The following is a 56,686-nucleotide window of genomic DNA, read 5'->3' as shown; positions in this document are numbered from 1 at the left end:
ACCGAATGATTTCGCCCTGAGCAACCTCAGCCGCCGTGGTTTCCTAAAAGGTGTGGGCGCTGCCGGTGCGCTGGTGGTCGCTGCGAGTTGGGGCTGGCAGGACGTGTTTGCCGAAGAAGTGAAGAAATTCGGCGCCGATGGCATGCCCAATGGTTGGGTGGATGATCCCAAGGTTTACGTCAGCATCGCCGCCGATGGCACGGTGACGGTGGTGTGCAACCGTTCAGAAATGGGCCAAGGCGTGCGCACCAGTCTGACCATGGTGGTTGCCGATGAACTAGAAGCTGATTGGGCTCGGGTCAAAGTGCAGCAGGCGCCGGGTGACGAAGTGCGCTTCGGCAACCAGGACACCGACGGTTCGCGCAGCATGCGCCACTGGTACGAGCCGATGCGCCGCTGTGGCGCCGCCGCGCGGACCATGCTCGAACAGGCCGCCGCCGACCAGTGGAAAGTGCCGGTCAACGAATGCCATGCGCAGCTGCATAAAGTCATCCACAAACCCTCCGGCCGCGAACTGGGTTATGGCGCCCTGGCCGCTGCTGCCGGTGCGTTGGCCGTGCCGGCGCGTGACAGCCTGAAGCTCAAACAACCTTCGGAATTCCGCTACATCGGCAAGGAGGGCACCAAGGCCATCGACGGTGAGGACATCGTCAACGGTCGCGCGGTCTATGGCGCCGACGTGCATTTCGACGGCATGTTGTTCGCCACCATTGCCCGGCCTGCGGTGTACGGCGGCAAGGTCAAGAGCTTCGATGGCAGCGCCGCGATGAAAGTCCCGGGCGTGGTCAAAGTGATTCAGATCGAAAGCCGTCCGCTGCCTTCGGAGTTTCAGCCGCTGGGTGGTATCGCCGTGGTGGCCAACAACACCTGGGCGGCAATCAAGGGCCGTGAAGCGCTGAAGATCGAGTGGGATGATGGCGCCAACGCGAGTTATGACTCGATTGCCTACCGCAAGGAACTGGAAGCCGCCTCGCTCAAGCCCGGCAAAGTAGTGCGCAATACCGGCAACATCGAGGAGGCCATGAGTAGCGCCGACAGCACCCTTGAAGCCTCCTACTACCTGCCGCATCTGTCGCAATCGCCGATGGAACCGATGGTCGCCATCGCCCGCTATAAGGATGGCGTGTGCGAAGCCTGGGGGCCGAGCCAGGCGCCACAAGTTACCCGTGAACGCATCGGCGAACGCCTGGGCCTGCCGTTCGACAACGTCACGTTCAATGTCACGTTGCTAGGTGGCGGTTTCGGTCGCAAGTCCAAGCCCGATTTCATCATTGAAGCAGCCATCCTGGCCAAGGAATTCCCCGGTAAAGCCGTGCGGGTGCAATGGACCCGTGAAGACGACATTCATTGTTCCTACTTCCACACCGTATCGGCGGAGTACCTCAAGGCCAGTCTGAACAAGGACGGTCTGCCGTCCGGCTGGTTACACCGCACGGTGGCGCCGAGTATCACCGCGCTATTCGCCCCGGGCATGAACCATGAGGCTGCGTTCGAGTTGGGCATGGGCTTCACCAACATGGCCTATGCGATCCCCAACATCCGTCTGGAAAACCCCGAGGCCACCGTCCACACCCGGGTCGGCTGGTATCGCTCGGTGTCGAACATTCCCCACGGTTTCGCGATCCAGAGTTTCATCGATGAACTGGCGCACAAGGCCGGGGAAGATCCGCTCAAGTATCAGATCAAATTGCTCGGCCCGGACCGTCAGATCGATCCGCGTACCTTGAGTGAAGAGTGGAACTACGGCGAATCGCCCGAGCGTTATCCGATCGACACCGGGCGCCTGCGCACGGTACTGGAAACCGCCGCCAAAGCCGCCGGTTGGGGGCGCGAGTTGCCGAAGGGCCGAGGGTTGGGCCTGGCGGTGCATTACAGCTTCGTGACCTACGTGGCTGCGGTGATTGAGGTCGAAGTCAAAGACGATGGCACCTTGATCGTGCACAAGGCCGACATCGCCGTGGATTGCGGGCCGCAGATCAATCCCGAGCGCATCCGCGCGCAATTCGAAGGCGCTTGCGTCATGGGCTTGGGCAACGCGGTACTCGGCGAGATCAGCTTCAAGGACGGCAAGGTGCAGCAGGACAACTTCCACATGTACGAAGTGGCGCGCATGTCCCTGGCGCCGAAGGAAGTCGCTGTGCATCTCGTCACGCCACCGGGCACCGTGCCCTTGGGCGGTGTCGGCGAGCCCGGCGTTCCGCCGATTGCGCCGGCGCTGTGCAACGCGATCTTCGCCGCCACCGGTAAACGCATCCGCGATCTGCCGGTTCGTTATCAGTTGCAGGGCTGGCAGAAGGCCAACGCCTGATGGACAGCGTCGATCTGAACGTCTTGCGCACCGTGCTGGAGTGGCGCCGCGCCGGTCAGCGGGTGGTGTTGTACAGCGTGGTCCAGACCTGGGGCACTGCGCCCCGGGCGCCTGGTGCCATGCTGGCCTTGCGTGAGGACGGTGTGGTGATTGGTTCGGTGTCCGGCGGTTGTGTCGAGGACGACCTGATTGCCCGGCTGCACGATGGTCGTATCCCGACCGACGGGCCGCCGGTGCAACTGATTACCTACGGCGTGACCCGCGAAGAGGCGGCGCGCTTCGGTCTGCCCTGCGGCGGCACCTTGCGTTTGACCGAAGAGCGCGTGGGCGACCCGGCCTGGGTCGCCGAACTGCTGGCGCGCTGCGAAGCCCATGAAATCGTCGCTCGCTCGCTGGATATCGCGAGCGGTGAAGTGCTGTTGCAGCCAGCTGACAAAACCGATGTGCTGGCTTTTGATGGCCAGACGTTGCGGGCCATTTATGGCCCGCGTTGGCGCTTGTTGCTGATTGGTGCGGGGCAGTTATCGCGGTATGTGGCCGAGATGGCGCGGTTGCTGGATTTCGAAGTGCTGATCTGCGATCCGCGCAGCGAGTTTGTCTACGGCTGGGAAGAGCAGCACGGGCGATTCGTCTCGGGCATGCCCGACGAGGCCGTGCTGAACATCCAGACCGACGAACGCACGGCGATTGTCGCCCTTACTCATGACCCGCGACTGGATGACATGGCTTTGCTGACAGCTCTTGATTCCCCGGCGTTCTATGTCGGGGCGCTGGGTTCACGGGTCAACAGTCAGAAACGTCGGGACAACCTGGCTCAACTAGGCTTGTCGCAGCAGGCCATCGATCGATTGCACGGGCCAATCGGCTTGCATATTGGCAGTCACAGCCCGGCGGAAATTGCCTTGTCGCTGATGGCCGAGATTGTGGCGATCAAGAACGGCGTCGAGTTGAAGCAAAAGAAGCCGGTACGGGAGGGCGCATGAGTGAAGCCATTGGTGTGATTGTTCTTGCCGCGGGGCAGGGCAGTCGGTTTCGACAGGTCGCGGGCGATGAAAAGGACAAGTTGCTGGCGGACTGCGCGGGGCGTGATGGCGCAGTCCGATCCGTCATTGAGCAGGTTCTGGTCAATCTGCCGGTCACGTTGGAAAAGCGGGTTCTGGTGACAACGGCTGATCGTCCACAGGTGATCCGCATGGCCAAGGCCTATGGCTGCGAAATCGTGCTGATCGAGTCGACTGGAATGGGAGACAGCATTGCGGCTGGAGTGGCGGCGTGTGCGCAGCTTGATGGTTGGTTGATGGTGTTGGGGGATATGCCGTTTATCCTGCCTTCAAGCATCGAGCAAGTTGTGGATGAAGTGGCCGATGACTGCATCAGTGTGCCGGTTCAGGACGGCGAATACGGGCATCCGGTGGGATTTGGCCGCAGCTTTGGATCGGGGTTGATGGCGTTATCGGGTGATCGCGGGGCCAAGCCGTTGTTTGCGCAGGGGCGGGTGGTTGAAGTGACGGTGGATGATCCGGGTGTGTTGTGGGATGTGGATGTGCCTGAGAAATTGATGTTTGGAGATAGCTGAAAGATCAAAAGATCGCAGCCTTCGGCAGCTCCTACAGGGTTGCGCATTCCATTGTAGGAGCTGCCGAAGGCTGCGATCTTTTGATCTGTTGGGACATAAAAAAGCCCCGCCTGGGATTACCAGGCGGGGCTTTTTAGTGGCCGTTGGAATCAGACGAGAGGTTTAGGCTCGTGCTCTTTTTCCAGGGCTTGCTCGTGTTGCTCTACCGCTTCCTGAACGGAGCGAGGTGCTTCGTGGATCACCGATTCAACTGGCTCGGCAGCGACTTCGGCAGCCGGGGCAGGCGCTGCTTCGACCACGTCAGCAACAACCGGCGCAGACTCAGCGGCAACCACTTCAGCCGGAGCAGCAGCGGCGGCCAGTTCGGCCTCCTTCTGCAGGCGCTCTTCTTCACGCTTGCGACGACGCACTTCACGCGGGTCGTTTGGCGCGCGGCCGCTTGGTGTCAGGGCGCTGACTGGAGCGGCTTCGACCACGGGGGCAGGCGCTTCGGCGACAACCGGTGCTTCAACCACTGGGGCTGGCTCGGCAGCAACAACCGGCTCGGAAACCACCGCTTCAGCCACTTCGACTTCAGCGACTGGCGCTGGAGCAGGCGTTTCAGCAACGGCTGGCTCGGCAACCCAGTTGAACGCGGTTTGCTCTTCGCGAACTTCACGAACGGTTTCGGTCACGTTTTCCGCAACGGTTTCAGCAACCGGCTCTGCAACCACGGCAGGCGCTTCAACGACAACAGCAGGCTCGGCAGCAGCTTCAACTTCAGGCTGTGCTTCACGAACCGGAGCTACTTCGATTTCCGGCGATGCAGTGGCTTCGACCGGAGTGATCGCTTCAACGACTGGCGCTTCGACTGGAGCGGATTCCAGGGTGGCGGCAGTGGCGCGTTCGGCTTGCTCGTTGGCTTGGGCTTCGGCCGGAGCGCTGATCACGGTGCTGGCAACGGCTGCGGTAACAGCCAGGCCGGCGGCCAGATCGGCAGTGCTTGGGGCTTCATTGCCTTCGCCGGCTTCGGATTCTTCCGAACCTTCGATCACATTGCCGTTGGCATCGCGTTGACGCTCGCGGCGGTTGCTGCGACGACGCTGGCCACGGGAACGGCGGCGTGGGCGATCGCCTTCGGCGCCGTCCTGACCATCTTCCTGCAGTTGCTCTTCGTTGGTGGTCAGCTCTTCTTCGGCAACGGCAGCAGCGGCTTGCTCGGCACGTGGTTGACGTTCCTCACGCGGTGGGCGTGGAGCGCGTTCTTCGCGTGGCTGACGGGCTGGACGCTCTTCAGCGGTGGCAGCAGCGGCGGCTGGGGCAGCGTCCAGAGGTTCACGCAGTTCACGAACACGCTCTTCACGCTCGCCACGTGGCTTGCGATCTTCACGCGGAGCGCGCGGTGCACGTTCTTCACGTGGCGCGCGTGGTGCGCGTTCCTCACGAGCTACGACCGGAGTCTCTTCGCGGGCTTCGCGTGGTGCGCGCTCTTCGCGTGGTTCACGTGGTGCGCGTTCTTCACGCGGTGCACGCTCTTCACGAGGCTTACGCTCTTCATCGCGGCGACCGTTACGGTTGCGGCTTTGCTGGCGACCGTTGCGACGCTCTTCGTTGCGGGCCGGACGCTCGGTGGTCGCTGGTTTTTCAACCACAACCGGAGCGGCAGGCTCTTCTTTAATAGCGAACAGGCTGACCAGCGACTTCACCAGGCCTTTGAACAGGCTTGGCTCTGGCACGGCGGCCGGTGCGGCAACCGGAGCAGCAACGACTTCGGTCGGAACCGGAGCATTGGCGCGGGCTGGAGCAGTCTTGACCGCGGCTTCCTGGCGAACCAGGGTGCGGGTCGCAGCGGCTGGCTGGACTTCTTCGACTTCGGCAGCGGCAGCAGCGATTTCGTAGCTGGACTGGTTGATCGCGGCTTCCGGGCTGTCGTCACGCAGACGCTGCACTTCGAAGTGCGGCGTTTCGAGGTGATCGTTCGGCAGAATGACGATGCGGGCACGGGTGCGCAGTTCGATCTTGGTGATCGAGTTGCGTTTTTCGTTGAGCAGGAACGCAGCCACCGGGATCGGCACTTGGGCGCGAACTTCAGCGGTGCGGTCTTTCAGGGCTTCTTCTTCGATCAGGCGCAGGATCGCCAGCGACAGCGATTCAACATCACGAATGATGCCGGTGCCGTTGCAACGCGGGCAAACGATGCCGCTGCTTTCGCCCAGGGATGGACGCAGGCGCTGACGGGACATTTCCAGCAGGCCGAAGCGCGAAATGCGACCGACTTGCACGCGAGCGCGGTCGGCTTCCAGGCATTCGCGGACTTTCTCTTCCACAGCGCGCTGGTTCTTGGCAGGAGTCATGTCGATGAAATCGATGACGATCAGGCCGCCGATGTCGCGCAGGCGCAACTGACGGGCGATTTCTTCGGCGGCTTCAAGGTTGGTCTGCAGGGCGGTCTCTTCGATGTCGCTGCCTTTGGTGGCGCGCGCCGAGTTGATGTCGATGGACACCAGGGCTTCGGTCGGATCGATAACGATGGAACCACCGGAAGGCAGTTCGACGACGCGCTGGAAGGCGGTTTCGATCTGGCTTTCGATCTGGAAGCGGTTGAACAGCGGAACGCTGTCTTCGTACAGCTTGATCTTGCTGGCGTACTGCGGCATCACCTGGCGAATGAAGGTCAGGGCTTCGTCCTGGGCTTCAACGCTGTCGATCAGCACTTCGCCGATGTCCTGGCGCAGGTAATCGCGGATGGCGCGGATGATCACGTTGCTTTCCTGGTAGATCAGGAAAGGCGCGGAACGATCCAGCGACGCTTCTTTGATGGCGGTCCAGAGTTGCAGCAGGTAGTCGAGGTCCCACTGCATTTCTTCGCTGCTGCGGCCCAGGCCGGCAGTGCGCACGATCAGACCCATGTCAGCCGGGGCAACCAGGCCGTTCAGGGCTTCACGCAGTTCGTTGCGCTCTTCACCTTCGATGCGACGGGAGATACCGCCGGCACGCGGGTTGTTCGGCATCAGAACGAGGTAACGACCGGCCAGGCTGATGAAGGTGGTCAGGGCTGCGCCCTTGTTGCCACGTTCTTCTTTTTCAACCTGAACGATAACTTCCTGGCCTTCGCTCAGGACGTCCTTGATGTTGACGCGGCCTTCAGGGGCTTTCTTGAAGTATTCGCGGGAGATTTCTTTGAGGGGCAGGAAGCCGTGGCGCTCAGAGCCGAAATCGACAAAGGCAGCCTCGAGGCTTGGTTCGATGCGAGTAATCCGGCCTTTATAGATGTTGGCCTTCTTTTGCTCGCGTGCACCGGATTCGATGTCCAGGTCGTAGAGGCGTTGGCCATCTACCAGTGCAACACGCAACTCTTCGGGTTGAGTTGCGTTAATCAGCATTCTTTTCATGTAGTACCGTCGGTTTCCGGGCTGCCGGAAACGGCGTTCGGCACACACGACTTCTCATGGTCGGTGTCAGGTGCGTCGGGAGTGGTTGGCCATTCCCGTGTCCAGCGAAGTCCGGCCAATGTGGGCCTTCATCGCGACGTACGCGTCCTGCTTGCTGTGGCTACTTAAGCACTCAGTCAGGAGGAGGAATCAACCGGCGGCTGTGGACGAGATGAAGCGTCTTGATAAAGCCTATTGCTACACAGTCCAGCGGTTGTGCATCTCCACCCTACACGTATCCCTGATAATTCGGGTGCTGCCGCGCGCAGAATCCGCAGCGGGTTGGCATTTACCGTGAGCTCCGAAAGGGGAGGGTCACGCATCATGGCTAATTTAGGCGATGTTTCCGAAGCGCTCGCTCGGGGTCATTCGCAGCTGACTGCACTTTGTGAACTGGCCGTGAATATGGCTCGCAAAACGAGTGAAAACTCTGCTTTACGGCGTGATTCAGGCCTCATGTCACCTGCGCTCGTTACACCTGCAAACTCCACCGTTACGTAGCGAAAGCCCCGTAGGACGGCCTCGCGTCCTGGTGAATTGCGTTGGTCAGGGTCGGTTTTTGACCGTTGGTCCGCTGTCCAGGCCGCTTTTGGCGGCGTTCGCGACTATAGCAGCAATGATTAAGTGCTTCAATTCCATAAAAAATTGTTATCATCCGCGCCATGACGACTACTGCCCCTTCGACCCCAGGCGTACAACTGCTTGAGGTCTCGCCGGAATATGCCGGCCAACGTATTGATAACTTCCTTCTCGCTCGGCTCAAAGGCGTGCCCAAGACCTTGATTTATCGCATTTTGCGCAAAGGCGAAGTGCGGGTGAACAAAGGTCGGATCAAGCCCGAATACAAGCTGCAGGCGGGCGATATCGTGCGCGTGCCGCCGGTTCGCGTGCCTGAGCGCGACGAGCCGGTGCCGCTGGCTCAAGGCCTGCTGCAGCGACTCGAAGCCTCGATTGTCTACGAAGACAAAGCGCTGCTCGTGATCAACAAGCCGTGCGGCATCGCCGTTCACGGCGGCAGCGGCTTGAATTACGGTGTCATCGAAGCCTTTCGTCAGTTGCGTCCCGATTGCAAGGAGCTCGAGCTGGTTCACCGTCTCGACCGTGACACTTCCGGCCTGCTGATGATCGCCAAGAAACGCAGCATGCTGCGTCACTTGCACACGGCCTTGCGCGGCGATGGCGTCGATAAGCGTTACATGGCGCTGGTTCGCGGTAACTGGGCGTCCTCGATCAAGCAAGTCCGGGCGGCGCTCGGCAAGAGCAATCTGCGCTCCGGCGAGCGTATGGTCGAAGTAGACGAGGAGGAGGGCAAGGAATCTGTGACCGTGTTCAAGGTCCTGCGTCGTTTCGGCGACTTTGCCACCCTGATCGAAGCCAAGCCGATCACCGGTCGCACTCACCAGATCCGCGTCCACACCTTGCACGCCGGGCACTGCATTGCCGGCGACACCAAGTATGGCGACGAAGGTTTCAGCAAGGAAATCCGGGACCTGGGCGGAAAACGCCTGTTCCTGCACGCCTACATGCTGACCGTGCCACTCCCTGACGGCGGTGAACTCAAGTTGCAGGCGCCGGTCGACGAGATGTGGGCCAAAACCGTGGAGCGATTGAGTGCGCCCATCTGATTACAAGCTGCTGATTTTCGATTGGGATGGCACGCTCGCCGATTCCATTGGTCGGATTGTCGAGGCGATGCACGTGGCATCCGAGCGATCCGGGTTTCAGTTGCGCGATGATTTTGCCGTCAAAGGCATCATCGGCCTGGGTCTGCCGGAAGCCATCCGCACCCTGTATCCGGAAATCGGCGATGCCGAACTGGTAGCGTTTCGTCAGCACTATGCGGATCACTACATCGCCTCCGAGGCGGTGCCTTCGCCGTTGTTCGAAGGTGTGGTCGAGTCGATGGAGGCGTTTCGTGCCGAGGGCTATCATTTGGCCGTGGCCACCGGCAAGGCGCGTCGCGGTCTGGATAGAGTGCTCAAGTCCCACGGCTGGGAAGATTATTTCGATATCACCCGTGCTGCCGACGAGACTGCGAGTAAGCCACACCCCCTGATGCTTGAGCAGATTCTTGCCCATTGCGAGGTCCGCCCGGAGCAGGCGTTGATGGTGGGCGATTCGTCCTTCGACTTGCAGATGGCGCGCAACGCCGGCATGGACTCGGTTGCGGTCAGCTATGGTGCTCAATCCATCGAAGCGTTGAAGCTTTATGAGCCGCGGCTGTCGATCGATCGATTTTCTGAATTGCATGCCTGGCTGAGTCAGCAGGCTTAATACGTTTTTTGCTGGGGTAGATGGCATGGCTGACGAATGGAAAGCGCCCGCCAAGGCGAGCGCAGAGAACGGCGACGAAAAGAGCTGGAAGCTGTTGGAAAAGACTTTGCTGGCCGGTGTGCAGGAACAGCGTCGGTCGCGTCGCTGGGGGATTTTCTTCAAGCTGCTGACTTTTGTGTACTTGTTCGTTGCACTGGCATTGTTCTCGCCATTGATGGACATGGAAAAAGCCGCCACTCGCAGTGGTAACTACACCGCACTGATCGACGTGACCGGCATGATCGCCGACAAGGAGCCGGCCAGCGCCGACAATATCGTAGGCAGCCTGCGTGCGGCCTTCGAGGACGACAAGGTCAAGGGTGTCATCCTGCGTATCAATAGTCCGGGCGGCAGTCCGGTGCAGTCAGGCTACGTCTATGACGAGATTCGCCGTCTGCGAGCTCTGCACCCCGATACCAAGCTGTACGCGGTGATTTCCGATCTCGGTGCCTCCGGTGCCTACTACATCGCCAGCGCTGCCGATCAGATCTACGCCGACAAGGCGAGCCTGGTGGGCTCTATCGGTGTAACGGCGGCCGGTTACGGCTTCGTCGGTACCATGGAAAAGCTGGGTGTAGAGCGACGCACCTACACGTCTGGCGAGCACAAATCGTTCCTCGATCCGTTTCAACCACAAAAACCCGAAGAGACTGCGTTCTGGCAGGGTGTGCTCGATACTACGCACAAGCAGTTCATCAACAGCGTCAAGCAGGGCCGTGGCGATCGCCTGAAGGACAAGGAGCATCCGGAGCTGTTCTCCGGGCTGGTCTGGTCTGGCGAGCAGGCACTGCCGTTGGGCTTGATTGATGGCCTGGGTAATGCGAGTTCGGTTGCGCGTGATGTAATCGGCGAAAAAGAGTTGGTGGACTTCACCGTTCAGGAGTCGCCTTTCGATCGCTTCTCGAAAAAGCTTGGTGCCAGCGTGGCTGAGCATTTGGCGATGTGGATGGGGTTTAACGGCCCGTCGCTGCGCTAAGCTGTTTCAAGATCAAAAGATCGCAGCCTGCGGCAGCTCCTACAGATTCGATGTCCGGTCGCATTATTCGCGGTGACTCGAATCCCTGTAGGAGCTGCCGAAGGCTGCGATCTTTTGCTTTTCAGGGGATTTGCACGCCCTCGGCCAGCAGCATGTCCACAAGGCGAATCAGCGGCAGGCCGACAAGGCTGGTGGCATCAGGGCCTTCGGTGCTTTGAAACAGGCTCACGCCCAAACCTTCGGCCTTGAAGCTGCCAGCGCAGTCGTAGGGTTGTTCTGCGTGCAGGTAGCGTTCGATGCGTTCAGTGTCGAGTGTGCGCATGTGTACGGTGAAAGGTACGCAGTCGACCTGGCAATGGCCGGTGTGGCTATTGAGCAGCGCCAGGCCCGTCAGGAAGGTCACGCTGGTGCCGCTTGAGGCTAGCAGTTGTTCGCGGGCCTTTTCGAAAGTGTGGGGTTTGCCGATAATCCTGTCGCCGAGCACGGCGACCTGGTCGGAACCGATGATCAAGTGAGCGCCATGGCTGCCGGCCAGCGCCCGGGCTTTTTCCTCGGCGAGGCGCTTAACCAGATCAATGGCGGATTCGCCAAGGCGATGGCTTTCGTCGATGTCAGGCGAGCTGCAGATGAACGGTAGCTGCAAGCGGGCCAGCAATTCCCGGCGATAAACCGAGCTGGAAGCGAGTAATAAAGGCAGCATACGTGTCTCCAAATGGCAGGTGAGAATTCTAGCGGGGCTTCCAAGTGACGGACAGGGCTGAATTTCCTTTGACATGGGCGGGTGCATCCCTATAATGCTGCGCCTATGTTGAATGACCCGATTCCACCTCACGTTGACCCGCGCAAATTGGCTGATCGTGGCACCACCCTTCAAGGTGAAATGCTGCTGGCCGATTTGGAGAGACTCTGCGACCCGCTTTCCGACAATGTCGGTACGGTGCAGGCTAAATTCGTTTTTGGACGAGATGAACGTAAATCTGTGGTCATCCACAGCTTTATCGACACTGAAGTCAAAATGGTTTGCCAGCGTTGTCTTGAGCTGGTCACCCTGCCGATCCATAGCGAATGCAGTTACGCTGTGGTGAAGGAGGGTGCGAATACCCAGTCGTTGCCGAAAGGTTATGACGTGCTGGAACTGGGCGAAGATCCATTGGATCTGCAGTCACTGATCGAGGAGGAGCTTCTGCTCGCCTTGCCCATTGTGCCTGCTCATCATCCGGAAGAATGCCAGCAGCCGGCGGGAGCAGATGAGCCCGAACCGAGCGAGGACGAGGTAACGCGGTCCAACCCGTTCAGTGTATTGGCGCAGTTAAAGCGTGACCCAAACGTTTAGGAGTTAATCAATTATGGCTGTTCAGCAGAACAAAAAATCCCGCTCTGCCCGTGACATGCGCCGTTCGCACGACGCTCTCGAGGCTAGCACCCTGTCTGTAGAAAAAACCACTGGTGAAGTTCACCTGCGTCACCACGTATCGCCAGAAGGCGTATACCGTGGCCGTAAAGTGATCGACAAGGGCGCTGACGAGTAATCACTTGTCTGCTCAAGTCATCGCGATTGACGCAATGGGCGGGGACTTCGGTCCCCGCAGCATTGTCCAGGCCAGCCTTGCTTGCCTGTCTGCTACTCCTTCGCTGCACCTGACCCTTGTCGGTCAACCCTCCCTCCTTGAAGAATTGATCGCTGGCCAATCGGCTGTGGATCGCGCGCGCCTGTCGATTGCTCCGGCGTCCGAAGTCATCACCATGGACGAAAAACCTGCCCAGGCCTTGCGTGGCAAACCCGATTCGTCGATGCGCGTAGCGCTTGAGTTGTTGCGTGATGGCAAGGTTCAGGCCTGTGTCAGTGCCGGAAACACCGGTGCGCTGATGGCATTGTCGCGGTTTGTGCTCAAGACCTTGCCGGGCATTGACAGGCCGGCCATGGTGGCGGCGATTCCGACACAAAAGGGTTACTGCCAACTGCTCGACTTGGGTGCCAATGTCGATTGCAGTGCCGAGCATCTGTTGCAGTTCGCAGTGATGGGTTCGGTTGCCGCGGAAACCCTGGGTATCGTGCGTCCGCGTGTGGCGTTACTGAATATCGGCACCGAAGACATCAAGGGTAATCAGCAGGTCAAGCTGGCCGCGACTTTGTTGCAGGCTGCCCGTGGCATTAATTACATCGGCTTTGTCGAAGGCGACGGTTTGTATCGCGGCGAAGCGGATGTGGTGGTGTGCGACGGTTTTGTCGGCAATATCCTGCTCAAATCCAGCGAAGGCCTGGCGACCATGATTGCCGGGCGCATCGAGGCATTGTTCAAGAAAAGCCTGCCGTCGCGTCTGGTGGGTGCTTTGGCGTTGCCGCTGATGAAGCGTCTTCAAGCTGATCTGGCACCCGCAAGGCATAACGGAGCAAGCTTCCTTGGTTTGCAGGGGATTGTGGTGAAGAGCCACGGTTCTGCGGGGGTTCAGGGTTTTCAAAGTGCCATTTCCCGTGCCCTGATCGAGATTCAGGAAAACCTGCCGGAGCGGATTCACGGCCGTCTGGAGGATTTGTTGCTTTAGGCGTTTTCGTCGGACAATGCTTAAATGTGACTGCTCAGTTCATTTGGCCATCCAACTGTCAGTTTCTTGCGTCCCCGAAGCGGGACGTCAATTCTCCGACGACAAGATCATTAGGGGCTTGTTACATGTCTGCTTCCCTCGCATTCGTCTTTCCGGGACAGGGTTCGCAGTCCCTCGGCATGCTGGCCGAGTTGGGCGCGCAACATCCGGTTGTCCTCGAAACATTCAAAGAAGCTTCCGATGCTCTGGGTTATGACCTGTGGGCACTGACCCAGCAAGGGCCGGAAGAACAGCTCAATCAAACCGATAAAACCCAACCGGCCATTCTGACTGCCTCGATCGCCCTATGGCGCTTGTGGCTGGCTGAAGGCGGCGCGCGTCCGGCTTATGTTGCCGGTCACAGCCTGGGTGAATACAGCGCACTGGTCGCGGCGGGCAGTCTGAGCCTGGGCGATGCGGTGAAGCTGGTCGAGCGTCGCGGCCAACTGATGCAGGAAGCCGTTCCGGCCGGGCAGGGCGGTATGGCTGCCATCCTTGGCTTGGAAGACGCTGACGTTCTGGCAGCCTGTGCCGAAGCGGCGCAGGGCGAAGTGGTCAGCGCCGTGAACTTCAACTCCCCGGGCCAAGTGGTTATCGCCGGTGCCAAGGCTGCGGTCGAGCGCGCCATCGAGGGTTGCAAGGCCCGTGGTGCCAAACGCGCCATGCCACTGCCGGTCAGCGTTCCGTCCCATTGTGAGCTGATGCGTCCGGCTGCCGAGCGTTTCGCTGAATCCATCGCCGCAATCGACTGGCAAACACCGCAGATTCCTGTGGTGCAAAACGTCAGCGCCGATGTGCCGGCCGATCTGGAAACCCTCAAGCGCGATCTGCTTGAGCAGCTCTACAAGCCTGTACGCTGGGTTGAATCGGTCCAGGCGCTGGCCGCCAAGGGCGCGACCAATCTGGTCGAATGCGGCCCAGGCAAAGTGCTGGCCGGTCTGAACAAACGTTGCGCCGAAGGCGTATCGACATCCAACCTCAATACCCCAGACGCTTTCGCTGCCGCCCGTGCAGCGTTGGCCTGAATCAGGAGAAGCTTGCATGAGTCTGCAAGGTAAAGTTGCACTGGTCACCGGTGCGAGCCGCGGTATCGGCCAGGCTATCGCCCTGGAGCTGGGTCGTCAGGGTGCCATCGTTGTGGGTACCGCGACCTCCGCCTCGGGTGCCGAACGCATTGCCGCCACCCTGAAGGAAAACGGTATTCAAGGCACAGGCCTGGAACTCAACGTCACCAGCGACGAGTCCGTGGCAGCTGTCCTGGCGGCCATTCAGGAGCAGTTCGGTGCGCCGGCGATTCTGGTCAACAATGCCGGCATCACCCGCGATAACCTGATGATGCGCATGAAAGACGACGAATGGCATGACGTTGTTGATACCAACCTGAACAGTCTGTTCCGCCTGTCCAAGGGCGTTTTGCGCGGCATGACCAAGGCCCGTTGGGGACGAATTATCAGTATTGGCTCTGTTGTGGGTGCCATGGGCAACGCAGGCCAAGTAAACTACGCAGCCGCCAAGGCCGGTCTGGAAGGTTTCAGCCGTGCACTGGCGCGTGAAGTCGGTTCGCGTTCGATTACGGTAAACTCGGTGACCCCAGGGTTCATCGACACCGATATGACCCGCGAACTGCCCGAGGCACAGCGTGAAGCCTTGCAGATGCAGATTCCGCTGGGTCGTCTGGGGCAAGCTCAAGAGATCGCGTCTGTGGTCGCTTTTCTTGCATCCGACGGTGCGGCTTACGTTACTGGGGCTACAATCCCGGTGAACGGCGGGATGTACATGTAATTCAAATGTGACGGATTGCTTCAAAAAAATGTCATACGAGCTGTCTAAAATCCGTTATAAAGCTGCAATCTATTTATAGGCAGCGGGTCGCAGGGTTTGAGGAGTGAAGCTTTCAGTTGAAAAGCTGAAAAGTCTTTCTATACACTTACCCACTGGCCAGCTGCCTGAATTTGTCCATTAGGAGTGAAAACAAGGTATGAGCACCATCGAAGAGCGCGTCAAGAAAATCGTTGCCGAGCAACTGGGCGTTAAAGAAGAAGAAGTGGTCAACACTGCTTCCTTCGTTGAAGACCTGGGTGCTGACTCCCTTGACACCGTTGAGCTGGTGATGGCTCTGGAAGAGGAATTCGAGACCGAAATCCCTGACGAAGAAGCTGAGAAGATCACTACTGTACAAGCTGCAATCGACTACGTTACTAGCCACCAGGCGTAATAGTTTGTAATCGTTGCTTGCTGTCATGGAAAAACCGCACTGCCATCATGGCGTGCGGTTTTTTCTTTAGGCCTGATGCAAAGTCGTCATTTGAAAAAAGGAGAGTGCTGTGTCGCGTAGACGCGTCGTAGTCACCGGTATGGGTATGTTGTCGCCACTGGGCACGGATGTGCCGAGCAGTTGGCAGGGCATTCTGGCTGGCCGCAGTGGCATTGGTCTGATCGAACACACCGACCTTTCTGCCTATTCCACCCGTTTTGGCGGCTCGGTAAAGGGCTTCAATGTCGAGGAATACCTTTCGGTCAAGGAAGCTCGCAAACTCGACCTGTTCATTCAATACGGCCTGGCCGCTGGTTTTCAGGCAGTACGCAATGCTGGCCTCGAAGTCACCGACGCCAACCGTGAGCGCATCGGCGTGGCCATGGGTTCGGGTATTGGCGGTCTGACCAATATCGAAGAAACCAGCCGCACGTTGCACGAGACCGGCCCACGACGGATTTCTCCTTTCTTCGTGCCTGGCTCGATCATCAATATGATTTCCGGTTTCCTGTCCATCCACTTGGGCGCACAGGGACCTAACTACGCCATCGCCACTGCTTGCACCACCGGTACGCACTGTATCGGCATGGCGGCTCGCAACATCATGTACGACGAAGCCGATGTGATGATCGCCGGCGGCGCCGAGATGGCGGCCTGTGGTCTGGGCATGGGCGGCTTCGGTGCCTCTCGCGCGCTATCGACCCGCAACGACGAGCCGACCCGTGCCAGCCGTCCATGGGACAAGGGCCGTGATGGCTTCGTTCTGTCCGACGGTGCCGGTGCGTTGGTCCTCGAAGAGCTCGAGCACGCCAAGGCGCGCGGCGCGACGATTTATGCCGAGCTGATCGGCTTTGGTACCAGCGGCGATGCCTACCACATGACTTCGCCGCCAGCCGATGGCGCGGGTGCTGCGCGTTGCATCACCAATGCCCTGCGCGACGCGAAGATCAATGGCGATCAGGTGCAGTACGTCAACGCCCACGGCACCTCGACTCCTGCAGGCGACCTCGCGGAAGCCAATGCGATCAAGTCGGTGTTCGGCGATCACGCCTACAAATTGGCCGTCAGTTCGACCAAGTCCATGACCGGTCACCTGCTGGGTGCGGCGGGCGCGGTCGAGGCGATTTTCAGCGTGCTGGCGATCAACAGTCAGGTGGCGCCTCCGACCATCAACCTCGATGAGCCGGACGAAGGCTGCGATCTTGATTTCGTGCCGCACACTGCGCGCAACATGGATATCGATGTGGTCCTGTCCAACTCCTTCGGGTTTGGCGGCACCAACGGCTCGCTGGTGTTCCGCCGGTTCGCAGGCTGATGGAGAGCTGGGTCGACGGTCAGCCGGCTGACGCTCTGTCGCTGAAGGATCGCGGCCTGGCTTACGGCGATGGTCTGTTTGAGACCATCGCCGTGCGTGATGGGCGGCCTCTGTTGCTGGAGCGGCACTTGTCGCGCCTCGCCGATGGCTGCAAGCGCCTGGCGATTGCAGTCGATCACGAGCTGATCCGCAACGAACTGCTGGCCTATGCCACCGCGCTGGGTGACGGGGTGCTCAAGCTCATCCTTACCCGCGGCGACAGCTTGCGGGGTTACGCTCCTGATCCAACGGCCCAGGCCCGACGTATCCTGCAAGGTAATCCGCCTGCGGCGTATCCTGCGGTTCATGGCGAGCAGGGTGTTCGTCTGTTCCCCTGTACGACACGACTTTCCATTCAGCCTCTGCTGGCCGGTCTCAAGCACTTGAACCGACTTGAGCAAGTGATCGCCCGCTCCGAATGGCAAGACACCGATCATGCTGAAGGTTTGATGCTCGATCAGGCGGGTCGCGTCATCGAAGGTGTGTTCAGTAATCTGTTCCTGGTGCGCGATGGCGTGCTCATGACTGCTGATCTCAAGCGCTGCGGCGTCGAAGGCGTGATGCGCGCCGAATTATTGTTTCAAGCCGAGTCATCGGGCATTCCCACGCAAATCACCGATATCACCCTCGACCAGCTGCAATGGGCTGACGAAGTCTTTGTCTGCAATAGCGTGTATGGCGTTTGGCCGGTGCATGCCTATGCCGCTCTGAGCTGGCCGGTTGGGCCGCTCACCCGTAAACTCCAAACCATTGCCCGCGCGCTACTGGATGCTTGATACGTGAGACGTAAATTCTTGCTGCTGCTGGAAACCGGACTGGTTCTGGCGGGGCTGATGTTGGGCGCTTCTGCCTGGAAAATTCATTCGGCGCTGGTGCAGCCGCTGAATATCGCTCAGGAAGAACTGCTGGAGGTGCCGAAGGGCACCACACCGAACCGCACTTTCCTGCGACTTGAAGCCGATGGTCTCATCAAGGACGCTTTCTGGCTGCGCGTGTATTGGCGCTTCAATCTGCCCAAACAACCCCTGCACAGCGGCGAGTACCGCATGCTTCCCGGCATGACCGTCGAAGGTCTGATCGACTTGTGGAAGCGTGGGGAAATGGTGCAATACAGCGTGACGCTGGTGGAGGGCTGGAATTTCCATCAGGTCCGTGCAGCATTGGCCAAAGAGGAAAAACTCGATCACACCCTGGAAGGGTTGAGCGATAGCCAGGTCATGGAAAAACTCGGTCATGCCGGGCTTTTCCCGGAAGGGCGTTTCTTCCCCGATACCTACCGTTTTGTGCGTGGCATGACCGATGTCGAGCTGCTGAAAACCGCCTACGATCGCCTCGATGAGGTACTCGCCAAGGAGTGGAACCAGCGCGCGACCGACCTGCCGTACAGTGACCCCTACCAGGCGCTGATCATGGCCTCGCTGGTGGAAAAGGAAACCGGTGTGCCACAGGAGCGCGGGCAGATTGCCGGTGTGTTTGTGCGGCGCATGGCGATCGGCATGTTGTTGCAAACCGATCCGACGGTAATCTACGGCCTTGGTGACCGTTACAGCGGCAAGTTGACCCGCGCCCATCTCAAGGAGCCGACGCCATACAACACCTATGTGATCGCCGGCCTGCCGCCGACCCCGATTGCCATGGTCGGGCGTGAGGCGATCCACGCAGCGCTGAATCCGGTGGCGGGCAACAGTCTTTATTTTGTGGCACGCGGTGATGGCAGTCACGTGTTCTCCGATGACCTGGACGCCCATAACAACGCGGTGCGGGAGTACCAGCTCAAGCGTCGCGCGGATTATCGTTCCAGCCCTGCACCGGTCACCGCGCCCGAGACGTCGCCAACCCCGGCGCTGGAGTCTCAGGCTGAGCCAGGTCAGCCCGAGCAAGAGCAGGAGCTGATCCCGGCCGCTTCACCTGACACAGTTCCTGAGGCTCTGCCGCCAGTTTCGCCGCAAGAGCCAGCGCCTGAACCTGCACCCGTGCCTGAGCCGGAAGCAGATGCACCGAAAAGCCCGCAATGACTCTGACTAAGGACTGCCTGTGACTGGCTTGTTTATTACTCTGGAAGGCCCGGAAGGCGCCGGCAAAAGCACCAATCGCGAATACCTGGCAGAGCGCCTGCGCGGCGCCGGTATCGAGGTCGTGCTGACCCGTGAACCGGGCGGCACGCCGTTGGCCGAGCGCATCCGCGAAGTGCTGTTGGCGCCAGTCGACGAAGTCATGAACCCGGACACCGAGCTGCTGCTGGTATTCGCTGCGCGAGCCCAGCACCTGGCCGAGGTGATTCGCCCGGCATTGGCCCGCGGTGCCGTGGTGTTGTGTGATCGTTTTACCGACTCGACGTACGCCTACCAGGGTGGTGGTCGCGGCTTGTCACTGGAGCGTATCGCTACCCTGGAAACCTTTGTACAGGGTGATTTGCGCCCTGATCTGACGCTGATCTTCGATCTGCCGGTGGAAGTGGGTCTGGCTCGCGCCAGTGCTCGTGGTCGTCTGGATCGTTTCGAGCTGGAAGGCCGGACCTTTTTCGACGCCGTGCGCAGTGCCTTCCTCAAGCGCGCCGCCGCGGAGCCTGCGCGCTACGTACTGGTCGACGCCGCGCAACCATTGGCACAGGTTCAGCAATCCCTGGATGCCTTGCTGCCTCGTTTGCTGGAGCTGACTCGTGGCTGAAGCCTATCCGTGGCAGGACAGTCTCTGGCAGCAGCTAGCCGGTCGTACGCAGCACGCTCACGCTTACCTGCTGCATGGTCCGGCCGGAATCGGCAAACGCGCGCTGGCCGAACGCTTGATGGCCAGCCTGTTGTGCCAGCGTCCGACCGCACAGGGCGCCTGCGGAGAATGCAAGTCCTGCCTGTTGCTCAAGGCTGGCAGTCACCCCGATAACTACATTCTGGAACCGGAAGAGGCCGACAAGGCTATCAAGGTCGATCAAGTTCGCGATCTGGTCAGCTTCGTGGTTCAGACCGCGCAGTTGGGCGGGCGCAAAGTGGTGCTGATCGAGCCGGTCGAGTCGATGAACATCAATGCCGCCAACGCCCTGCTCAAAAGTCTTGAAGAGCCGTCCGGCGATACCGTGTTGCTGTTGGTCAGCCATCAGCCGAGCCGTTTGCTGCCGACCATCAAGAGTCGCTGCGTGCAGCAGGCTTGCCCACTGCCGAGTGAGGCCATGAGTCGGGAATGGTTGGCCAAGGCACTGCCGGACTGTTCGGAAGAAGAACGCATCGAATTGCTGACATTGGCTGCCGGGTCGCCATTGGCCGCGGTCAACCTTCAGGCCCAGGGCGTGCGCGAGCAGCGCGCGCAAGTGGTCGAAGGGGTGAAGAAACTGCTCAAGCAGCAGCAATCGCCGACACAACTGGCCGAAGGCTGGAATGCGATTCCGTTGTTGCTGCTGTTCGACTGGTTCTGCGATTGGTCGAGCCTGATCCTGCGTTATCAATTGACCCAGGACGAAGCCGGGCTGGGACTGACGGATATGCGCAAAGTCATTCAGTACCTGGCGCAGAAAACCGGTCAGGAGAAGGTCCTGAGTATTCAGGACTGGATCCTCGCCCAGCGTCAGAAAGTGTTGAGCAAGGCCAACCTCAATCGGGTGTTGTTGCTGGAAGCGCTGCTGGTGCAATGGGCTTCTTTGCCTACCCAGAGGTGATCGCGCGGCCTAAACTCTGTCAATCAGCAGTGGAGGTCAGCATGAATGAACCTGTCAGCCCGGGGCCGCGTAACGGAATCTTGTCCCTGACCATCAAGGACAAGTCGGTGCTTTACGCGGCCTACATGCCCTTCATCAAGAACGGCGGCCTGTTTATCCCGACCAACAAGAGCTACAAGTTGGGCGACGAGGTATTCATGTTGCTGCATTTGATGGATGAACCGGAAAAGATCCCGGTGGCCGGCAAGGTCGCCTGGGTCACCCCCAAAGGCGCTCAGGGAAACCGCGCGGCCGGGGTTGGCGTGCAGTTCAATGAAGCCGACCACACCGCGCGCAGTCGCATCGAAACCCATCTGGCCGGAGTCATCAAATCCGACCGTCCCACTCATACGATGTAAGTTGCAGCCCTTTTTATGCTCGTAGATTCCCATTGTCACCTTGATCGCCTCGACCTCGCCGCCCACGACGGCTCCCTGGATGCTGCCCTTGAGGCGGCCCGTCAGCGTGGGGTAGGGCACTTTCTGTGTATCGGTGTCAGCGCGGACAACGCCGCTGATGTCAAAGCCCTGGCCGACCGGTATGACGACGTTGACTGCTCGGTCGGCGTGCATCCACTGGATGTTCAGCCCGGTGCAGCGCCCGCACTGGACTGGTTGCTACATGAACTCAATCACCCACGTGTGGTGGCGATCGGTGAAACCGGTCTGGACTATCACTACGAGCCCGAAGCGGCAGAGTTGCAGCAGGAATCTTTCCGCCTGCACCTGCAAGCTGCACAGCAAACCGGCAAGCCCGTGATCATCCACACCCGTGGCGCCCGCGCAGATACCCTGAACTTGCTGCGTGAAGCGGCGCTGCCCCAGGCGGGCGTGCTGCATTGCTTCACCGAAGACTGGGACATGGCCAAAGCCGCGCTCGACATGGGTTATTACATTTCCCTGTCCGGTATTGTCACTTTCCGCAATGCCGACGCGTTGCGTGATGTGGCGAGCAAGGTGCCTGCTGACCGATTGCTGGTGGAAACCGACTCACCGTACCTGGCGCCGATCCCCCATCGCGGCAAGCCGAACTTGCCGCAGTATGTGCGGGAAGTGGCAGAGTTCCTGGCGATGTTGCGGGGGGAGTCCTACGAGCGATTTGCCGAGCAGACCACCGAAAATTTCAAGCGCCTGTTTCCGCTGGCGCATGTGAAAGGTTAAATCGCAGGCAAAAAAAACCCGGGTTCTGGGGGGTGAATCCGGGTTAAGACCATTAGGAGTAAAACAATGGCACGCGGTCCGTTGGTACCAATATCGGCGCGACACTTGGGGGAGATGCCCCGCCGACAGTTCAAGTATTGATCACTATTGCGCCGTTGCCAGTTTACTAGCCCCGGTTTTTAAACAATTTTGGAATACGCCCGCTTCGGAAGCGTTCTCATCAACTGAAGACCTTGTACGAAATCATCAAGAAACACTGACATGGTCGGATGATCCGTGCATTTTTGCGTAATTTAGGCATAATACGCGGCTTCGAATTTTGACCCCTACAGACCTTTTCTTATGCATAAAGAACCTCGTAAGGTCCGTGAGTTTCGTCGCCGCGAGCAAGAAATTCTCGATACCGCGCTCAAGCTGTTCCTCGAACAAGGTGAAGACAGTGTCACCGTCGAGATGATTGCTGATGCCGTCGGTATCGGCAAAGGCACGATCTACAAGCACTTCAAATCCAAAGCCGAGATTTATCTGCGCCTGATGCTCGACTACGAGCGCGATTTGAACGAGCTGCTGCATTCCGCCGACGTCGACAAGGACAAGGAAGCCCTGTCCCGCGCTTACTTCGAATTCCGCATGCGTGATCCACAGCGTTATCGCTTGTTCGATCGCCTGGAAGAAAAGGTAGTCAAGGGCAACCAGGTGCCGGAGATGATCGAGGAGCTGCACAAGATTCGCGCCTCGAACTTCGAACGCCTGACCCTGTTGATCAAGGGCCGCATCAGCGAAGGCAAGTTAGAAGACGTGCCGCCGTATTTCCACTATTGCGCGTCCTGGGCGCTGGTGCACGGTGCCGTGGCGCTGTATCACTCGCCGTTCTGGAGCAATGTGCTGGAAGATCAGGAAGGCTTCTTCCAGTTCCTGATGGACATCGGCGTGCGCATGGGCAACAAGCGCAAGCGCGACACCGACACCCCGAGCAGCTGAGCCATTCAGCTGCCTTATTGCGTTGTGATTTCCCTACATGGCGCAATGCCGCAGGAATATACTCAGGCATGGGACTTGCTAAAACTTGATTTGTGAGTCAAGTTTTAGCGGTTCGATTTTCTTTCGCCGGAGTGATCCATGATCGTTGACCGTCAAGGCAGGCGTTTTCGCAATTTGCGGATCAGCCTGACCTCAGCCTGCAATTACGCTTGTACCTACTGCGTGCCCAACGGCAAGCGGCTGGTGGCTGCGCAGGATGAATTGTCGGCCGAGGCCATGGCACGCGGCGTGGCTTATCTGATTGAAGCGGCAGGCATCGAGCGTTTGCGCATCACCGGTGGCGAGCCGTTGGTCAGCCCGAAACTCGAAGCCTTCATGACCGCTGTCGGGAAAATGGGCTTGGAAGACATCAGCCTGACCACCAACGGTCAATTGCTGGCGAAGAAGCTTCCTTTGTTGGTGGATGCCGGCATTCGGCGGATCAACGTTTCCCTCGATACCCTGGATGCCAGCGCATTCCGCACAATCGCACGTGGTGGTGACCTGGCTACCGTGCTCGACGGCATGGATCAGGCCAGCGCCGCTGGCATCAAGATCAAGGTCAACATGGTGCCATTGCGCGGGCAGAACCTCGATCAAGTGATGCCATTGCTCGATTACTGCCTGGAACGCGGTTATGAATTGCGCTTCATCGAGCTGATGCGCATGGGCCACCTGGCCAGCGATTCCAACGCCTTTCTTCAGCAGTTTGTCAGTCTTCAGCAGTTGCTGAGTCTGATCGGCGAGCATTACGAATACCTCCAGGCTGACGCTCCCGTCGATGCCACGGCGGTGCGCTACGAGATTCCGGGCATGGGCCATTTCGGCGTGATTGCCAACGAAAGCGTGCCGTTCTGCCGAACCTGTTCGCGACTACGCCTTTCGTCTACTGGATGGCTGCATGGCTGCCTGTCGTCGAGTAACCGACACTATGTCGGCGATCTGCTGGACAAGCCGCGTCATCAAGCTTTGCCGGGCTTACAGCGGCTTTTAGTGAAAGCCTTGGGCGATAAGCAGGAAGTGGCGTTTTCCGGTGGGGCGACGGTCATGAAGATTATCGGCGGCTGATCTGGCCCTGTGGCAAGGGAGCTTGCTCCCGTTGGGGTGCGAAGCAGCTCTAAATTATCAAACACACAGTATTCCTCACTATTTACGACGGCTGCGCAGCCGAGCGGGAGCAAGCTCCCTCGTCACAGGTCCGCATTATCAATCTGGAAATATCCGTGGTCGCAAGGAATGGCGCAAAATCTGCATCCCACCGCCATTCGCCGGTTTTCCGTCACCGGCCTCTGGAGGATAGGATGCGTAGCCTGGTTTTGCTGCTGGCCGTTTTGGCGCTTGGTGGCTGCATGAATGTCAGCGATATGGCCGAAGGGACTCGCTACCACATGAGCGACGCGGGCCTGCTGGACCATAGCGACAGCCGCCGTGTGAACAACCTGCGCATTCAGCCGGACTCGTTCGTCTACATCGCCCAAGGCGCGTTCATGCCGCCGGGCAGTGCCGTTTATCCACGACCCAATGTCATTGCCGAAGTGGCCTTCGACGGTTTTGTCGATTATTTCCCGATGGTCCGGCGCGCCCGCGCACCGGAAGGCCTTGACCAGGCCATGAGCGAAGCCCGTTCCGTCGGTGCCCATTACCTGCTCTATACCCGTTTCGCCAAGTCTGACGACCGTATCGGCAACTCGGATGAATGGCTGGATCAGGAAGCGCTGGATCGCCTCGGTGTCGACAGTGGTGTGATTCAGATCATGTTGATCGAGACCAGCACCCAGTATTTGATTGATACTGCACGTATCAAGAGTCGTGGCGGTTTGCTGACGTTCCACGACAAGAAGCCAGAAGACCTGATGGGCCCGCCGCTGGAGCAATACGCTCGTAGCTTGCTGGGGCTCAGCGACCAGTAATCCAAGGAGATGGCCATGAGTGGCCCGCAAAAAGCCAACGACCTGTTGGGGCAAATCCCCAAAACCAAAGGCTTGCCGCCGGTCCACCTGTGGAACCCCGACTTCTGCGGCGACATCGACATGCGCATCGCCCGCGACGGCACCTGGTATTACCTGGGTACACCGATCGGGCGCAAGCCGATGGTCAAGTTGTTCTCCACCATCATTCGTCGCGACGGCGATGATTACTTCCTCATCACCCCGGTCGAGAAGGTCGGCATAAAGGTCGATGACGCGCCTTTCGTGGCGATTGCCGTGGACGTAGAAGGCGAGGGCGAGGTGCAGATCTTGCGTTTCACCACCAACGTCGACGAAACCACCGACGCCGGTGCGGAGCACCCGATTCGCGTGGTGATCGATCCGGTCACCCAGGAGCCGGCGCCGTACGTACATGTGCGCACTAACCTTGAGGCGTTGATCCATCGCAATGTGTTCTACCAACTGGTGGAGCTGGCGGTCAGCCGAGAGATCGACGGGCAGCGCTGGTTGGGTGTGTGGAGTGGCGGGGAGTTTTTCCGTATCGGTCTGGAGCCTTGAAAAGATCGCAGCCTTCGGCGGTTCCTGTAGGAGCTGCCGAAGGCTGCGATCTTTTTATTTGACAGCCAATCATATGATGATTAGCGTGGGCACCCATCGCAAACGGCTTTGAGGTGTCCATGTCCAGCAGCTTTCATGCTACGACCGTCGATTGGCTGGGGTGCTGGATCGCAACCGGTCAAGTGAAGCCTGGCGAAACCCTCAAGGTCGAAGCCGACCTCGGCGAACAACTCGGCGTCAGCCGCACGGTTATCCGCGAAGCCATCAAGACCCTGGTTGCCAAAGGCATGCTCGAAGTCGGGCCGAAAGTCGGCACGCGGGTGTTGCCGGTGCGGCGCTGGAACCTGTTTGATCCGCAAGTCGTCGGCTGGCTGTCGCGCAGCGGCTTGCCGGAAAACTTTGTCGATGACTTGCTCGACCTGCGCCGAACCATCGAACCAATGGCCGTGCGCTGGGCCTGCGAACGAGCGACCGTCGAGCAGGTGGAGGCGGTTTTGCTGGCCTACAACGCGCTGGAGCGGGCAGTGGACAGCGGCATCGATTACAACCGCGCCGACCAGTTTTTCCACGAGTGCATCCTCGCCGCCAGCCACAATCAATTCATCGAACAGATGGTCCCGGCCCTCGGCGCGCTGCTGGCGGTGTGTTTTGAAGTGTCCGCCGCCGACCCGGATGAGCTGCGCCGCACCTTGCCAATTCACAAAGACATGGCCGACGCCATCGCCGCCCGGGATGCCGCGCGGGGTGTCTGGGCCTGCATGACCCTGATCGACAACGCCGACCTGGCCATCAAACGCTATTACCCGCAATTCATGGCCGACAAAAAAGCCAGCTGACAACGAAGACCCTGTGTAGGAGCCGGCTTGCTGGCGATAGCGATTGTGATCTTGGAAAACGCCATCGCCAGCAAGCCGGCTCCTACACAAAAAACAATAAGAAAGCAGGAGGTTTCATGACGTGGACTGCGGTTACCGAACACCGGGCGCAGCTTGGCGAAGGCCCGTTCTGGGATGTGCCGACCCAGGCGTTGTACTGGGTGGACATCGCCGGCAAGCAAGCGCTGCGGTTGATCGGCGCCAACGTGCAGATCTGGCAGATGCCGGAGCATGTGTCGGCCTTCATTCCCTGCGAAAGCGGCGACGCGCTGGTGACCTTGAGCAGCGGTGTGTATCGCCTTGATCTGGATTCGCCAGGCCTGGATCCTCGTCTGACATTGCTCTGCGTCGCCGACCCGCAACCGGGCAACCGCGCCAATGAAGCCCGCTGCGACGCCCAAGGCCGACTCTGGCTCGGCACCATGCAAAACAACATTGGCGAACAGGGCGAAGACTTGCCAATTGAACGGCGTTCCGGCGGTCTGTTCCGCATTGATCGCGATGCGCGGGTGACGCCGCTGCTCCGTGGGCTTGGCATTCCCAATACGCTGCTGTGGAGCGATGACGCTACCACCGTGTATTTCGGCGACAGCCTCGACGGTACGGTCTATCAGCATTTCATTCGCACCGATGGCAGCCTCGAACCGGCTCAGCCCTGGTTCGGTGCTCATGGGCGCGGCGGTCCGGACGGCTCGGCGATGGATGCTGAAGGTTTCATCTGGAACGCCCGTTGGGACGGCAGCTGCCTGCTGAGGTTGAGCCCGGAAGGCAAAGTCGATCGGGTGATCGAGCTGCCGGTCAGCCGCCCGACCAGTTGCGTGTTCGGCGATGACGACTTGAAAACCCTGTACATCACCAGCGCCGCGAGCCCGCTTGAGCATCCGCTGGATGGGGCGGTGTTGTCGATACGTGTCGATGTGCCCGGAAAGCGCTGTACGCGATTTGTCGGGTAAATCCCAAAATATGGGATGTTAAATTATATATTGAGATTATTTGGTGGTCGGGTTTATAGTCGGCGCCATCAGTTACACGCACTCACACTTAAAAAAACAAAACAGGTGAAGTGATGCAGCGATATTCCACCGCATTCCCTTGCGGAGTCAGTGCCTCAGAACGTCTCTTCGATGAAACGTTTTTGCGTTCGCCTGTTTCTTTCCAACGTTTAACGTCTTTTGACCGGACATCCACGGATGCCCGGTTTTCGTCGTGCTTTCGAAAGGAGTCCTGATTCATGACTGAATCTCTTTCCTTGCCGCCGGTTCCCGAACCGCCGAAAGGTGAGCGCCTGAAAAACAAAGTCGTGCTGCTGACAGGCGCCGCTCAGGGTATTGGCGAGGCGATTGTCGCGACCTTCGCTTCCCAGCAAGCGAAGTTGGTCATCAGCGATATCCAGGGCGAGAAAGTCGAAACAGTCGCGGCGTACTGGCGGGATAAAGGCGCCGACGTCGTGGCGATCAAGGCCGACGTTTCGCAGCAGCAGGATCTGCACGCCATGGCCAGACTGGCGGTCGAACGCCACGGTCGGATCGACGTGCTGGTCAACTGCGCCGGAGTCAACGTATTCCGCGATCCGCTGGAAATGACCGAAGAAGATTGGCGCCGCTGCTTCGCCATCGATCTTGATGGCGCCTGGTTCGGGTGCAAGGCTGTGTTGCCGCAAATGATTGAGCAGGGCATCGGCAGCATCATCAACATTGCCTCGACCCATTCCTCCCACATTATTCCGGGCTGCTTTCCGTACCCGGTGGCCAAGCATGGTTTGCTCGGCCTGACCCGCGCCTTGGGCATCGAGTACGCGCCCAAGGGCATTCGCGTCAACGCCATCGCGCCGGGCTACATCGAAACCCAACTGAACGTCGACTACTGGAACGGCTTTGCCGACCCTCACGCCGAGCGTCAGCGTGCCTTTGATCTGCATCCGCCCAAGCGTATCGGCCAGCCTGTTGAAGTGGCCATGACCGCTGTATTCCTGGCCAGTGATGAAGCGCCGTTCATCAATGCCTCATGCATCACCATCGATGGCGGGCGCTCGGTGATGTACCACGACTGAGTAACCGGGATTTCAGGCACACAACTACGCTTGAAATCCAATCATCATACGATATGACTATTGGCAGTACGGTTTCACCGCTTTCAAAATAACGCTCAAAAAAAATAACAAGGAGTCAGCTTATGAATCGTCGTCATGCAATCCGTTCCCTGTGCTGTGCCGCTCTGGCGGTCACTGCGGTCAGCCTGAGCAGCACGCTGCTGGCGGCCGAGGAAGTGAAAATCGGTTTCCTGGTCAAGCAAGCGGAAGAGCCCTGGTTCCAGACCGAATGGGCGTTTGCCGAAAAAGCCGGGAAAGAGAAGGGCTTCACTCTGATCAAGATCGCCGTGCCTGATGGCGAGAAAACCCTGTCGGCCATCGACAGCCTTGCGGCCAACGGCGCCAAGGGCTTCGTGATCTGCCCGCCAGACGTATCCCTCGGCCCGGCGATCATGGCCAAGGCCAAACTCAACGGGTTGAAAGTGATCGCCGTCGATGACCGCTTCGTCGATGCCAGCGGCAAGTTCATGGAAGACGTGCCGTACCTCGGCATGGCGGCGTACGAAGTCGGCCAGAAACAAGGTGCCGCCATGGCCACCGAAGCGAAAAAACGTGGCTGGGACTGGAAAGACACCTACGCGGTGATCAACACCTACAACGAACTCGACACCGGCAAGAAACGCACCGACGGTTCGGTCAAGGCGCTGGAAGATGCCGGCATGCCGAAAGACCACATCCTGTTCTCCGCCCTGAAAACCCTCGACGTGCCGGGCAGCATGGACGCCACCAACTCCGCGCTGGTGAAACTGCCGGGTGCGGCGAAGAACCTGATCATCGGCGGCATGAACGACAACACCGTACTGGGCGGCGTGCGCGCCACCGAGAGCGCCGGTTTTGCCGCGGCGAACGTGATCGGCATCGGCATCAACGGCACCGACGCCATCGGCGAACTGAAGAAACCCAACAGCGGCTTCTACGGCTCGATGCTGCCAAGCCCGCACATCGAGGGCTACAACACCGCCGCGATGATGTACGAGTGGGTCACCACCGGCGAAGAACCGGCGAAGTACACCGCGATGGACGACGTGACGCTGATCACCCGCGACAACTTCAAGCAGGAACTGGAAAAGATCGGCCTGTGGAACTGAGGCTCGGTTGATTTCATCGGCAGCCCCGGCAACGGGGTTGCCTGATCGGTGTGATGAGGTGGTTTATGCACGCGCAAACACAAGTACAACAACACACTGCCGGTGGCAGCTTGCGCTTCAACGGGATCGGCAAGACCTTTCCCGGGGTGAAGGCGCTGGATGGCATCAGCTTCGTCGCCCATCCGGGGCAGGTTCATGCCTTGATGGGCGAGAACGGCGCTGGCAAGTCGACTCTGCTGAAAATCCTCGGTGGCGCCTACATTCCGAGCAGCGGTGATTTGCAGATCGGCGAGCGGACGATGGCTTTCAAGTCCACCGCCGACAGCATCGGCAGCGGCGTCGCGGTGATCCACCAGGAACTGCACCTGGTGCCGGAAATGACCGTGGCGGAGAACCTGTTTCTCGGTCACCTGCCGGCCAGCTTCGGCCTGATCAATCGCGGCACCCTGCGTCAGCAAGCGCTGGCCTGCCTAAAGGGGCTGGCTGACGAAATCGACCCGCAAGAGAAAGTCGGGCGTCTGTCCCTCGGTCAGCGGCAACTGGTGGAAATCGCCAAGGCCCTGTCCCGTGGCGCACACGTGATCGCCTTTGATGAACCCACCAGCAGCCTTTCGGCGCGGGAGATCGATCGCTTGATGGCGATCATCGGTCGCCTGCGCGACGAAGGAAAAGTGGTGTTGTATGTCTCCCATCGCATGGAGGAAGTGTTCCGCATCTGCAACGCGGTGACCGTGTTCAAGGACGGTCGCTACGTGCGTACCTTCGAAGACATGAGCGAGCTGACCCACGATCAACTGGTTACCTGCATGGTCGGTCGCGATATCCAGGACATCTACGATTATCGCTCCCGCCCCCGTGGTGCGGTGGCGTTGAAGGTCGATGGCCTGCTTGGGCCAGGCTTGCGAGAGCCGGTGAGTTTCGAGGCGCACAAAGGCGAGATTCTCGGCTTGTTCGGCCTGGTCGGAGCCGGTCGCACCGAACTGTTTCGCATGCTCAGCGGTCTGGAGCGCAACACCGCCGGACGCCTTGAACTGCGCGGCCATGAGTTGAAACTGCGCTCGCCTCGCGACGCTATCGCCGCGGGCATTTTGCTCTGTCCGGAGGACCGCAAGAAGGAGGGCATCATGCCGCTCTCCAGCGTCGCCGAGAACATCAACATCAGCGCCCGCGGTGCCCATTCCACCTTCGGCTGCCTGTTGCGCGGCCTGTGGGAAAAGGGCAACGCCGACAAGCAGATCAAGGCGTTGAAAGTGAAGACGCCCAACGCGGCGCAAAAAATCATGTACCTGTCCGGCGGCAATCAGCAGAAGGCGATTCTCGGTCGCTGGCTGTCGATGCCGATGAAAGTCCTGCTGCTCGACGAGCCCACTCGCGGCATCGACATCGGCGCCAAAGCCGAGATCTACCAGATCATCCACAACCTGGCGGCTGACGGTATTGCGGTGATCGTAGTGTCCAGCGACCTGATGGAAGTGATGGGCATTTCCGACCGCATCCTGGTGTTGTGCGAAGGCGCCATGCGCGGCGAACTGAGCCGCGAACAGGCCAATGAATCCAACCTGCTGCAACTGGCTTTGCCGCGCCATCGCGCTGACGGCGTGGCGAACTGAGAGGTGACTATGATGACAACCCAAAACGAAACCCTGCCGACCGTGCGCAAACCCCTGGACCTTCGGCGTTTTCTCGATGACTGGGTCATGTTGCTGGCGGCCGTCGGGATCTTCGTGCTCTGCACCTTGCTGATCGACAACTTCCTCTCGCCGCTGAACATGCGTGGCCTGGGCCTGGCGATTTCCACCACCGGGATTGCCGCGTGCACCATGTTGTATTGCCTGGCGTCCGGGCATTTCGACTTGTCGGTGGGCTCGGTGATTGCCTGTGCCGGGGTGGTCGCGGCGGTGGTGATGCGCGACACCGACAGCGTGTTTCTCGGCGTTGGCGCGGCGTTGGTGATGGGCCTGATCGTCGGGCTGATCAACGGGATCGTGATTGCCAAGCTGCGGGTCAACGCGTTGATCACCACGCTGGCGACCATGCAGATCGTGCGCGGCCTTGCTTACATTTTCGCCAACGGCAAAGCGGTGGGCGTGTCACAGGAATCGTTTTTCGTGTTCGGCAATGGCCAGTTGTTCGGCGTGCCGGTGCCGATCCTGATCACCATCGTCTGCTTCCTGTTCTTCGGTTGGTTGTTGAATTACACCACCTACGGGCGCAACACCATGGCCATCGGCGGCAACCAGGAAGCGGCGTTGCTGGCGGGCGTCAACGTTGACCGGACCAAGATCATCATCTTCGCCGTGCATGGCGTGATCGGCGCGTTGGCGGGTGTGATTCTGGCTTCGCGCATGACGTCGGGTCAGCCGATGATCGGCCAGGGTTTTGAGCTGACGGTGATCTCGGCTTGCGTCTTGGGCGGCGTTTCGCTGAGTGGCGGGATTGGCATGATCCGGCATGTGATTGCCGGGGTGTTGATTCTGGCGATCATCGAGAATGCGATGAACCTGAAGAACATCGACACGTTTTACCAGTATGTGATTCGCGGTTCGATTCTGTTGTTGGCCGTGGTGATTGACCGCCTCAAACAACGCTGAACCCGGTTACCTGTGGGAGCGATCCTGCTCGCTCCCACGTTGATCTGCGTCGCGCACCCGCCTGTGGCAGGCGGTCTGCGGGCAATTGATCGCGCAGCGGTCACGGCATTTTTTGCCATCCCTTCCGTCACTTCCCTTTCTTCGGCGCCCTCTCAACGCCCCTGCGTGGTAAACCATCTGTTCCCGCCCTGTATCAATCTTTCGACCAAACCACGGCGCACCTCAATCAACCTTCATTGCTGCACGTAGGACGGGTCTTAGGACCGTTCTGATTTACATTTTGAACATCAAATCCGTTTCCAGACTCTCCTCCAGCATCCACGCACCTTTGCGCCTTTCATCCGCTAAAAAAACCTACGAAGCCATCACATCGCCATGATTGTGCCGATGAATTTGCGACCGCTAACGTCCAGCCATCGCGGCTCAGCCAGCGATCATCACTTCGGGCGTACCAAATCGAGCTGGAGGATGGCAGCACTGTGCAAGGAGCGACATATTCAAGCGGGCTGACGGAGAGAGAAAGGATGCATCTGACGCAAGTGGCCGCGTTACGTGGCAAAGACCCGAAAGGTGGCAGCCGATGAGCGGCCCCGATCTCTACACCGTGGCAGAAATCACGACTCGCCTGCTGCCCAATTTCCATACCCCGCGAAAAATGGAGGTACCCGCCGACCTGCCGGGGGTGGTGATTTTCCTGCACGGCGTGAACGATCCCGGGGCGTCGTACGAGTCAGTGGAAACCGGATTGTGTCAGGGGGTGAGCGAGCGGCTGGATCGACCGGATCTTAAGGCGGGGCGGTATGGGGTTGATTACGTTGAGGCCCAGGAACTTCCGCTTGATGAACGGAGTGCGGATCAGAAAGCTACGCTCGATGACCCTGATACTTTTCTCTATCAGCGCGACACAGACGCCCCCAAAACCCGCAGCCTGATGATCCCGTTCTACTGGGGCTATCGGGCCGCTCCGGAACACGTCAAGCGTGATGACGCCGGCGATCCGTTTCGGATGCGCAATCAGTTTCAGGACATCCAGGGCAATCGCCTGGATCGCCACTTTGCCAAGGCCGGTGGTTTTTTCGTGAATGCCACCAACAATCTGGCGGAGATGTATGGCGAGGGTTTCAAGTCCAACTTGAAAACCGCCACCGTCGAGCGCGCGAGTCCGAACAATTACTTGCTGTTCGCCAATGCGCCGCTGCGGCATTACTTTGTATTCGCCGCACACCGACTGGCGATGCTGGTCAGTGAAATTCGCCGGGTCTCCCCCGATGAAACCATCAGCATCATGGGCCACAGCCAGGGCACTCTGATCGCGCTGCTGGCCCAGGCCTTGTTGGTGGACAAGGGCCAGCGTTGCGCCGATACCCTTGTTCTCGTGGACTCGCCTTACAGCGTGTTGCCCAAGGTCACCCCCAAAGACCATGACACTCTCGCCACGCTGATCCGGATTGTTAGCGCAGTGACGCAAACCCCGCACGCGCAGCCACCGTTATCTGCGCTTCGGGACAGTAAAACCTACGGCGGTCGCAGCGGCCCGCGATGGTCACCCACGCAAGGGACGCGGCCGGACAAAATCGGCAACTTTACGGTTTTTCCCGAGCGCGACAATCGCGGCAAGGTGTACGTGTATTTTTGCCCCGACGACACCACTGTGGCGCTGGATGATGTGCAAGGCATCGGCACCTACGGCGTGCCCGATGCCACGCCCGACGGGCGCCCGGCGATGACGGCCCTGCAATCCCTCGGTTTGTACCAACGTCTGTGGACCAAGCGCCATCGTGACGGCGAACCGGTGCTGGTGGGCAAGTCGCCGCAACCCGAGTTCATCCGCGCGCCGGGCGAGCACCGTTACCCGGGCGCGTCCTTGCTCACCGGCGTGGCTTCGCAAGCGCCGATCACCAAGGGGCAGGAACGCCTGATCAATGCCGAGGCCCTGACCCCGCCCCATGCGCCGCAGATGTTTGGCGGCGAAGCCATACAGGGCAGCCCGACCCGCGCCGGTCTGGACAAACCCGATGAGGTTGGCAAAAGCATCGCGCTGGGCAAAGACGCCGCAACCTTTTTGTGGATCAGGATGCCTGCCGAGTATGACGCCCCCTATACCACGCAGCAGGAGGCGCTGGCGCGTTTTAACGGATTAACCGAGGACCCGGAGGACCACACGCGCGCCGTACGAAAAGGCCCGGCCCGCTCCAGCGGCAGTTCTTCTCACGAGCGCGAGGAAACCCCGCGTGAGGCCCGGGCACGCATGGAGCATGACCAGAAGACGTGGGGGGCCAACTCCTACCACTCGGCGATCCTGCGCAGCCCGGAAAACCAGCGTTGGGTGACGGCGATGGATATTGCCATTGGCCAGGCTCATTGCCTTGATGACCCGCGGATGCGTGAGGTGTTGGTGGCGATTGCGGATTGGAAGATGGACACAAAACAGTTCGACTACGTCATTAAGTTACCGGGTTGGTCGCGCCTCAGTACCGACGCTCAAGCGTTGGTAGAGGCGAGTTATTTTTATTATCAGGAAGGGGAGTTCCCCTCGGCCAACTTGGTACCAATCACCCCACCTTCACTACTGATTGGGCCTCCTTTAGAAAAAGGTGTAATCAAATGAAGGCTCAAAAATATGGACAGCTGAGACCCAAACTAAAAGGCTACTTACTTATAGCCGGTATGTTACTGCTTCTTTGGCTTGGCTTCGTCTGGCTCGTCCAAATCAAGGCACAGGAACTCAACATGGAGCTGCGTGACATGAACCCGGTACTGCGCTGGGGTATTGCAGCTATTTTGGGTCCGATGTTGCTCATCTTCAGCGTTCATTGGTGGGGCAAGGCCGTGGCCAGTGAAAAGGCGGGGCTTGCCGCATACAAAGCCAACGTCATGGCGCAAATCGCCGAGCAGCAGGCCACGCAAGAGCGGACTTATGCGCTGGAAATCCGGGGAGTAGGGCTAACTGTGGATGATTGGCATCAATCATCGATATGGCGAGAAACCAAAAAAACAAACAACAACTTCACTTCAATCTATTCACGTGACCCCAAGGACTACGATTCTTCTTTGAGTTCTCGGAAAATCACCAGAGATATCAACATTCGAGTGGCCTTCAAACATTCAGCGAACGGGTCAGTAGCGTATTGGCCAATCCCAGTGTTTTCCATCGCGCCGCCCAAGCAACCGTCAGATACAGGGGCTGCGAGTAACATTCTTAACGGTCGCAATGCCGCCACACTCGGGGTCACGCTGTTTTTGTGGCAGGACGCCGAAAACACAACCCATGCTCAGGGCATGCTCGAGCGATTGTTCCAGTTCTTTGATGACAACCCCGAAGTGCCCCAGGCCTTGATTGTGAGCGAGGATGGCGACGTCACGCGAGACGGTTTGCGGGTCGCAGGCACTCCCGGGTTACAGAACAGCCAAGTCGTCCCGACGATATACGAAAGCATGACCGGGTTGCTGGTCACCCGATCGGATCGGGTGGATCGGTATATTCGCCGCTATGCCACCCACGAGCGTGAGGACAATCAGAACAAAAGTACTGATTTGGGCAAGCTATGGGCGTTTTATTGGGAACACTCGCCTAAGTTCAGAAAAGTATATGAAGAAGGCAAGCGCGCTGAGGGTATAAAGCACCCCTATGGCCCCGGCACCATGTCCACCGCCTACTGGCAATCCCAACTCCCCACCCTCTGGAAAACCATCAGCAATCGCGGACCGGGAGAATTCCAACCCTCGCCCTGGCTGCCCATCCGCTGGGCCCAGCATCAGGTCAAAGAGTTCGACGCCGCGCCGGTGCTGGGTTATTTGCACCGCCCGATCAAGGTCTCGATGCAGGATGAAAACGGCAAACGGCTAAAACCGGCGTTGCAGGCCAGGGCCTTGCAGGCAGGCTGGTTACAGGCTCTGGATACCTTACCCGAAGGGCAGAAACCGGTGCGGGTATTCTATGACACCACTGACAACCAGGAAGCAGAGTTCGCCCTGACCAACGCCTTGCACAGCCTGAATACCGACGGCCATGGTATCGACCCGGGCAATGTCGACGAGGGTTACAACATCGGACGACGCCTGGGCAATACCGGGGTCAGCAGCGCGCTGGTGGAAATCAACCTGGCCACCATCGCCAGCTACCTCGACGGTGGAGCCAGTGCCGTGGTTTACGCCGGTGCAGACGGCAGCCTGACGGTACAAATGATCCGCCCACCGGACGCGGCGCGCAAAGAGAAAAACCGCGAGAACCGTGGCGCCGACCCATTCAAGTTCGGTTCCCCTAACGGAGGCGTAGCCAGACCATGAGTCATCCTATCTGCTTAGGGGATGCCACCAGCAGCAACGGCACCGTGGTTTCCTGCCAGCTTGAAGGCACGCACACCCTCAATGGGAGAACACCGGCGGTGTTGGGCGACAAGGCCAAGTGCCCGCTTCATCTGGGCGAATTTACTTTTGTCGAGGGACATCCGCGTCGGCGACTGAACGGTATTCCTGTCGTACTGCAGGGCCATCGACTGGCGTGCGGTTGTCATGGCATGGCCAGCCATGCCGAGAATGTACGGGTCACTTGAGTCATGTCGATTATCGGCTCGCTCAGTACGGGCATTTGGGAGTCCTGGTCTGAATACATTTCGCCGAGGTCGCTCTGGGGACAGCAGGCAATGCATAAATGGGCAAGATTGTCCCGACACTGTTTCTGCGCTGCGGCAGCCAACGGTCATATTTATGTCATGTCAGGTCCGCAAGCTTGGGCCTGTCCGCAAACAACAGGTTGATAACAACAAGGACGACCTCATGCCCACACAAAACCCGCACCGCATAGTCGGCCTGTGCACGTCGAGCAAGGTGTACAACGCCCTGACCGAACTCAAGCACCTGGAAGGTCATCGCAGCGCCAAGTTTCTTTCGTTGCTGACGCAGAACCTGGTGCGCAAAGGCCTGCTCAATGAGCAGGAAGTGGTTCATATGCTTGATCAAGTGGTCGACTGAGCGACGAGCGGTCATCTGGCCTCAACGGCGTCAATGACCACTATCGAAAAGGTTGATTGTCCGAAAAATCGCTCGGCCCGTAAGGTAGCTCCATAGATCGATGGAGGTCCTTATGATGTCTCAAGTTCAGATTATGTCCGTTATCGGCAGCGCCGTTCCCGCAGCGCTCAGAGAGTCGGGATTGCTTGCCTGTTGGTACCTGGTACTGGACGGCGAACCCATCAGCGGTCCGCTCACCTCGTTGCCAGCCGCCCGGGAACTGTCACAGCGTGTCAGCACAGCCCAGACAGCCAAGCTCAGCGCCTAAGGCAGCTGAACCCGCGGTTTGGTTTCGATGAAAATCGCCCAGCTCGACATGAACAACGCGGCAATCAGCGGCCCGATCACAAAGCCATTGAGGCCGAAAACCGCCAGGCCACCAAGGGTCGAGATCAGGATCAGATAGTCCGGCATCTTCGTGTCCTTGCCCACCAGGATCGGTCGCAACACGTTGTCCACCAGGCCGATCACGAAAACCCCGAAAAGCCCCAGCACCACACCCTGCCAAATCGCCCCGGTGAACAGGAAAAACGCCGCCACCGGCGCCCAGACAATCCCCGCCCCCACCGCTGGCAGCAGCGATAGAAACGCCATCAGTACCGCCCAGAGCAATGCGCTCGGGATATCCAGAAACCAGAACATCAAACCACCCAGCGCGCCTTGTGTGATCGCCACCAGCAGGTTGCCCTTTACCGTCGCCCGCACTACGCGATTGAATTTGAGCTGCAAGCGGCGTTTCTGATGTTCCTGAAGCGGTACGGCGGAGCGAACTTTACGGGCCAGTTCGGCGCCATCCCGCAGAAAAAAGAACAGCAGGTAAAGCATGATGAAAAAGCTCACCACAAAATCGAACGTACCCTGGCCGACACTGAAGACCTGGGTGGCGACAAACTCATTGCCCGTCACCGCACTCTTGATGATTTTCTCCCGCAGCCCGTCCAGCTCCCCCACCCCGAACCGATCCAGCAAATGCTGAAAGTAGGTCGGCAAGCTGTGTTTGAAGTGCGTCACATACCCGGCGATGTCCAGTTCGCCGCTTTCGATGCTTTTGTATAGTGTCGCCCCTTCCTGAACCAGCAAAAAACTGAGGATGATCACCGGCAGGATCGCGATCACCAGGCAGATAGCCAGGGTCAGTAACGAGGTGACATTGCGCTGCCAGCCGAACTTCAATTGCATCCGGCGCTGTAACGGCGCGAAGAGAATGCCGAGGATCACCGCCCAGAACACCGCGCCGTAAAATGGCAGCAGAATCCAGATGAAAGCGATGCTCACCAGCCCCAGTAAAACCGCCAACGATTTGTCTTGTAGTGTCTCTTCGTTCATGTCCGATCCGTGTCAGTCCGTCGGAACGCAATGTTGCGTCCTGATGCTTAGGCCGCTACGGCTCGCGCGAGTGCCATCCGTTTGTTCATCAAGCATAGATCCAGATCAATAAACCTTCGGGACAAGGCGTTTACCCTCCGCAGCTTTTGCGAACGACGCCACCATGAACCTCATTGCTCCGGAACTGCTCGCCCCCGCGGGCACCCTGAAAAACATGCGTTATGCCTTCGCCTATGGCGCTGATGCCGTATACGCCGGCCAGCCGCGCTACAGCCTGCGAGTGCGCAATAACGAATTCGATCACGCCAACCTGGCCCTGGGCATTCGCGAGGCTCAGGCCCAGGGCAAGCGCTTTTATGTCGTGGTCAACATCGCCCCGCACAACGCCAAGCTCAAGACCTTCCTCAAGGATCTCGCGCCCGTCATTGCCATGGCGCCGGATGCACTGATCATGTCCGACCCCGGCCTGATCATGCTGGTGCGCCGGCACTTCCCGCAGATGCCGATTCATCTTTCGGTGCAGGCCAACACGGTGAATTGGGCGAGCGTCGAGTTCTGGCAGCAACAGGGCTTGAGCCGGATCATCCTGTCCCGGGAGCTGTCCCTGGAAGAAATCGCCGAGATCCGCCAACAGGTTCCGGCCATGGAGCTGGAGGTGTTCGTCCACGGCGCGTTGTGCATGGCCTACTCCGGCCGCTGCCTGCTCTCGGGCTACATGAACAAGCGCGACGCCAATCAAGGCAGTTGCACCAACGCCTGCCGCTGGAAGTATTCAGCGCAACCCGCCACGGAAAATCAGCTGGGCGAGATCGTCCAGCAGTTTCAGCCAGAACCGACCCTGGGCATCGGCGCACCCACCGAGCAAGTGTTTCTGTTGCAGGAGGCCAATCGCCCCGATGAACTGATGCCGGCCTTCGAAGACGAGCACGGCACTTACATCATGAACGCCAAGGACCTGCGCGCCGTGCAGCATGTCGAGCGCCTGACGCAGATGGGCGTGCATTCCTTGAAGATCGAAGGCCGGACCAAATCGCATTTTTATTGCGCGCGGACCACCCAGGTTTACCGCCGGGCCATCGACGATGCGGTGGCCGGACGCGAGTTCGACCGCAGCCTGATGACCGATCTGGAATCCCTCGCTCAGCGCGGCTACACCGAAGGTTTTTTGCGGCGGCATGTGCATGACGAATACCAGAATTACCAGAACGGCAGCTCGGTCTCGGAGCGGCAGCAGTTTGTCGGTGAATTGACGGGGGAGCGGCGTGACCGGTTGGCGCAAGTGAAGGTGAAAAACCGCTTTGGACTGGGCGATCACCTGGAACTGATGACCCCCAAGGGCAACTTCCACTTCGATCTGCACCAGTTGCAAAACATCCGCGGCGAATCGATCGAGGTCGCGCCGGGGGATGGGCATACGGTGTATCTGCCGATTCCGGATGCGGTGGACCTTGAGTTTGGCCTGCTGATGCGGGATGTCGGTGTGACCTGATCAATCCGCTTTCACGGCTGAAACGCAAAATTTTGCCAACACTTGATTCCCGTGGCGAGGGAGCTTGCTCCCGCTGGGCTGCGAAGCGGCCCCAAAATCACGCTTCGTATCACAGATTTTGCGGGGGCTTCGCGCCCGAGCGGGAGCAAGCTCCCTCGCCACAAAGACAAGCGTTCTCCAGTTGATTACGCAAACTCTTCGCGTAACATTTCCACAAACGCCTCTCGCGCCGGGTGCACCCCGGCGTTTTCGTGCCAGTAGAACAAGTTTTCGATGGCCGTCAGTTCGGGAAACTCATAACCCACGCAACCGGCGCCCTTGGCGTATTGATCGAACACGCCTTTGGGCACCAACGCCACGCCCGCCCCGGCGCTGACGCAGCCGACAATCGCGCCGTAACTGGCCAGGCTGACAATCGGCAACGCCTGCCCCTGGCGCAACAACCAATGCTCCAGCGCCGCACGGTAGGGGCATCCCTGGGGCCACATGAACACGGTCTTGTCGTGCAAGTCCGCCATGTCGCGCACCGGCCCCAACGACGTCGAGGCAATCAGCAGCAGGTCTTCGCGGTACATCGGCGTGCGCTTGAGGTGCGAGCGCTCGACATCCACCGCGACGATCGCGCCGTCGAGTCGGTGATTGAGCGTGTCATCAAGCAACTGGCCCCAAGTGCCCGTGGTCAGCTCAAGCGCCACGGCCGGGAATCGCTTGTGGAACTTGGCCAGCAAGCGCGGCAAACGACCGGTGGCCGAAGATTCGATGGCGCCAATGCGCAAGGGCCCGGACGGCTCGGCTGCCGGGTCAACCGCACGTTTGGCCTCGGCGGTCAGGGAGAGGATTTTCGACGCGTAGGCCAGGAAGGTCTGCCCCGACGGACTGATGCGCAACCCACGACCCTCGCGCAGAAACAGCGCGACGCCCAACTCCGCCTCCAATGACTTGATCCGCGCCGTGATGTTCGACGGCACGCAATGCAGCATTTCGGCCGCGCGGGCGATGCTGCCGACCTCGGCGACGGTCTTGAACATACGAATTTGTGCCAACTCCATACATCACCCAAAGTGAACAGTTAGCGCAGTATAAGTCAGTTGTAGCGAACGATCCGAGTTCTGATAATTCATGCAAATGCCTATCGGTGCACACCATGAATTCGCTCACGCCCTCCCCCGGTTCCCCGCTGAAAATCTTCCTCGCCATGGCTTTTGTCGTGGCCTGCTGGGCTTACTCACCGAGCGGGATTCACATCGGTTTGCAGGCTTACGACCCGGTACACCTGGCATTACTGCGCTTCTTGCTGGCATCGGCGTTCATGGCAGTGGTCGCACTTCTCAAAGGCATTCGCCTGCCAAAACTTTGCGACTTGCCATTGCTGTTCGGGCTGGGTTTCTTTGCGGTGAGCCTGCATCACGTGGCAATCAACTTCGGTCAACAAGGCGTCAGCGCCGTAGCGTCCAGCGTGTTGGCGCAGACGACGCCTCTGTTCAGCACGTTGCTGGCGCGTTTCGTGTTCAAGGATCGAGTCAGCGTTTGGCGCTGGGGTTGCGTGCTATTGGGGCTGATCGGCGTGGTGATTGTCGTGGCGGGCGATCACGGCTTCGGCAGTATCGATGCCCACGGCTTGCTGATCCTGCTGGCGGCGCTGTCCTGGAGTCTCTACTTCGCGCTGCAAAAACATCACACCGGACGTTACGACGGGCTGACGCTGGTGTGCTACACGGTCTGGTCCGGGACGTTGCTGTTGTTGGTGTTCCTGCCAGGGTTGGTGGATCAGGCGATGAATGCGCCGCTGCGGGTGCAAGTCGCGGTGTTTGCCTTGGGGATTTTTCCGAGTGCGCTGGCGTATCTGGCGTGGGCCTATGTACTGGCGCATGTTGACCTGAGCCGGGCGACGATGACGTTGTATCTAGTGCCGCCGATGGCGATGGTCATCGCGTCCTTTGCCCTCGGCGAAAGGCCGACGTTGATGGTGGGCGTGGGTGCGGTGGTGGTATTGATCAGTGTGCTGGCGTTGAATCTGGAACGCAGAGCGGTGGTTCGGGTAGCGCGGGTTTGATCAGCAGTTTGAGTTCAGGCATCTGACGACATCGCGGGCAAGCCCGCTCCCACAGGGTCCGAGGATGTACACAGAATATGTGAACAACCTCAATCCTTGTGGGAGCGGGCTTGCCCGCGATGAACGATGACTCGATATCTGCTTCTCAACCGGGCGAAAACCTGTCCCGGCTGTTAGTCAGGTGCAACCACATCGCCGCCCGCGCCGCGTCCGGGTCCTGGCGCTTGATGGCGTTGAGAATCGCCTCGTGTTCGAGGTTGGCCAACTGCCCGAGCTTGCTCAAATCAACCGCCCCACGCTCGGTGGCGTTGACCCGGGTTCGCGGAATCATGGCGCTGCCCAGGTGCTGCATGATTTCGCTGAAGCACACATTGCCGGTGGCTTCGGCGATCAGTAGGTGAAAGCGCCGGTCGGCCTCGACGCAACTGTCATTGTTGGCCAGCAGGTCTTGATAGTCGTCGAGCGCCTGGCGCATCTGCGCCAACTGTTGATCGCTACGGCGCACGGCAGCCAGCGCCGCGGCCTGGGTTTCCAGGCCCATGCGCAACTCCAGGATGCTGCGCACCCCCAGCGCGGTATCGACGTTCAGTCGCAAGCCCTGCTCCGGCGCACGCTCAATGACGAACGTGCCGATGCCGTGACGGGTTTCGACCAAACCGGATGCCTGCAACTTCGAAATGGCCTCACGGACCACCGTGCGACTGACCCCGTGCTCCTGAACAATCGTGTTTTCCGACGGCAACTTGTCGCCGGGCAACATCTGACCGAGCAGGATGCTTTGGGTCAGCTTGGTCACCAAGTCATGGGCCAGATTGTGGCTGCGCTTGCGCGCAGGTGCGTCGAGATCTTCTTGCATGAAGGGGGTCCGAAAAACTTGGCTATCGAATCCTAGCACTGCGCTCCGCGGGAATCGTCATAAGAAATCGCACAACTTGTATGACAACACTCAACAAATAGAGATTTTCAGCACAAAAAACGCAACCACTGACTATAAAAAAAAATAAATAACGTCGAAAAATCCCGACGCCGTTGAACAAACAGGGTTGCAGGATAAAAAAATCAAGTTGTATGATATCTATCAACAACGCAGCATCGTTACACCCCGCATAAAAACAACGAGTGGGAGAAAATGCAGTGAATACATCCGTCAACGGGATGGACAATGGTGCCGATTCGGTCCTGAAATCCGCGATCTCGAAAGTCAAACGTCACGTCCTGCCGCTATTCGTCATCATGTTCATCGTCAATTACATTGACCGCGTGAACATCGGCTTCGTCCGCGCCCACATGGAACACGACCTGGGCATTGGCGCCGCCGCCTACGGCCTCGGTGCCGGTCTGTTCTTCATCGGCTACGCATTGTTCGAAGTGCCTTCCAACATCCTTCTGCAAAAAGTCGGCGCACGTATCTGGCTGACCCGCATCATGCTGACCTGGGGTCTTGTCGCGGCGGGCATGGCGTTCATCCAGAACGAAACCCACTTCTATATTTTGCGTTTTCTGCTCGGCGTAGCGGAGGCCGGGTTCTTCCCCGGTGTGATCTATTACTTCACCCGGTGGTTGCCCGGCGTAGAGCGTGGCAAGGCCATTGCGATTTTCCTCAGCGGTTCGGCGATTGCCTCGCTGATCTCCGGCCCGCTGTCTGGCTTGCTCCTGCAAATCAGCGGTTTTGGTATGCACGGTTGGCAATGGATGTACTTCATCGAGGGTATGTTCTCGGTGGGTTTGTGCGCCTTTGTCTGGTTCTGGCTGGACTCCAAACCACACGACGCCAAATGGCTGACCCGCGATGAGCAGGACGCACTGGTCAAGGCCATCGACGATGAACAACTGGCCCGCGAAGCTGCTACGCCGATCAAACCGTCGCTGGGCAAACTGCTCAAGGACCGGCAGATCATTTTGTTCTGCGTGATCTATTTCTTCATCCAGTTGACCATCTATGCCGCGACTTTCTGGTTACCGAGCATCATCAAGAAAATGGGTGATCTGAGCGACTTCCAGGTCGGGATGTTCAACTCGATTCCATGGCTGCTGTCGATCGTCGGCATGTACGCCTTCGCTTCGCTGTCGGCCAAGTGGAAACACCAGCAAGCCTGGGTCGCCGCCGCGCTTTTGATCGCCGCTGCGGGCATGTTCATGTCCACTACCGGCGGACCGATCTTCGCTTTCGTTGCGATCTGCTTTGCTGCGCTGGGTTTCAAATCGGCGTCGTCGCTGTTCTGGCCGATTCCCCAGGCGTATCTGGATGCGCGCATCGCCGCAGGCGTCATCGCGCTGATCAACTCGGTGGGCAACCTCGGCGGTTTCGTCGCACCGACCACGTTCGGCCTGCTGGAAGAACGCACCGGTTCGATTCAGGGCGGGCTGTATGGCCTGGCCGCCACTTCGATCATCGCCGCGATCATTGTCTTCGCTGCGCGCAACAAGCCTAAAACCGCACCTGCCGTCGAATCGGCTGAAGCTGCCCCTCGACACGCCTGAAAGGATAAAAAAATGACCGCACAAGACACCGCCAAAGCCCCGATCATCACCAGCATGCAAGTCATTCCGGTGGCCGGCCACGATGGCATGCTGCTGAACCTCAGCGGCGCCCACGGCCCGTTTTTCACCCGCAACATCGTGATCCTCCAGGACAACGCCGGCCACACCGGCGTCGGCGAAGTGCCGGGTGGCGAGCGTATTCGCCAGACCCTCGAAGACGCGCGCAGCCTGGTGGTCGGCAGCCCGATCGGCACTTACCAGAAGATCCTCAACCAGGTGCGGCAGACCTTCGCCGACCGCGATGCCGGCGGCCGCGGCCTGCAAACCTTCGACCTGCGCATCACCATCCATGCCGTCACTGGACTGGAAGCGGCGTTGCTCGACCTGCTCGGCCAGCATCTGGACGTGCCCGTTGCCGCCCTGCTCGGCGAGGGCCAGCAGCGTGATGAAGTGAAGATGCTCGGTTATCTGTTCTATGTCGGTGACCGCAACCAGACCGACCTCGGCTACCGCAGCGAGCCGGACGCCGACAACGACTGGTTCCGCGTGCGTCACGAAAAAGCCATGACCACCGAGGCTGTAGTGCGCCTGGCCGAAGCGGCGCATTCGAAGTACGGTTTCAAGGACTTTAAACTCAAGGGCGGCGTGCTCAGCGGCGATGCGGAGATCGAAGCGGTCACCGCCCTGGCCGAACGTTTCCCTGACGCGCGCATTACCCTCGATCCGAATGGGGCCTGGTCACTCAAGGAAGCCATCCGCTTGTGCCGCGATCAGCACAATGTATTGGCCTACGCCGAAGACCCGTGCGGTGCGGAAAACGGTTACTCGGGCCGCGAAGTCATGGCTGAATTTCGCCGTGCTACGGGCCTGAAAACCGCGACCAACATGATCGCCACCGACTGGCGCGAGATGGGCCACGCGATCCAGTTGCAATCGGTAGACATTCCCTTGGCCGACCCGCACTTCTGGACGATGCAAGGCTCGGTGCGCGTGGCACAGATGTGCCACGAATGGGGCCTGACCTGGGGCTCGCACTCCAACAACCACTTCGATATCTCCCTGGCGATGTTCACCCACGTCGCGGCGGCCGCACCGGGTGAAATCACCGCCATCGACACCCACTGGATCTGGCAGGACGGCCAGCGCCTGACCAAGGCACCGCTGCAAATCGTCGACGGCTGTGTGCGAGTGCCGCAGAAAGCGGGGCTGGGTATCGAACTGGACATGGATCAAGTGGCCAAGGCGCATGAACTGTACAAAGGCATGGGGCTGGGCGCGCGGGATGACAGCGTGGCGATGCAGTTTTTGATCCCGGGGTGGAAGTTCGATAACAAGCGTCCGTGCCTGGTGCGCGAATAATCCGGAAGACACCGCAATCCCCCTGTGGGAGCGAGCCTGCTCGCGATGACGGCAGCACATCCGGCAAAAAGGGTGGCTGACACACAGCATCGCGAGCGGGCTCGCTCCCACAGGTGTTTCTGCCCTCGTTATTTGTCGATCACCGTCGGATTGTCTACATTTGGCACCTTTAAAAATGCTGGGACACTGCCAATGACCGACAACATCACACTCACCCGCCTCAAGCGCCTTGCGGTGTGCGTAGCGATATTCGCCACAGGCCAGAGTGCTGCGCAGGAGCCGATTGAGGCGCTTGTGAACGACGCCGTGCGACCAGTCATGCAAGCACAAGGCATCCCCGGCCTGGCGGTGGCCGTGACCATCGATGGCAAGCAGCACTACTTCAACTACGGCGTGGCATCGAAAGAAACCCCACAACCGGTCACCGAAAACACGCTGTTCGAAATCGGCTCGCTGAGCAAAACCTTCACCGCCACCCTCGCCGGCTACGCCGTGGCCAGCGGCAAACTGTCCCTGTCGGACACGGCCAGCCAAGTCCTGCCGGAACTGCGTGGCAGCGCATTCGACAGCATCAACGTATTGCAACTGGGCACGTACAGCGCCGGTGGCCTGCCGCTGCAATTCCCTGAAAGTGCCGATGCGCCGGACAAGATGCTCGGTTATTTCCAACAGTGGAAACCGGTCTATGCCGCCGGGACCCATCGACAATATTCGAACCCCAGCTTGGGATTGTTCGGCTATCTGGCCGCCAAGAGCATGGGCGCGCCGTTTGATGAGGTGATGGAAAAGACCCTGCTGCCAAAACTCGGGCTGAAACACACGTTCCTGAAAGTGCCGCAGGATCAAATGGCGCTGTATGCCCAGGGCTATAACAAGGATGACAAACCGGTGCGGGTCGGGCCGGGAGCGCTGGATTCAGAGGCTTATGGGGTGAAAACCAGCGCCGCGGATATGATTCGCTACGTCGAGGCGAACATGAAACCGGCGCAGCTGGAAAAACCCTTGCAGCAAGCCATTGCCATCACTCACACGGGTTATTACACCGTGGGCAACATGACCCAGGGCCTGGGTTGGGAGTTCTACAACTACCCGGTCACCCTCGATCAATTGCTCGCCGGCAACTCGTCGCAGATGGTCATGGAGGCTCATAAAGTAAAGTGGCTGAGCCCGCCAAGACCTCAAACGGAAAACGTGCTGGTCAATAAAACCGGCTCTACGGGTGGTTTCGGTGCCTATGTGGCGTACGTGCCATCGCGAGACATCGGTATCGTGATCCTGGCCAACAAAAACTACCCGATTGCGGAGCGGGTCAAAATCGCTCACACAATATTGAGCGCCCTGCCCCAATAAAACTCACCCGTGACTTGTGGCGAGGGAGCTTGCTCCCGTTGGGCTGCGAAGCGGCCCTAATCCGGTGAAGATGCCAGTAGCAGATGGCGACTGCTGCGCAGCCGAGCGGGAGCAAGCTCCCTCGCCACAAAGGAACTCACTAGAGAGATTCCGTGTTCAATCAATCATCCGGCATTTCCGGCGGTTTGACGGGTTTGCCCGGTTTTGCAGGTTTCGTACCTTTGGCGCCCTTGGCGGCCGGTTCGGCTGTCGCGGCGGGTACGACCGTTGGCGGCGGCGCTTCTTTCTCGGCTGCCGGCAGTTGATCGACAGCGGCGAACACTTCTTTCAGCTCGATGGGCCCTGACTGCTCAAGTTTCTTTTCGCCGTCCTTGCCCACCAGAATCACTTTGCTCTTCGACCCCGCCCCCAACTTCAGCGAGCGGATCAATGCCGCCGTGTCTTGCGGCCCCAGGTCTTTGCCCTCACGCTGGCCCATCAGGTTGAGCACGGTGTACAGCACCATGTTTCTGTCGGTGAACGCCTTCTTGTTGTCCGGCTGATCCAGCGATTTTTTGAGGCTGACCCACGTCGGGTCGACCGTGCTGGGAGCGATGACGATCAGTGGCCGCGCCCTGCCCTTGTCCATGTCCAGCGGTGAATCGCCATCGGCGGCGAACAGGGGGCTAACGACAGCCAGCAAGGTAGCCAGGGTCAGTGACCTGATGAGCATGCGCATCTCCTTTTGATATCCACGCTCTAATGATTGCGCATCGCGGCGATTGTTCCGGGTGACGCTCCGCAAATGTGTTCGCCTTGCCCCAAGCTTAGGTCAGGGCGGTCATTGCGCAACAGGCCGAGCTCATCTCAAAGCATTACAAAGAACTACCGGAGCGGCGCTGCCAATGCGGGGATGGAAAAGGTAAACACGCTTCCCTCTCCGGGTTCGCTTTGCGCCCAAAGCTCACCACCGTGGGCCTGCACGATGCTGCGACAGATATACAAAACCAGGCCGCTACCATTCGGGTTGCCTTCGTATGACTGACCAGCAGCGGTTCCGGGTGGGCGCAGGTGATCAGCCCCCAAAGCTGATCGTCCTCCAACAGCGACAGGCTCATCGCCGCCCGCACTCCCATGTTCTCCAGATACTGGCAGTGCACCGGCAACACGCTGCGCAGCACCGAAAAGCCCAGGTCCAGCGGTTGTCCAGTATCGGGGCGTAACAGCGGAACAATTGGCACCGGCACGTAGTGCCCATGACGGCTGAGCGATCCGTTGAAGCGCTGTGCGTTGATCTCCAGCAGCAAGGGGTTGGCGTCTTCCAGATCATCCGCTTCTAACGCTCGGCGAATCAGCTCTGTCGTCGTGGCTCCCGCCAGCACCTGCAAAGGTTGTTGCAACAAAGCGCCCGCCGTCCAACCGAGCAACGACGCACAATTGCGGAATCCGGATTGCTTCACTGGCACAGTCGGCGAGCGCGGCTTCAAGTTGTTCTTCGCTGAGTCGGTTCAAGGCAATACCTCGCAATGCTCGAGCCAGCCTTCGAATGCCCTGAAGGTGGCTTGAGCCGCTGCCACCGACTGCGCCCGTTGAGCAGGCTGACGCACCTGATACAGACACGCCAAAAAACCACGCCACATCAACAAGGTTGCGGTGCCGTACACCGCCAGAAATCGCCCGCCGTTGCGTTCGTCGACACCCAGGCGCACGTACAACTTGCTGCGCAGCGATTGCCCGCCCAGGGTTGCGCCTTCCAGTACGTACATCACGCCCAGCACGCTGGCAACGGAACGGGTCTGGAGGGAAAACTTGCAGAGGGGAATGGCGTCGATGGCGGCAGCGTCCAGCCCCAGGGCGTACAGGTCGGCCTCCAGTGACGGCGTCTTGCTGCGAATCAGCCAGTCCAGATCGGGAATGCTCATCGCCACCTGGAACAACCGGTTTTCCAACGGTCGATAGAAGCCGTAATAGGCCTTGATCAGCCGGGTGTAGAGCAGCAGGTCAGCGGTGAGGAACGGGATGCGTTTTTCCAGCCCCTGATGTTGCAGGGTGGTCGCGATGCGCAACTCGCTGAGGATCAGCGGCAGGTCTTTGGGCAGGGCAGTCACGACAGTGTGTCGAAACAATACTCGGCTTCGTTTTGATAGTCGGTGCTGAGCGTGTACACGGGCCACCTCTTGTCGATCACGGGGAATGCCGAGAGGTCATTCAGTGACGAATGAGGGCTGGCTTTCCACCGTAGCACCTATCCGGAGCAGGAGGTGGTTTGTTTCTGCAACCGCTACCGGTCTTAAAAGGCCAGCTTGTAACCGATCAACATCAGCATCGTCGCCAGGCAAGGACGCAGCAGTTCGTCGGAGATACGCCCGGTCAGGTGGCTGCCCAGGTAAATGCCCGGCAGCGAACCAACCAGCAGGTAACCCAGCACATGCCAATCCATGTTACCCATGCTCGCATGGCCCAGGCCGGCAACCAGGGTCAGGGGCACGGCGTGAGCGATTTCCGTGCCCACCAGGCGGCGGGTCGGCAACAACGGGTAGAGGATGAACAGCGCGACGGTGCCCAAGGCGCCGGCGCCAATGGAGGTCAAGGCCACCATGGTGCCGAGGACCAGGCCGGTGATGACCGTCATTACATTCAGGCGCTTGCCGCTCGGGTTGTAGTGGCCGCCAGCACGTTTGTGGGCGAAATCAAGCAGGCGTTTCTTGAACAGGATGGCCAGCGCGGTGGCGAACAGGACGAAGCCCAGGGCTTGCTTGATAATCGCGTTCATCGCATCGGGCGAGCTGTGCAAACTGCTCAGGAACCACAATGTCAGCACCACCGCTGGCACGCTGCCAAGGGTCAGCCAACCGGTAATTGCCCAATCGATGTTGTTGTTCTTCTTGTGAACCAGTACGCCACTGGATTTGGTGATGGCCGCGTACAGCAGATCGGTGCCGACGGCCGTTGCCGGGTTGATGCCGAACCACAGCAGGATAGGCGTCATCAATGACCCACCGCCTACGCCCGTCATGCCAACGATGAAACCCACCACCAATCCGGCTACGACCAACCCGATGTTCAACAAATCCATTGATACGTCCACAAAGACTGCAAGGAAAATCAGGCCCGCAGCATAGCGATTTTTCTTATAACTACTTATATCAATGCGATCTATATTTATGCCGTAAAGCTATCCCCTGTAGGAGCTGCCGAAGGCTGCGATCTTTTGACTTTGATTTTTCACGATCAAAAGATCGCAGCCTTCGGAGGGATTTATGGAGGATTACAGGATCACTGCACGGGCAGGAAATTCAGGAATAGCAGACTCTGGGCGTAGTTCAGGCCGATGCGCCGATAGCGCTCGTCCAGCATCTGCGTCAGCAAATCCAGACGGGCGACGATCTTACCGAATTCCACGGCAAAACTCAGGTTGCTGCCCTCCTCGGAGATTTCGTTGGAAAACAGCATCGGCTGGCCGTCCTTGTTCTGCCGCTGACTCAAGATCCAGGTAGCGATTTCAATGTTGCGCGCGGCATTGCTGACGAACGTCGGGTTGATCGCGTCCGTCATGTAGAACTCCAGTCGATTGCCGTGGGCGGTCACCAGCATGCTGCCGATGGCGTAGATGAACGCACCGACCCGGTCGCCGAGGAATTCCGGACTCATGGCAAAGCGCAGCGCCGCCAGGTCTTTCTTGCCGCCCAGGGTGGGCAACGGTTGCTGCTGCTCGATGGCCATGCGCACTTGCTTGCCGGCGGTGCGGGCGTCGAGGAAACCGGATTTTTTCAACTCGTCGGGGTTGCGCAGGTACAGTTTGCTCATCAGCAAATAGAGACTGTCGAGGTTGTCGCGCATGGTCAGGGTCGCCATGCGGTCAACGCTGGTTTGCAGGAATTCCTGGGGTTTGCCTTCACGGATTTGAGTGAAAACGTCGTTGCCTTCCTGGTGGCTGCACCCGGTGACAAGGAACATCGACAGACCGGCCAGCAGCAGGCAACGTCGGCGAATTGAGGTAATGCTGAAGGGTAACGCTCGAGCCATGGGATCTTGGACTTGGGCATGGGCCGGCGGTGGGGATCGCCGCAGGCTGGCCAAAGGTAGAGCCGCTCATTGCGAAAAAGTGCAGTGTTGGCGGTGATCAATCGATCATCGGCAGGCGAGGATCAAAAGATCGCAGCCTTCGGCAGCTCCTACATTGGCACGACGTACATCCTGTAGGAGCTGCCGAAGGCTGCGATCTTTTGATCTTGCAGCGGAACCCGGAAGCTATGCTTATGCCAAACGATACTGATTGCATCTTGAAAGGAGGTTTGCATGCGTTCTGTCGAGTTGGCCGGCGTCAACGTGCCGGTCATCGGCCAAGGGACCTGGCAGATGGGCGAGGACCGCACCCGGCGCGCCGAGGACGTCGCGGCACTGCGCCTGGGCATCGAGCTGGGCATGACACTGATCGACACCGCCGAGATGTATGCCGAAGGCGGCGCCGAAGAAGTGGTCGGTGAAGCCATCGCCGGCCGACGCGACGAGGTTTTCCTGGTCAGCAAGGTTTATCCGCACAACGCCAGCCGCAAAGGCATTCCCCAGGCCTGCGAGCGCAGCCTGCGGCGGCTGAACACCGATTACATCGATCTGTATCTGCTGCATTGGCGCGGCCAGTATCCGCTGGAAGAAACCGTCGAGGCCTTCGAACGCCTGCGCGAAGCCGGCAAGATCGGCCGCTGGGGCGTGTCCAATTTCGACGTCGACGGACATGCAGGAACTGGCCACACCGGCCTGCGCCACCAACCAGGTGCTCTACAACCTGGAAGAGCGCGGCATCGAATTTGATTTGCTGCCGTGGTGCCAACAGCACAATATGCCGGTTATGGCCTACTGTCCGATTGGTCAGGGCGGGAAAATGCTCGCAAATTCCACGCTCAAGCAGGTAGCCGCCCGTCACGGCGTGACGCCTGCACAGGTGTCACTGGCATGGCTTTTGCGGCAGAACGGTGTGATCGCCATCCCCAAAGCGGTCAGAACGGAGCATGTGCAACTTAATGCGCAAGCGGCGCAACTGGAGCTTGAAGCAGGGGATCTGGAGGCGCTGGACCAAGCGTTTCGCGCGCCACAACGCAAACAGCGGTTGGCCATGGTCTGAGCCATCGCGGTTTTGTCAGAGGGCTTCCGCATGAGAAGCACCGATCAGCTGGACGCCTTTAACTTGCAACGCTTTGTTCAGGCGCAAGACCCGGTGTTCAACAAGGTCCAGAAAGAGCTGAATGAAGGTAAAAAACGCAGCCACTGGATGTGGTTCATCTTTCCGCAATTTGCCGGGTTGGGCGGCAGCGATATGTCCAAACGCTTCGCGATCTGTTCCCGCGACGAAGCCCAGGCTTATCTTGAGCACCCAGTGCTGGGCCCGCGGTTACGAACGTGCACGCAAGAAGTGCTGAACATCCGGCAGCGCTCGATAACAGAGATTTTCGGCCACCCCGACGACCTGAAATTTCACTCGTCGATCACGCTGTTTGCCCAACTCTCGGCCGACCACAGCGTGTTCCATCAAGCCTTGAACAAGTATTTCCACGGCATTCCCGATAACTGGACCTTACAGCTGATGGACTCAAAACAGGCCCAGTTGCCCACCAATCAAAGTTGAAAAGTCGTCGTCGACAAACGGCAGGATCGCATCCGCCACCGGCTGCAATTGCCGGGTCACGTAATGGTCGTAATCGATCGGCGCGCTGCGGATCTCCAGCGGTTCGGGGCCGGCGACCGTGATCACATAACTGATCCAGCCGCCATTCTGGTATTGCCGCGGTCGGCCCTGCTGGTCGTTGTACTCGTCGGCAATGCGCGCTGCACGGACATGGGGCGGCACGTTACGCTGATAATCATCGAGAGTGCGGCGCAGGCGCTTGCGGTAAATCAGGCGCTCATCGAACTCGCCCGCCAGGGTTTTGCGCACATAGTCGCGCACATAATCCTGATAGGGTTTGCGATGGAAGATGCGCAGGTACAGCTCCTGCTGGAATTGCCGGGCCAGCGGCGACCAGTCGGTGCGCACGGTTTCCAGACCCTTGTAGACCATTTCTTCAGTGCCATCGGCGCGCGTCACCAACCCCGCATATCGTTTCTTGCTGCCCTCCTCCGCGCCGCGAATGGTCGGCATCAGGAAGCGCTTATAGTGCGTTTCGAACTGCAACTCCAACGCACTCTCCAGCCCGTATTCCTGCCGCACATGCTCACGCCACCATTGGTTGACGTGATCCACCAGCGCCTTGCCGATCTGCGCGGCTTCCTGTTGACCATGGGCGCGGCGCAGCCAGACGAAGGTCGAATCGGTGTCGCCGTAAATCACCGTGTGGCCCTGGGCTTCGATCAACTGGCGGGTGCGCAGCATGATTTCGTGGCCGCGCAGTGTGATGGACGATGCCAGCCGGGTATCGAAGAAGCGGCAACCACTTGAGCCGAGCACGCCATAAAACGCGTTCATGATGATCTTCAACGCCTGGGACAACGGCGCGTTGTGTTCGCGCTTCGCGGTTTCGCGACCTTCGGCGACCCGCGCAACGATGGACGGCAGGCAATGCCGCGTACGGGAAAACCTCGCCCCGCGAAAGCCCGGCACCGAGTCCGCGTCATCGGGATGCTTGAGCCCTTCGATCAAGCCCACCGGGTCGATGAGGAAGGTGCGGATGATCGACGGATAAAGGCTTTTGTAGTCGAACACCAGCACCGACTCGTACAGCCCGGGCTGCGAGTCCATGACAAAGCCACCGGGGCTGGCTTTCGGGGGGGGGGGGGCCCGANNCGGGCGGGGGGGGGGGCGGCCCCCCGCCGAGGTTCGGCGCGACGAAGCCCTGGCGGTGCATCAACGGCATGTAGAGGTGGGTGAACGCTGCCACTGAACCGCCCATGCGATCCACCGGCAAACCGGTGACACTGGCCCGCTCCAGCAAAAACTTCAGCAATTCGGTCTTGGCGAAAATTCGCGTGACCAGCTCGCAATCCTTGAGGTTGTACTTGGCCAGCGCCGGTTTGTCCTCAGCGAACATGCGGTTGATTTCATCCATGCGCTGGTACGGATTGTCGATCGACTTGCCTTCGCCGAGCAGGGTTTGCGCGACGTTTTCCAGGCTGAACGAGGGGAAACTCCAGGTCGCCGAGCGCAGCGATTCAATGCCGTCGATGATCAACCGGCCCGCAGCGGACGCGAAGTAGTGATTGCCGTTGCCGTGCTCGCGCCACTGCATCTCTTCGCCGCCACGCCCTAGTTTCAGCGGCACGGCCAGGCGCCGGGCGTGTTCGTGCAGCACTCGCAGGTCGAACTGCACGACGTTCCAGCCGATGATCGCGTCGGGGTCGTTCAGGGCGAACCATTCATTGAGCTTTTTCAGCAGGATCGTTCGCGAGTCGCAGTATTCGAGCTGGAAATCGACCTGACTGTCGTCGCCGTTGGGCGGGCCGAGCATGTACACCTGACGCTGGCCGCAACCTTCCAGGGCGATGGAATACAAGTCGCCCTGGGCGGTGGTTTCGATGTCGAGGGACGCCAGTTTGAGGTTCGGCCGGTAATCCGGGTCGGGCTTCATCTGCGCATCGCGCAGCAAACCCTCGGCACCCGGCGTGCCACCAAAACGCACGGGCGCGGTGATGAACCGCTCCATCATGTAGCGTTCGGGCGGGCGTACGTCGGCTTCGAACACGTCGACACCGGCCCGGCGCAGGGTGGTTTCCAGACGCATCAATTGCCCGTGTTGCTGGCAGTACAGACCGAGCACCGGTCGGTGCTCGAAATCCATCAGGGCCAGAGGTTTGAGCTCGACGTTCTTTTCATCGCGCAACAGCGCCTCGGCCTGCTCGCGCTGATCTGCCGGGATGAACGCCACCGAAGGCTGATGAGGCAGGCGGATTCGCTGGGGACCGCTCTCGGTCGCCAACCAGAACTCGACTTCCGTACCGGCCGGAGTATCGCGCCAATGCCGGGTCAGGACGAAGCCCTGCGGTAAATCCACCACTGCCAACCTCACTATTGATTCAGGGTGGCAATTCTACGCGTCATCGCCTTGAAAAGATCGCAGCCTTCGGCAGCTCCTACAATGGAATATGTACCCCCTGTAGGAACTGCCGAAGGCTGCGATCTTTTGAGATTTACCAAAGAAAATCCGCCCAATGACGTTTTTTGAGTGGTATCTGCCGCTTTCGCTCTTGCCCTGCGCGCTTGCGTCTACGATTCTTCTAGAACAACGACAACACCCGGGAAACCGCCATGAAAACCGTCGCGCAACTGCTCAAGTTGAAAGATCAGAAGAATCAGGAAGTGCATCAGATCAAGCCGGATCACATGGTGCTCGAAGCGCTGATGAAGATGGCCGAGAAGAACGTCGGCGCTCTGCTGGTGGTGGAGAATGAAGAAGTGCTGGGCATCATCAGTGAACGCGATTACGCGCGCAAACTGGTGCTGCACGGGCGTTCATCAGTGGGCACGCCGGTGCGCGACATCATGGTGTCGCCGGTGATCACGGTGGACACCCATCAAACTGTCGATACCTGCCTGGGCATCATGTCCGACCGGCGCCTGCGCCACCTGCCGGTGGTGGAAAACGGCAAGTTGATCGGTTTGCTGTCGATTGGTGACCTGGTCAAGGAAGCCATTGCCGAACAGGCTGAGCTGATTCGTCAGTTGGAGCAGTACATTCGCGGCGAGTAATTCCCTCCTCCTGTAGGAGTGAGCCTGCTCGCGATGGCGGTGTGTCAGTCGACATAATTGTTGAATGTCAGTCCGCCATCGCGAGCAGGCTCACTCCTACAAGGGGATGTTTGGTGTTCATTTCGGCCAATGCCTCGCGAACACCGGCGCCAATGTCGGATGGCGGTCGATGCGCTCCAGCCAGGCGAAAAATCCCGGACGGGCATTGCGTAGATGTTCGCGACTGCCGGCCCATCGGGTAATCACCGCCGCCAGCACGTCCAGCGCGCCTGGCGTCTCGTCTCCCAGGTACAACTCGCCCGAGAATTGATCGGCGAACACCTCCCAACTCCAATGCAGCCGCTGGCGAGCGCCGGCCATGAGGTTTTGCCTCGACGCCTGATCCGCCGCGACCAGCCAGCGCTCGGGGTAATCGATGATGCCGATGGCTGCGTAGCAATTGCTGACGATGTACACCATTGCGCGAATGGCCTGATCGCGTTCGGCGGCTTCATAAGGCAACAGCTTCGAGCGCGGAAACGACATCCCGAGATGGATCAGGATCGCCGCACTCTCGGTGAGGATGCCGCCGTCGGGCAATTGCAGCGTCGGAATCTGCTTGAGCGGGTTGAGTTTCTCCAGCGCCTGCGCGGCTTCCTGGGACGCCTCCACATCGATGAAGCGATAGGGAATCTCACAGAGTTCCAGCGCAGCTTCGATCGCCGCCGCGCCTGAATTTTGATGACCGTAGAGCTGATACATACACACCTCCTTGCGACGTTAACCAGTGTAGAAGCCGCCATCGCACACGCCTGAGCCATCCGACGACTGCATCATCACGGCCACAGTAGGTATGCCGCACGCCCTATCAATACTGTCGATGTTCACCATCACGTCAATGAAGTTCTCTTAAAAAATCCGCCGCGTAACATCTGCTCCATACCAACCAATAACACCCCGGAGCACACCATCATGAAACGCCAAACTCTTCTCAGCATCGCTTTCTCGGTTTTTGCAGTGAACGCTTTTGCCGCTACCTCGGTTCAGCCTGTTGTTGCTGAAGGTGGCTCGGATCGTCTGATTGAAAGCCGTGTGGCTGAGGGTGGCTCGGATCGCCTGATCGAAAATCGTGTGGCTGCCGATGGTTCTGATCGTCTGCATGGCAACACTGTAGCCGCCGATGGTTCTGACCGTCTGCACGGCAACACCGTGGCC

At 59.3% G+C, this 56,686-nt stretch carries 52 protein-coding genes and 5 pseudogenes (1 of these 57 only partly in view); 43 read left to right on the top strand and 14 right to left on the bottom strand.

The window, feature by feature from the left end; genetic code table 11:
* The 3 genes in view from NL64_RS20945 to NL64_RS20935 are tightly spaced (each overlapping or abutting the next) and all read left to right on the top strand, a layout consistent with a single transcriptional unit that may run on beyond the window.
* Window positions 1–2,308, top strand: partial view of a xanthine dehydrogenase family protein molybdopterin-binding subunit gene (locus NL64_RS20945; protein WP_034149968.1) — the 3' portion only. It extends 11 nt beyond the left edge of the window; the window shows 2,308 of its 2,319 coding nt (coding positions 12–2,319); its start codon lies off the left edge, out of view; it ends in the stop codon at window positions 2,306–2,308.
* On the top strand, window positions 2,308–3,291 hold the full coding sequence (locus NL64_RS20940; protein ID WP_034149967.1) for an XdhC family protein: 984 nt from the start codon (window positions 2,308–2,310) through the stop codon (window positions 3,289–3,291). Before NL64_RS20945 ends, NL64_RS20940 begins: the two co-directional genes overlap by 1 nt.
* A complete protein-coding gene (locus NL64_RS20935; RefSeq protein WP_034149966.1) occupies window positions 3,288–3,884 on the top strand; it encodes a nucleotidyltransferase family protein in 597 nt (198 codons plus the stop codon). The genes NL64_RS20940 and NL64_RS20935 overlap by 4 nt, the downstream gene beginning before the upstream one ends.
* 149 nt (window positions 3,885–4,033) lie before the next feature.
* Here NL64_RS20935 and rne read toward each other — a convergent pair whose 3' ends face one another.
* The gene (rne, locus tag NL64_RS20930) at window positions 4,034–7,255 is read right to left on the bottom strand and encodes a ribonuclease E (RefSeq protein ID WP_034149965.1); all 3,222 of its coding nucleotides are present in this window, start codon (window positions 7,253–7,255) and stop codon (window positions 4,034–4,036) included.
* Between the two features lie 701 nt (window positions 7,256–7,956).
* Between rne and rluC the strand changes: the two genes are divergently transcribed.
* Genes rluC through NL64_RS20915 form a run of 3 tightly spaced genes read left to right on the top strand, consistent with a single transcriptional unit; the run spans window position 7,957 to window position 10,583 of the window.
* Window positions 7,957–8,919, top strand: coding sequence for a 23S rRNA pseudouridine(955/2504/2580) synthase RluC (rluC, locus tag NL64_RS20925; RefSeq protein WP_034149964.1), 963 nt, complete (start codon window positions 7,957–7,959; stop codon window positions 8,917–8,919).
* A complete protein-coding gene (locus NL64_RS20920; protein WP_034149963.1) occupies window positions 8,906–9,568 on the top strand; it encodes an HAD-IA family hydrolase in 663 nt (220 codons plus the stop codon). The genes rluC and NL64_RS20920 overlap by 14 nt, the downstream gene beginning before the upstream one ends.
* A 25-nt stretch (window positions 9,569–9,593) precedes the next feature.
* Complete coding sequence (locus tag NL64_RS20915) at window positions 9,594–10,583, top strand: S49 family peptidase (RefSeq protein ID WP_034149962.1); 990 nt, start codon at window positions 9,594–9,596, stop codon at window positions 10,581–10,583.
* Between the two features lie 121 nt (window positions 10,584–10,704).
* On the opposite strand, the gene NL64_RS20910 is transcribed toward NL64_RS20915, so the two are convergent.
* Window positions 10,705–11,283, bottom strand: a complete 579-nt coding sequence (locus tag NL64_RS20910) for a Maf family protein (RefSeq protein WP_034149961.1) — start codon at window positions 11,281–11,283, stop codon at window positions 10,705–10,707.
* 105 nt (window positions 11,284–11,388) lie between these two features.
* Between NL64_RS20910 and NL64_RS20905 the strand changes: the two genes are divergently transcribed.
* The 28 genes from NL64_RS20905 (at window position 11,389) to NL64_RS20770 (ending at window position 37,046) form a co-directional block, all read left to right on the top strand.
* Entirely contained in the window at window positions 11,389–11,916 is a 528-nt protein-coding gene (locus NL64_RS20905; RefSeq protein WP_034149960.1) for a YceD family protein, read from the top strand.
* A 13-nt stretch (window positions 11,917–11,929) separates the two neighbouring features.
* Complete coding sequence (rpmF, locus tag NL64_RS20900; RefSeq protein ID WP_003179396.1) at window positions 11,930–12,112, top strand: 50S ribosomal protein L32; 183 nt, start codon at window positions 11,930–11,932, stop codon at window positions 12,110–12,112.
* A gap of 4 nt (window positions 12,113–12,116) precedes the next feature.
* A complete protein-coding gene (gene plsX / locus NL64_RS20895; protein ID WP_080758050.1) occupies window positions 12,117–13,127 on the top strand; it encodes a phosphate acyltransferase PlsX in 1,011 nt (336 codons plus the stop codon).
* Window positions 13,128–13,252: 125 nt separating this feature from the next.
* Window positions 13,253–14,191, top strand: coding sequence for an ACP S-malonyltransferase (gene fabD, locus NL64_RS20890; RefSeq protein WP_034149958.1), 939 nt, complete (start codon window positions 13,253–13,255; stop codon window positions 14,189–14,191).
* Between the two features lie 16 nt (window positions 14,192–14,207).
* Complete coding sequence (fabG, locus tag NL64_RS20885; protein ID WP_034149957.1) at window positions 14,208–14,948, top strand: 3-oxoacyl-ACP reductase FabG; 741 nt, start codon at window positions 14,208–14,210, stop codon at window positions 14,946–14,948.
* Between the two features lie 196 nt (window positions 14,949–15,144).
* Window positions 15,145–15,381 carry an acyl carrier protein gene (acpP, locus tag NL64_RS20880; RefSeq protein ID WP_003175607.1) on the top strand — a complete coding sequence of 79 codons (237 nt, stop codon included), beginning with the start codon at window positions 15,145–15,147 and terminating at the stop codon, window positions 15,379–15,381.
* 109 nt (window positions 15,382–15,490) lie between these two features.
* Entirely contained in the window at window positions 15,491–16,735 is a 1,245-nt protein-coding gene (fabF, locus tag NL64_RS20875) for a beta-ketoacyl-ACP synthase II (protein WP_034149956.1), read from the top strand.
* On the top strand, window positions 16,735–17,550 hold the full coding sequence (gene pabC, locus NL64_RS20870) for an aminodeoxychorismate lyase (RefSeq protein ID WP_034149955.1): 816 nt from the start codon (window positions 16,735–16,737) through the stop codon (window positions 17,548–17,550). The genes fabF and pabC overlap by 1 nt, the downstream gene beginning before the upstream one ends.
* Before the next feature lie 3 nt (window positions 17,551–17,553).
* Complete coding sequence (gene mltG, locus NL64_RS20865) at window positions 17,554–18,789, top strand: endolytic transglycosylase MltG (protein ID WP_034149954.1); 1,236 nt, start codon at window positions 17,554–17,556, stop codon at window positions 18,787–18,789.
* Window positions 18,790–18,808: 19 nt separating this feature from the next.
* Window positions 18,809–19,441: a dTMP kinase gene (gene tmk, locus NL64_RS20860; protein ID WP_034149953.1), complete on the top strand. Its 633-nt coding sequence runs from the start codon at window positions 18,809–18,811 to the stop codon at window positions 19,439–19,441.
* Window positions 19,434–20,420 carry a DNA polymerase III subunit delta' gene (locus tag NL64_RS20855; RefSeq protein WP_034149952.1) on the top strand — a complete coding sequence of 329 codons (987 nt, stop codon included), beginning with the start codon at window positions 19,434–19,436 and terminating at the stop codon, window positions 20,418–20,420. Before tmk ends, NL64_RS20855 begins: the two co-directional genes overlap by 8 nt.
* A gap of 41 nt (window positions 20,421–20,461) precedes the next feature.
* Window positions 20,462–20,818 carry a PilZ domain-containing protein gene (locus NL64_RS20850; RefSeq protein ID WP_034149951.1) on the top strand — a complete coding sequence of 119 codons (357 nt, stop codon included), beginning with the start codon at window positions 20,462–20,464 and terminating at the stop codon, window positions 20,816–20,818.
* A 15-nt stretch (window positions 20,819–20,833) separates the two neighbouring features.
* Window positions 20,834–21,619, top strand: a complete 786-nt coding sequence (locus tag NL64_RS20845; protein WP_034149950.1) for a TatD family hydrolase — start codon at window positions 20,834–20,836, stop codon at window positions 21,617–21,619.
* A 342-nt stretch (window positions 21,620–21,961) separates the two neighbouring features.
* Complete coding sequence (locus NL64_RS20840) at window positions 21,962–22,600, top strand: TetR/AcrR family transcriptional regulator (protein WP_034149949.1); 639 nt, start codon at window positions 21,962–21,964, stop codon at window positions 22,598–22,600.
* A gap of 138 nt (window positions 22,601–22,738) precedes the next feature.
* Entirely contained in the window at window positions 22,739–23,707 is a 969-nt protein-coding gene (locus NL64_RS20835; RefSeq protein ID WP_034149948.1) for a GTP 3',8-cyclase MoaA, read from the top strand.
* Window positions 23,708–23,940: 233 nt separating this feature from the next.
* Window positions 23,941–24,549, top strand: a complete 609-nt coding sequence (locus tag NL64_RS20830) for a DUF4823 domain-containing protein (RefSeq protein WP_034149947.1) — start codon at window positions 23,941–23,943, stop codon at window positions 24,547–24,549.
* Window positions 24,550–24,564: 15 nt separating this feature from the next.
* On the top strand, window positions 24,565–25,125 hold the full coding sequence (locus NL64_RS20825; protein ID WP_034149946.1) for a DUF1285 domain-containing protein: 561 nt from the start codon (window positions 24,565–24,567) through the stop codon (window positions 25,123–25,125).
* Between the two features lie 119 nt (window positions 25,126–25,244).
* Entirely contained in the window at window positions 25,245–25,961 is a 717-nt protein-coding gene (locus tag NL64_RS20820; RefSeq protein WP_034149945.1) for a FadR/GntR family transcriptional regulator, read from the top strand.
* 116 nt (window positions 25,962–26,077) lie between these two features.
* The gene (locus NL64_RS20815; protein ID WP_034149944.1) at window positions 26,078–26,953 is read left to right on the top strand and encodes an SMP-30/gluconolactonase/LRE family protein; all 876 of its coding nucleotides are present in this window, start codon (window positions 26,078–26,080) and stop codon (window positions 26,951–26,953) included.
* A gap of 278 nt (window positions 26,954–27,231) precedes the next feature.
* Window positions 27,232–28,050, top strand: a complete 819-nt coding sequence (locus NL64_RS20810) for an SDR family oxidoreductase (protein ID WP_034149943.1) — start codon at window positions 27,232–27,234, stop codon at window positions 28,048–28,050.
* 122 nt (window positions 28,051–28,172) lie between these two features.
* Window positions 28,173–29,177: a substrate-binding domain-containing protein gene (locus tag NL64_RS20805; RefSeq protein WP_034149942.1), complete on the top strand. Its 1,005-nt coding sequence runs from the start codon at window positions 28,173–28,175 to the stop codon at window positions 29,175–29,177.
* 65 nt (window positions 29,178–29,242) lie between these two features.
* The gene (gene araG, locus NL64_RS20800) at window positions 29,243–30,787 is read left to right on the top strand and encodes an L-arabinose ABC transporter ATP-binding protein AraG (protein WP_034149941.1); all 1,545 of its coding nucleotides are present in this window, start codon (window positions 29,243–29,245) and stop codon (window positions 30,785–30,787) included.
* A 12-nt stretch (window positions 30,788–30,799) separates the two neighbouring features.
* Window positions 30,800–31,768, top strand: a complete 969-nt coding sequence (araH, locus tag NL64_RS20795; RefSeq protein ID WP_034150127.1) for an L-arabinose ABC transporter permease AraH — start codon at window positions 30,800–30,802, stop codon at window positions 31,766–31,768.
* 580 nt (window positions 31,769–32,348) lie between these two features.
* On the top strand, window positions 32,349–34,376 hold the full coding sequence (locus tag NL64_RS20790) for a T6SS effector phospholipase Tle3 domain-containing protein (protein WP_034149940.1): 2,028 nt from the start codon (window positions 32,349–32,351) through the stop codon (window positions 34,374–34,376).
* A complete protein-coding gene (locus NL64_RS20785; RefSeq protein ID WP_080758048.1) occupies window positions 34,373–36,055 on the top strand; it encodes a type VI lipase adapter Tla3 domain-containing protein in 1,683 nt (560 codons plus the stop codon). Before NL64_RS20790 ends, NL64_RS20785 begins: the two co-directional genes overlap by 4 nt.
* Window positions 36,052–36,321 (top strand): PAAR domain-containing protein, encoded by a 270-nt coding sequence (locus NL64_RS29750; protein WP_080758046.1) that lies wholly within the window; start codon window positions 36,052–36,054, stop codon window positions 36,319–36,321. Before NL64_RS20785 ends, NL64_RS29750 begins: the two co-directional genes overlap by 4 nt.
* A gap of 223 nt (window positions 36,322–36,544) precedes the next feature.
* The gene (locus NL64_RS20775; protein WP_034149937.1) at window positions 36,545–36,739 is read left to right on the top strand and encodes a hypothetical protein; all 195 of its coding nucleotides are present in this window, start codon (window positions 36,545–36,547) and stop codon (window positions 36,737–36,739) included.
* 115 nt (window positions 36,740–36,854) lie between these two features.
* A complete protein-coding gene (locus NL64_RS20770) occupies window positions 36,855–37,046 on the top strand; it encodes a hypothetical protein (RefSeq protein WP_034150126.1) in 192 nt (63 codons plus the stop codon).
* Here the strand turns inward: NL64_RS20770 and NL64_RS20765 are convergent.
* Window positions 37,043–38,104 (bottom strand): AI-2E family transporter, encoded by a 1,062-nt coding sequence (locus tag NL64_RS20765; RefSeq protein ID WP_034149936.1) that lies wholly within the window; start codon window positions 38,102–38,104, stop codon window positions 37,043–37,045. The genes NL64_RS20770 and NL64_RS20765 overlap by 4 nt on opposite strands.
* A 163-nt stretch (window positions 38,105–38,267) precedes the next feature.
* On the opposite strand from NL64_RS20765, the gene trhP reads away from it, so the two are divergent.
* Window positions 38,268–39,593 (top strand): prephenate-dependent tRNA uridine(34) hydroxylase TrhP, encoded by a 1,326-nt coding sequence (gene trhP / locus NL64_RS20760; RefSeq protein WP_034149935.1) that lies wholly within the window; start codon window positions 38,268–38,270, stop codon window positions 39,591–39,593.
* 185 nt (window positions 39,594–39,778) lie between these two features.
* Here trhP and NL64_RS20755 read toward each other — a convergent pair whose 3' ends face one another.
* Window positions 39,779–40,642 carry a LysR family transcriptional regulator gene (locus NL64_RS20755; RefSeq protein ID WP_034149934.1) on the bottom strand — a complete coding sequence of 288 codons (864 nt, stop codon included), beginning with the start codon at window positions 40,640–40,642 and terminating at the stop codon, window positions 39,779–39,781.
* A gap of 95 nt (window positions 40,643–40,737) precedes the next feature.
* Between NL64_RS20755 and NL64_RS20750 the strand changes: the two genes are divergently transcribed.
* Window positions 40,738–41,646 (top strand): DMT family transporter, encoded by a 909-nt coding sequence (locus tag NL64_RS20750; protein WP_034149933.1) that lies wholly within the window; start codon window positions 40,738–40,740, stop codon window positions 41,644–41,646.
* A gap of 145 nt (window positions 41,647–41,791) precedes the next feature.
* Here the strand turns inward: NL64_RS20750 and NL64_RS20745 are convergent, their stop codons facing one another.
* Window positions 41,792–42,502 (bottom strand): FadR/GntR family transcriptional regulator, encoded by a 711-nt coding sequence (locus NL64_RS20745; RefSeq protein ID WP_034149932.1) that lies wholly within the window; start codon window positions 42,500–42,502, stop codon window positions 41,792–41,794.
* A gap of 299 nt (window positions 42,503–42,801) precedes the next feature.
* Between NL64_RS20745 and NL64_RS20740 the strand changes: the two genes are divergently transcribed.
* From NL64_RS20740 to ampC, 3 genes are all read left to right on the top strand, one after another.
* The gene (locus NL64_RS20740) at window positions 42,802–44,127 is read left to right on the top strand and encodes an MFS transporter (protein WP_437176929.1); all 1,326 of its coding nucleotides are present in this window, start codon (window positions 42,802–42,804) and stop codon (window positions 44,125–44,127) included.
* Window positions 44,128–44,139: 12 nt separating this feature from the next.
* On the top strand, window positions 44,140–45,486 hold the full coding sequence (gene gudD, locus NL64_RS20735) for a glucarate dehydratase (RefSeq protein WP_034149930.1): 1,347 nt from the start codon (window positions 44,140–44,142) through the stop codon (window positions 45,484–45,486).
* Window positions 45,487–45,678: 192 nt separating this feature from the next.
* Entirely contained in the window at window positions 45,679–46,836 is a 1,158-nt protein-coding gene (gene ampC / locus NL64_RS20730; RefSeq protein WP_034149929.1) for a class C beta-lactamase, read from the top strand.
* A 160-nt stretch (window positions 46,837–46,996) separates the two neighbouring features.
* Here ampC and NL64_RS20725 read toward each other — a convergent pair whose 3' ends face one another.
* The 6 genes and pseudogenes from NL64_RS20725 to NL64_RS20705 all read right to left on the bottom strand — a co-directional run bounded on the left by NL64_RS20725 (window position 46,997) and on the right by NL64_RS20705 (window position 50,841).
* Window positions 46,997–47,548 carry a DUF4174 domain-containing protein gene (locus tag NL64_RS20725; protein WP_034149928.1) on the bottom strand — a complete coding sequence of 184 codons (552 nt, stop codon included), beginning with the start codon at window positions 47,546–47,548 and terminating at the stop codon, window positions 46,997–46,999.
* Between the two features lie 253 nt (window positions 47,549–47,801).
* Window positions 47,802–48,065 (bottom strand): annotated as a pseudogene (locus NL64_RS30665) (GAF domain-containing protein); the annotation flags it as partial.
* A gap of 9 nt (window positions 48,066–48,074) precedes the next feature.
* Window positions 48,075–48,275, bottom strand: a pseudogene (locus NL64_RS30905) (hypothetical protein); the annotation flags it as partial.
* Window positions 48,276–48,323: 48 nt separating this feature from the next.
* Entirely contained in the window at window positions 48,324–48,923 is a 600-nt protein-coding gene (locus NL64_RS20715; RefSeq protein WP_034150125.1) for a biliverdin-producing heme oxygenase, read from the bottom strand.
* 182 nt (window positions 48,924–49,105) lie between these two features.
* Window positions 49,106–49,891: a sulfite exporter TauE/SafE family protein gene (locus tag NL64_RS20710; RefSeq protein WP_034149926.1), complete on the bottom strand. Its 786-nt coding sequence runs from the start codon at window positions 49,889–49,891 to the stop codon at window positions 49,106–49,108.
* A gap of 200 nt (window positions 49,892–50,091) precedes the next feature.
* Complete coding sequence (locus NL64_RS20705) at window positions 50,092–50,841, bottom strand: hypothetical protein (protein ID WP_034150124.1); 750 nt, start codon at window positions 50,839–50,841, stop codon at window positions 50,092–50,094.
* 273 nt (window positions 50,842–51,114) lie between these two features.
* Between NL64_RS20705 and NL64_RS20700 the strand changes: the two are divergent.
* Together NL64_RS20700 and NL64_RS20695 are read left to right on the top strand one after the other, a co-directional pair.
* Window positions 51,115–51,937, top strand: a pseudogene (locus NL64_RS20700) (aldo/keto reductase).
* A 30-nt stretch (window positions 51,938–51,967) separates the two neighbouring features.
* Window positions 51,968–52,438: a DUF1810 domain-containing protein gene (locus tag NL64_RS20695; protein WP_034149925.1), complete on the top strand. Its 471-nt coding sequence runs from the start codon at window positions 51,968–51,970 to the stop codon at window positions 52,436–52,438.
* Here the strand turns inward: NL64_RS20695 and NL64_RS30655 are convergent.
* Both NL64_RS30655 and NL64_RS30650 read right to left on the bottom strand, forming a co-directional pair.
* Window positions 52,403–53,591: pseudogene (locus tag NL64_RS30655) on the bottom strand (DNA polymerase II); the annotation flags it as partial. The gene NL64_RS20695 and the pseudogene NL64_RS30655 overlap by 36 nt on opposite strands.
* 2 nt (window positions 53,592–53,593) lie before the next feature.
* Window positions 53,594–54,797: pseudogene (locus NL64_RS30650) on the bottom strand (3'-5' exonuclease); the annotation flags it as partial.
* 254 nt (window positions 54,798–55,051) lie between these two features.
* Between NL64_RS30650 and NL64_RS20685 the strand changes: the two are divergent.
* Complete coding sequence (locus NL64_RS20685) at window positions 55,052–55,492, top strand: CBS domain-containing protein (protein WP_034149924.1); 441 nt, start codon at window positions 55,052–55,054, stop codon at window positions 55,490–55,492.
* 117 nt (window positions 55,493–55,609) lie between these two features.
* Here NL64_RS20685 and NL64_RS20680 read toward each other — a convergent pair whose 3' ends face one another.
* Window positions 55,610–56,233, bottom strand: a complete 624-nt coding sequence (locus NL64_RS20680; RefSeq protein ID WP_034149923.1) for a glutathione S-transferase — start codon at window positions 56,231–56,233, stop codon at window positions 55,610–55,612.
* A gap of 210 nt (window positions 56,234–56,443) precedes the next feature.
* Between NL64_RS20680 and NL64_RS30390 the strand changes: the two genes are divergently transcribed.
* On the top strand, window positions 56,444–56,686 hold a 243-nt coding region (locus tag NL64_RS30390), incomplete at its 3' end, for a hypothetical protein (protein ID WP_034149922.1).

Source organism: Pseudomonas fluorescens, from assembly GCF_000802965.1.
In the GTDB taxonomy this organism is placed as follows: domain Bacteria; phylum Pseudomonadota; class Gammaproteobacteria; order Pseudomonadales; family Pseudomonadaceae; genus Aquipseudomonas; species Aquipseudomonas fluorescens_A.
The sequence above is the reverse complement of the archived record's forward strand: the minus strand, read 5'-3'. Positions and strand labels throughout refer to the sequence as shown.

What these genes read in the sequence shown, in the direction of transcription:
- NL64_RS20940 (WP_034149967.1), top strand. Translation starts at nt 2,308, where the DNA reads ATGGACAGCGTCGATCTGAACGTCTTGCGCACCGTGCTGGAGTGGCGC.
- NL64_RS20935 (WP_034149966.1), top strand. Translation starts at nt 3,288, where the DNA reads ATGAGTGAAGCCATTGGTGTGATTGTTCTTGCCGCGGGGCAGGGCAGT.
- rne (WP_034149965.1), bottom strand. Translation starts at nt 7,255, where the DNA reads ATGAAAAGAATGCTGATTAACGCAACTCAACCCGAAGAGTTGCGTGTT.
- rluC (WP_034149964.1), top strand. Translation starts at nt 7,957, where the DNA reads ATGACGACTACTGCCCCTTCGACCCCAGGCGTACAACTGCTTGAGGTC.
- NL64_RS20915 (WP_034149962.1), top strand. Translation starts at nt 9,594, where the DNA reads ATGGCTGACGAATGGAAAGCGCCCGCCAAGGCGAGCGCAGAGAACGGC.
- NL64_RS20910 (WP_034149961.1), bottom strand. Translation starts at nt 11,283, where the DNA reads ATGCTGCCTTTATTACTCGCTTCCAGCTCGGTTTATCGCCGGGAATTG.
- NL64_RS20905 (WP_034149960.1), top strand. Translation starts at nt 11,389, where the DNA reads ATGTTGAATGACCCGATTCCACCTCACGTTGACCCGCGCAAATTGGCT.
- rpmF (WP_003179396.1), top strand. Translation starts at nt 11,930, where the DNA reads ATGGCTGTTCAGCAGAACAAAAAATCCCGCTCTGCCCGTGACATGCGC.
- fabD (WP_034149958.1), top strand. Translation starts at nt 13,253, where the DNA reads ATGTCTGCTTCCCTCGCATTCGTCTTTCCGGGACAGGGTTCGCAGTCC.
- fabG (WP_034149957.1), top strand. Translation starts at nt 14,208, where the DNA reads ATGAGTCTGCAAGGTAAAGTTGCACTGGTCACCGGTGCGAGCCGCGGT.
- acpP (WP_003175607.1), top strand. Translation starts at nt 15,145, where the DNA reads ATGAGCACCATCGAAGAGCGCGTCAAGAAAATCGTTGCCGAGCAACTG.
- pabC (WP_034149955.1), top strand. Translation starts at nt 16,735, where the DNA reads ATGGAGAGCTGGGTCGACGGTCAGCCGGCTGACGCTCTGTCGCTGAAG.
- NL64_RS20850 (WP_034149951.1), top strand. Translation starts at nt 20,462, where the DNA reads ATGAATGAACCTGTCAGCCCGGGGCCGCGTAACGGAATCTTGTCCCTG.
- NL64_RS20845 (WP_034149950.1), top strand. Translation starts at nt 20,834, where the DNA reads ATGCTCGTAGATTCCCATTGTCACCTTGATCGCCTCGACCTCGCCGCC.
- NL64_RS20840 (WP_034149949.1), top strand. Translation starts at nt 21,962, where the DNA reads ATGCATAAAGAACCTCGTAAGGTCCGTGAGTTTCGTCGCCGCGAGCAA.
- NL64_RS20835 (WP_034149948.1), top strand. Translation starts at nt 22,739, where the DNA reads ATGATCGTTGACCGTCAAGGCAGGCGTTTTCGCAATTTGCGGATCAGC.
- NL64_RS20830 (WP_034149947.1), top strand. Translation starts at nt 23,941, where the DNA reads ATGCGTAGCCTGGTTTTGCTGCTGGCCGTTTTGGCGCTTGGTGGCTGC.
- NL64_RS20825 (WP_034149946.1), top strand. Translation starts at nt 24,565, where the DNA reads ATGAGTGGCCCGCAAAAAGCCAACGACCTGTTGGGGCAAATCCCCAAA.
- NL64_RS20820 (WP_034149945.1), top strand. Translation starts at nt 25,245, where the DNA reads ATGTCCAGCAGCTTTCATGCTACGACCGTCGATTGGCTGGGGTGCTGG.
- NL64_RS20815 (WP_034149944.1), top strand. Translation starts at nt 26,078, where the DNA reads ATGACGTGGACTGCGGTTACCGAACACCGGGCGCAGCTTGGCGAAGGC.
- NL64_RS20810 (WP_034149943.1), top strand. Translation starts at nt 27,232, where the DNA reads ATGACTGAATCTCTTTCCTTGCCGCCGGTTCCCGAACCGCCGAAAGGT.
- NL64_RS20805 (WP_034149942.1), top strand. Translation starts at nt 28,173, where the DNA reads ATGAATCGTCGTCATGCAATCCGTTCCCTGTGCTGTGCCGCTCTGGCG.
- araG (WP_034149941.1), top strand. Translation starts at nt 29,243, where the DNA reads ATGCACGCGCAAACACAAGTACAACAACACACTGCCGGTGGCAGCTTG.
- araH (WP_034150127.1), top strand. Translation starts at nt 30,800, where the DNA reads ATGACAACCCAAAACGAAACCCTGCCGACCGTGCGCAAACCCCTGGAC.
- NL64_RS20790 (WP_034149940.1), top strand. Translation starts at nt 32,349, where the DNA reads ATGAGCGGCCCCGATCTCTACACCGTGGCAGAAATCACGACTCGCCTG.
- NL64_RS20785 (WP_080758048.1), top strand. Translation starts at nt 34,373, where the DNA reads ATGAAGGCTCAAAAATATGGACAGCTGAGACCCAAACTAAAAGGCTAC.
- NL64_RS29750 (WP_080758046.1), top strand. Translation starts at nt 36,052, where the DNA reads ATGAGTCATCCTATCTGCTTAGGGGATGCCACCAGCAGCAACGGCACC.
- NL64_RS20775 (WP_034149937.1), top strand. Translation starts at nt 36,545, where the DNA reads ATGCCCACACAAAACCCGCACCGCATAGTCGGCCTGTGCACGTCGAGC.
- NL64_RS20770 (WP_034150126.1), top strand. Translation starts at nt 36,855, where the DNA reads ATGTCTCAAGTTCAGATTATGTCCGTTATCGGCAGCGCCGTTCCCGCA.
- NL64_RS20765 (WP_034149936.1), bottom strand. Translation starts at nt 38,104, where the DNA reads ATGAACGAAGAGACACTACAAGACAAATCGTTGGCGGTTTTACTGGGG.
- trhP (WP_034149935.1), top strand. Translation starts at nt 38,268, where the DNA reads ATGAACCTCATTGCTCCGGAACTGCTCGCCCCCGCGGGCACCCTGAAA.
- NL64_RS20755 (WP_034149934.1), bottom strand. Translation starts at nt 40,642, where the DNA reads ATGGAGTTGGCACAAATTCGTATGTTCAAGACCGTCGCCGAGGTCGGC.
- NL64_RS20750 (WP_034149933.1), top strand. Translation starts at nt 40,738, where the DNA reads ATGAATTCGCTCACGCCCTCCCCCGGTTCCCCGCTGAAAATCTTCCTC.
- NL64_RS20745 (WP_034149932.1), bottom strand. Translation starts at nt 42,502, where the DNA reads ATGCAAGAAGATCTCGACGCACCTGCGCGCAAGCGCAGCCACAATCTG.
- NL64_RS20740 (WP_437176929.1), top strand. Translation starts at nt 42,802, where the DNA reads ATGGACAATGGTGCCGATTCGGTCCTGAAATCCGCGATCTCGAAAGTC.
- gudD (WP_034149930.1), top strand. Translation starts at nt 44,140, where the DNA reads ATGACCGCACAAGACACCGCCAAAGCCCCGATCATCACCAGCATGCAA.
- ampC (WP_034149929.1), top strand. Translation starts at nt 45,679, where the DNA reads ATGACCGACAACATCACACTCACCCGCCTCAAGCGCCTTGCGGTGTGC.
- NL64_RS20725 (WP_034149928.1), bottom strand. Translation starts at nt 47,548, where the DNA reads ATGCTCATCAGGTCACTGACCCTGGCTACCTTGCTGGCTGTCGTTAGC.
- NL64_RS20710 (WP_034149926.1), bottom strand. Translation starts at nt 49,891, where the DNA reads ATGGATTTGTTGAACATCGGGTTGGTCGTAGCCGGATTGGTGGTGGGT.
- NL64_RS20705 (WP_034150124.1), bottom strand. Translation starts at nt 50,841, where the DNA reads ATGGCTCGAGCGTTACCCTTCAGCATTACCTCAATTCGCCGACGTTGC.
- NL64_RS20695 (WP_034149925.1), top strand. Translation starts at nt 51,968, where the DNA reads ATGAGAAGCACCGATCAGCTGGACGCCTTTAACTTGCAACGCTTTGTT.
- NL64_RS20685 (WP_034149924.1), top strand. Translation starts at nt 55,052, where the DNA reads ATGAAAACCGTCGCGCAACTGCTCAAGTTGAAAGATCAGAAGAATCAG.
- NL64_RS20680 (WP_034149923.1), bottom strand. Translation starts at nt 56,233, where the DNA reads ATGTATCAGCTCTACGGTCATCAAAATTCAGGCGCGGCGGCGATCGAA.